Source organism: Streptomyces sp. NPDC046759 (genome assembly GCF_040645475.1).
In the GTDB taxonomy this organism is placed as follows: domain Bacteria; phylum Actinomycetota; class Actinomycetes; order Streptomycetales; family Streptomycetaceae; genus Streptomyces.
Genome location: NZ_JBEYYJ010000023.1, coordinates 113,438 through 153,854 on the forward strand (window position 1 = coordinate 113,438; position 40,417 = coordinate 153,854).

36 protein-coding genes and 3 pseudogenes (1 of these 39 only partly in view) are annotated in these 40,417 nt (G+C 71.6%); 22 read left to right on the forward strand and 17 right to left on the reverse strand.

Translation table 11 applies throughout. The features are described 5' to 3' along the window. Positions 1–418 carry the 5' portion of a TioE family transcriptional regulator gene (locus ABZ919_RS28250; RefSeq protein WP_361253092.1) on the reverse strand. Its footprint begins 332 nt before the window's first position, so the window shows 418 of its 750 coding nt (coding positions 1–418); it begins with the start codon at positions 416–418; the stop codon falls past the left edge of the window. A gap of 58 nt (positions 419–476) precedes the next feature. Here ABZ919_RS28250 and ABZ919_RS28255 point away from each other — a divergent pair, with 58 nt between their 5' ends. Next, positions 477–1,679: an erythromycin esterase family protein gene (locus ABZ919_RS28255; protein WP_361253094.1), complete on the forward strand. Its 1,203-nt coding sequence runs from the start codon at positions 477–479 to the stop codon at positions 1,677–1,679. Between the two features lie 188 nt (positions 1,680–1,867). On the opposite strand, the gene ABZ919_RS28260 is transcribed toward ABZ919_RS28255, so the two are convergent. The 3 genes and pseudogenes from ABZ919_RS28260 to ABZ919_RS28270 all read right to left on the reverse strand — a co-directional run. Further along, positions 1,868–2,320, reverse strand: a complete 453-nt coding sequence (locus tag ABZ919_RS28260) for an SRPBCC family protein (protein ID WP_361253096.1) — start codon at positions 2,318–2,320, stop codon at positions 1,868–1,870. A gap of 143 nt (positions 2,321–2,463) precedes the next feature. Next, positions 2,464–2,844, reverse strand: coding sequence for an urea transporter (locus ABZ919_RS28265; RefSeq protein WP_361253098.1), 381 nt, complete (start codon positions 2,842–2,844; stop codon positions 2,464–2,466). Between the two features lie 71 nt (positions 2,845–2,915). After that, positions 2,916–3,134 (reverse strand): annotated as a pseudogene (locus ABZ919_RS28270) (hypothetical protein); the annotation flags it as partial. 665 nt (positions 3,135–3,799) lie between these two features. On the opposite strand from ABZ919_RS28270, the gene ABZ919_RS28275 reads away from it, so the two are divergent. From ABZ919_RS28275 to ABZ919_RS28290, 4 genes are all read left to right on the forward strand, one after another. Beyond that, a complete protein-coding gene (locus tag ABZ919_RS28275; RefSeq protein WP_361253100.1) occupies positions 3,800–4,228 on the forward strand; it encodes a hypothetical protein in 429 nt (142 codons plus the stop codon). A 335-nt stretch (positions 4,229–4,563) separates the two neighbouring features. Beyond that, positions 4,564–4,929 (forward strand): hypothetical protein, encoded by a 366-nt coding sequence (locus ABZ919_RS28280; protein WP_361253102.1) that lies wholly within the window; start codon positions 4,564–4,566, stop codon positions 4,927–4,929. Between the two features lie 239 nt (positions 4,930–5,168). Further along, positions 5,169–8,951: a helix-turn-helix domain-containing protein gene (locus ABZ919_RS28285; RefSeq protein ID WP_361253103.1), complete on the forward strand. Its 3,783-nt coding sequence runs from the start codon at positions 5,169–5,171 to the stop codon at positions 8,949–8,951. A 162-nt stretch (positions 8,952–9,113) separates the two neighbouring features. Further along, a complete protein-coding gene (locus ABZ919_RS28290; RefSeq protein ID WP_361253105.1) occupies positions 9,114–9,983 on the forward strand; it encodes an NlpC/P60 family protein in 870 nt (289 codons plus the stop codon). A gap of 63 nt (positions 9,984–10,046) precedes the next feature. Here the strand turns inward: ABZ919_RS28290 and ABZ919_RS28295 are convergent, their stop codons facing one another. Next, a complete protein-coding gene (locus ABZ919_RS28295) occupies positions 10,047–10,376 on the reverse strand; it encodes a helix-turn-helix domain-containing protein (RefSeq protein ID WP_361253107.1) in 330 nt (109 codons plus the stop codon). 129 nt (positions 10,377–10,505) lie between these two features. Between ABZ919_RS28295 and ABZ919_RS28300 the strand changes: the two genes are divergently transcribed. Further along, positions 10,506–10,919, forward strand: coding sequence for an STAS domain-containing protein (locus tag ABZ919_RS28300; protein WP_361253109.1), 414 nt, complete (start codon positions 10,506–10,508; stop codon positions 10,917–10,919). An 86-nt stretch (positions 10,920–11,005) separates the two neighbouring features. On the opposite strand, the gene ABZ919_RS28305 is transcribed toward ABZ919_RS28300, so the two are convergent. Then, positions 11,006–11,785, reverse strand: coding sequence for a DUF1206 domain-containing protein (locus ABZ919_RS28305; RefSeq protein WP_361253111.1), 780 nt, complete (start codon positions 11,783–11,785; stop codon positions 11,006–11,008). A gap of 620 nt (positions 11,786–12,405) precedes the next feature. On the opposite strand from ABZ919_RS28305, the gene ABZ919_RS28310 reads away from it, so the two are divergent. Together ABZ919_RS28310 and ABZ919_RS28315 are read left to right on the forward strand one after the other, a co-directional pair. After that, positions 12,406–13,359 (forward strand): sensor histidine kinase, encoded by a 954-nt coding sequence (locus tag ABZ919_RS28310; RefSeq protein ID WP_361253112.1) that lies wholly within the window; start codon positions 12,406–12,408, stop codon positions 13,357–13,359. A 120-nt stretch (positions 13,360–13,479) separates the two neighbouring features. Further along, entirely contained in the window at positions 13,480–13,845 is a 366-nt protein-coding gene (locus ABZ919_RS28315) for an STAS domain-containing protein (protein ID WP_361253114.1), read from the forward strand. Positions 13,846–13,990: 145 nt separating this feature from the next. Here ABZ919_RS28315 and ABZ919_RS28320 read toward each other — a convergent pair whose 3' ends face one another. Beyond that, positions 13,991–14,422, reverse strand: coding sequence for a response regulator (locus ABZ919_RS28320; RefSeq protein ID WP_361253116.1), 432 nt, complete (start codon positions 14,420–14,422; stop codon positions 13,991–13,993). Positions 14,423–14,425: 3 nt separating this feature from the next. Beyond that, positions 14,426–14,740, reverse strand: coding sequence for a hypothetical protein (locus tag ABZ919_RS28325; RefSeq protein WP_361253118.1), 315 nt, complete (start codon positions 14,738–14,740; stop codon positions 14,426–14,428). 172 nt (positions 14,741–14,912) lie between these two features. Between ABZ919_RS28325 and ABZ919_RS28330 the strand changes: the two genes are divergently transcribed. The 3 genes from ABZ919_RS28330 to ABZ919_RS28340 all read left to right on the forward strand — a co-directional run bounded on the left by ABZ919_RS28330 (position 14,913) and on the right by ABZ919_RS28340 (position 18,222). Continuing rightward, positions 14,913–16,490, forward strand: coding sequence for an ATP-binding protein (locus ABZ919_RS28330; RefSeq protein ID WP_361253119.1), 1,578 nt, complete (start codon positions 14,913–14,915; stop codon positions 16,488–16,490). Then, positions 16,487–17,698 carry a fused response regulator/phosphatase gene (locus ABZ919_RS28335; protein WP_361253121.1) on the forward strand — a complete coding sequence of 404 codons (1,212 nt, stop codon included), beginning with the start codon at positions 16,487–16,489 and terminating at the stop codon, positions 17,696–17,698. The genes ABZ919_RS28330 and ABZ919_RS28335 overlap by 4 nt, the downstream gene beginning before the upstream one ends. Before the next feature lie 200 nt (positions 17,699–17,898). Continuing rightward, positions 17,899–18,222 (forward strand): helix-turn-helix transcriptional regulator, encoded by a 324-nt coding sequence (locus ABZ919_RS28340; protein ID WP_361253123.1) that lies wholly within the window; start codon positions 17,899–17,901, stop codon positions 18,220–18,222. Positions 18,223–18,425: 203 nt separating this feature from the next. On the opposite strand, the gene ABZ919_RS28345 is transcribed toward ABZ919_RS28340, so the two are convergent. From ABZ919_RS28345 to ABZ919_RS28355, 3 genes are all read right to left on the reverse strand, one after another. Continuing rightward, positions 18,426–19,055, reverse strand: coding sequence for a hypothetical protein (locus ABZ919_RS28345; protein WP_361253125.1), 630 nt, complete (start codon positions 19,053–19,055; stop codon positions 18,426–18,428). Positions 19,056–19,211: 156 nt separating this feature from the next. Further along, positions 19,212–19,901, reverse strand: coding sequence for a haloacid dehalogenase type II (locus tag ABZ919_RS28350; RefSeq protein ID WP_361253127.1), 690 nt, complete (start codon positions 19,899–19,901; stop codon positions 19,212–19,214). Positions 19,902–19,959: 58 nt separating this feature from the next. Further along, positions 19,960–20,625, reverse strand: a complete 666-nt coding sequence (locus tag ABZ919_RS28355; protein ID WP_361253129.1) for a hemerythrin domain-containing protein — start codon at positions 20,623–20,625, stop codon at positions 19,960–19,962. 170 nt (positions 20,626–20,795) lie between these two features. Here ABZ919_RS28355 and ABZ919_RS28360 point away from each other — a divergent pair, with 170 nt between their 5' ends. Further along, positions 20,796–21,185 (forward strand): hypothetical protein, encoded by a 390-nt coding sequence (locus tag ABZ919_RS28360; protein ID WP_361253130.1) that lies wholly within the window; start codon positions 20,796–20,798, stop codon positions 21,183–21,185. Between the two features lie 49 nt (positions 21,186–21,234). Here the strand turns inward: ABZ919_RS28360 and ABZ919_RS28365 are convergent, their stop codons facing one another. From ABZ919_RS28365 to ABZ919_RS28385, 5 genes are all read right to left on the reverse strand, one after another. Then, entirely contained in the window at positions 21,235–21,978 is a 744-nt protein-coding gene (locus ABZ919_RS28365; protein WP_361253132.1) for a methyltransferase domain-containing protein, read from the reverse strand. A 314-nt stretch (positions 21,979–22,292) separates the two neighbouring features. Then, positions 22,293–22,790, reverse strand: a complete 498-nt coding sequence (locus ABZ919_RS28370) for a hypothetical protein (protein ID WP_361253134.1) — start codon at positions 22,788–22,790, stop codon at positions 22,293–22,295. A 172-nt stretch (positions 22,791–22,962) separates the two neighbouring features. Beyond that, positions 22,963–24,867, reverse strand: a complete 1,905-nt coding sequence (locus ABZ919_RS28375; RefSeq protein WP_361253136.1) for a glycosyltransferase family 39 protein — start codon at positions 24,865–24,867, stop codon at positions 22,963–22,965. 872 nt (positions 24,868–25,739) lie between these two features. Then, complete coding sequence (locus tag ABZ919_RS28380) at positions 25,740–27,074, reverse strand: hydrolase (RefSeq protein ID WP_361253138.1); 1,335 nt, start codon at positions 27,072–27,074, stop codon at positions 25,740–25,742. Between the two features lie 339 nt (positions 27,075–27,413). Then, positions 27,414–28,748 (reverse strand): alpha/beta hydrolase, encoded by a 1,335-nt coding sequence (locus tag ABZ919_RS28385; protein WP_361253140.1) that lies wholly within the window; start codon positions 28,746–28,748, stop codon positions 27,414–27,416. Positions 28,749–28,817: 69 nt separating this feature from the next. Between ABZ919_RS28385 and ABZ919_RS28390 the strand changes: the two genes are divergently transcribed. The 9 genes and pseudogenes from ABZ919_RS28390 to ABZ919_RS28430 all read left to right on the forward strand — a co-directional run bounded on the left by ABZ919_RS28390 (position 28,818) and on the right by ABZ919_RS28430 (position 38,201). Then, positions 28,818–29,435 carry a TetR-like C-terminal domain-containing protein gene (locus tag ABZ919_RS28390; RefSeq protein ID WP_361253142.1) on the forward strand — a complete coding sequence of 206 codons (618 nt, stop codon included), beginning with the start codon at positions 28,818–28,820 and terminating at the stop codon, positions 29,433–29,435. 138 nt (positions 29,436–29,573) lie between these two features. Then, a pseudogene (locus ABZ919_RS28395) lies at positions 29,574–29,654 on the forward strand (LacI family DNA-binding transcriptional regulator); the annotation flags it as partial. A gap of 358 nt (positions 29,655–30,012) precedes the next feature. Continuing rightward, positions 30,013–30,300, forward strand: coding sequence for a substrate-binding domain-containing protein (locus ABZ919_RS28400; protein ID WP_361253144.1), 288 nt, complete (start codon positions 30,013–30,015; stop codon positions 30,298–30,300). Between the two features lie 486 nt (positions 30,301–30,786). After that, positions 30,787–32,202 carry an extracellular solute-binding protein gene (locus tag ABZ919_RS28405; protein WP_361253145.1) on the forward strand — a complete coding sequence of 472 codons (1,416 nt, stop codon included), beginning with the start codon at positions 30,787–30,789 and terminating at the stop codon, positions 32,200–32,202. Positions 32,203–32,332: 130 nt separating this feature from the next. After that, complete coding sequence (locus tag ABZ919_RS28410; protein WP_361253147.1) at positions 32,333–33,292, forward strand: sugar ABC transporter permease; 960 nt, start codon at positions 32,333–32,335, stop codon at positions 33,290–33,292. Positions 33,293–33,308: 16 nt separating this feature from the next. Further along, positions 33,309–34,184 carry a carbohydrate ABC transporter permease gene (locus tag ABZ919_RS28415; RefSeq protein WP_361253149.1) on the forward strand — a complete coding sequence of 292 codons (876 nt, stop codon included), beginning with the start codon at positions 33,309–33,311 and terminating at the stop codon, positions 34,182–34,184. A 128-nt stretch (positions 34,185–34,312) separates the two neighbouring features. Further along, the gene (locus tag ABZ919_RS28420) at positions 34,313–35,917 is read left to right on the forward strand and encodes an alpha-amylase family glycosyl hydrolase (RefSeq protein ID WP_361253151.1); all 1,605 of its coding nucleotides are present in this window, start codon (positions 34,313–34,315) and stop codon (positions 35,915–35,917) included. 168 nt (positions 35,918–36,085) lie between these two features. Then, positions 36,086–36,586 carry a DUF3592 domain-containing protein gene (locus ABZ919_RS28425; RefSeq protein WP_361253152.1) on the forward strand — a complete coding sequence of 167 codons (501 nt, stop codon included), beginning with the start codon at positions 36,086–36,088 and terminating at the stop codon, positions 36,584–36,586. A 331-nt stretch (positions 36,587–36,917) separates the two neighbouring features. Further along, on the forward strand, positions 36,918–38,201 hold the full coding sequence (locus tag ABZ919_RS28430; protein ID WP_361253163.1) for a phosphatase PAP2 family protein: 1,284 nt from the start codon (positions 36,918–36,920) through the stop codon (positions 38,199–38,201). Between the two features lie 104 nt (positions 38,202–38,305). On the opposite strand, the pseudogene ABZ919_RS28435 reads toward ABZ919_RS28430, so the two are convergent. After that, positions 38,306–38,848: pseudogene (locus tag ABZ919_RS28435) on the reverse strand (SAM-dependent methyltransferase). A 594-nt stretch (positions 38,849–39,442) separates the two neighbouring features. On the opposite strand from ABZ919_RS28435, the gene ABZ919_RS28440 reads away from it, so the two are divergent. Continuing rightward, on the forward strand, positions 39,443–39,796 hold the full coding sequence (locus ABZ919_RS28440; protein WP_361253154.1) for a VOC family protein: 354 nt from the start codon (positions 39,443–39,445) through the stop codon (positions 39,794–39,796). The last annotated feature ends 621 nt before the right edge of the window (positions 39,797–40,417 follow it).

The window sequence follows — 40,417 nt, forward strand, 5'->3', positions numbered from 1 at the left end:
TGAACGTGCCGCCGCGCCCGGGCACCGCGGCCGGCTGGGACCCCGCACCGGGCTCGGGCGCCGCGGTGGTCTCCAGGTCGCGGAGGGCGCTCTCCATGGCCTGGAGGGTCCGGCGGTCGTCGAGGAGCTGGGCGTGGCTCTCGTCGATGAGCCGGAGCGCCTCCCCGGCCGTGCCCTGGTTCACGGCCCGCATGATCGACGTCGCCGTGCGGTGGCCGTGGCCGGGCACGAGGGCCAGAAACGCGCGCAGGGCTCCGGCGTGCAGCGAGGTGTAGGTGCGGTAGCCGTGGGAGGTGCGACCGGCGGCCGGGAGGATGCCTGCCTCCTCGTAGTTCCTGATCGCCTGGGTCGACAGACCGTGCCCACGCGCCAGGTCGACCGGTCTGAGCCGCTCACCCTTTTGAAGGTTTTGCCCCATGGGACCGACCATATCGCGCAAAAGTTTCAACCAGAGGTTCAACGATACGGTTGAAGGCATGGCGACCGACATCGAGGACACCGCCCGACCCGTCGAGGCTGCCGCCGTCATGAGGCTGCTCCCGGCCCGGCCCCGGCTGCTCGCCCTCGGCGAGCCCACCCACGGTGAGGACACTCTGCTCGACCTGCGCAACGAGCTGTTCCGGCAGCTCGTCGAACGGGAGGGGTACCGCACGATCGCGATCGAGAGCGACTGCATGAGGGGCCAGGTCGTGGACGACCACGTCACCTCGGGCACGGGCACTCTCGACGAGGTCATGGAGCATGGATTCAGCCACGGCTGGGGCGCCTTCGCGGCCAACCGCGAGCTCGTGCGCTGGATGCGCACCTACAACGACGGCCGGCCCGCCTCCGAGCGGCTCCGCTTCGCCGGTTTCGACGGCCCGCTGGAGATCACCGGCGCCGCGAGCCCCCGGCAGGCCCTCACCGCACTCCACGGCTGTCTCGCGACCCGGGTGGACGCGGACCTGCTCCCCTGCACCGCGGAAACGCTCGACCGCCTGCTGGGCCCCGACGACCGGTGGACCGATCCCGCCGCGATGACGGACCCGTCCCGGTCCGTGGGGCGGTCGGCCGAGGCCCGGGAGCTGCGACTGGTCGCCGACGACCTGGTGGCGCTGCTCGACGCACAGACGCCGCACCTGCTCGCGGCTACCTCGCGGGACGACTGGGACCGGGCACGTCTGTACGGGCGCACCGCGACCGGCCTGCTGCGCTACCACCACTGGATGGCCGACACCTCACCGGCGCGCATGATACGGCTGTGCGCGCTGCGGGACCTGATGATGGCCCACAACCTCCTTGCCGTCGCCGCTCGGGGCCCCGCACTCGTCCACGCGCACAACTCCCATCTGCAGCGGGAGAAGAGCTCGATGCGGATGTGGCAGGGGCGGGTGGAGTGGTGGAGCGCCGGCGCACTGGTGAGCGCCCGGCTCGGCGAGGCGTACGCCTTCGTGGCCACGGCCCTCGGCACGATCCGGCACCAGGGAGTGGACACCCCGCCCCCGGACACCCTCGAAGGGCTCCTGTACGCCCTGCCCGAGAACCGCTGCGTCGTCGACGCCCCGCGGCTGGCCACCGCTCTCGGCGACACACGGCCCGCGCCCCGGGTGTCCTCCTGGTTCGGCTACGCGCCGTTCGACCCGGCCCAGCTGGCGAACAGTGACGGGATCGTGTTCGTCAAGGACGTCTCGAAGAGCTAGTCCCACCGCCGCCGGGTACCGGCAGTGCGGCGACCTCCGCGACGGCGCCCGGCGAGGGCTCGCCCGAAGGACCACGTGGGCCACACGGGCGCCCGCGCCCGCCCGCTCCCGGCTGTCGGCCGTCGGCGTTGACCGGAGCGTGAGCGGGCGCGGGACGAGGTGTCCGGTTCACCGGGACTGCGGCAGGGTCAGACCGCGCCCCGCCAGGCACCGGTCTCGGCGCCGCCGCGGGACTCGATGAACCCCTTGAACCGCTTCAGGTCGCCGGCGACCTGCCGTTTGACGAAACCCAGCTTGTCCCCGACCGTCTCCGCCAGGCCATCGGGGTCGTAGTCCAGCTGCAGCATGACCTTGGTGGTCCCGTCGTCGAGGTGATGGAACGTGACGACACCTGCTTGCCGGGCCTCGCCCGCGACCGTGGTCCAGGCCACCCGCTCGTCGGGAATCTGCTCCGTGATCACCGCGTCGAACTCGCGCTCGACTCCGCCGATCTTCGTCGTCCAGTGCGTGAGGGTGTCGGTGCGCTGCTCGACGCGTTCGACGCCGTCCATGAACTGGGGGAAGTCCTCGAACTGCGTCCACTGGTTGTAGACGGCGCGGACGGGGACGCTGACCTCGATGGACTCTTCGACCTGAGACATACGCCTTCCTCAGTCTGTGTGATGGGACAGTCATCGGGTTCCGGGTAAAGCCCTGTTCATGCCTGATGACTTCTTCGATCTCGTCCAGCTCGTCCGGTCGGGACCGGCCGGTGGCCGAGGCGCGGCCGTACGCATGCGATCCGTCAGCGCGTCAGGGCCTGGTCACGAGGCGACGTTCCCGCAGCCCGGCCGCCGCGGCTCGGACCGCTGATACGGGGGAAGGAACGGGCGGCCAGCAGGAAGCCGAGTGTCGTCAGCACGAACGGCCACGTGAACGGGCGGCCGCGGGACGGGGCGAGCAGTCCGGCGACGGCCGGTGTGAGAGCGGTCGCGGTGGCGGCGCCGAGCACCGCGAACAGCAACGTCGCCCGGGTGGCTGCCAGGTGCACACCGCAGAGGGCCAGTGCGACGAGCACGGCGTTGCAGCCCATCGTGCCGTCGGCGATCCGCGCGGCCGGCGCCCCGAGCGCCCAGGCCGTGAGGATGCCCGTCGCGCTGCCGCAGCAGACCACCCAACCCGCCACCCGGCTGGCCAGGAAAATGCCAGCAGGTGCGCCGCGCCGGTGCCGAGGGCGGCGCCGCCCAGTCCGTAGGCGCCGTACCGCCAGTCCTCCATGGACAGCGCGACGCCGAAGACGGCGCCCGCCCAGGCGTTGCCCAGGAACATGACCTGTACGAGGCCGCGCAGCGCGCGCACCCCGAACCGCAGACCGCGTGTCGAAGACCGGCGGCGACGCGCCGGCGAAGGCCAACCCCACCGCTGACCGGACGCGGCTCCGCGTCCGGTCGCACACACGCGCACTGGACGCCGCATGTCCGACCCCCCTGCTCCAACTTCCGCGATACAGCATTTTACTTCCGCGATGTGGGAGAGTGGGCGGCGGAGTCGGGTGCGCGCCACATGGGCCAGATGGCCGGCCCGCCACCGGGCAGGCGGATCTCGCCCATGACGCGGAAGCCCAGTCGTTCGTAGAAGGGAACGTTGCAAGCCCTGCTGGACTCCAGGTAGGCGGCCTCACCGAGCCGGTCGCAGGAGGCCAGTTGCTGGCGCAGGAGTGCCGAACCGACTGCTCCGCGACCGCGCCGCGCTCGGCCGGGCGCACCTGATGCCGTAACCGGCGGACGGCACCGACGGACGTCTGCTCGTGAAGCCACGGTGTGCGGGGAGGACGGGCCGTCCGGCCGTGCGTTCGGGCAACACGTGGGGCGCCCGTCCCACCGGTCGTCGCGGCGCGCGACGGGCCGGTGCCCTCCTCGGGGCGGGCGGCGGAAGAAGCGCAGTGAGAGGCCGCGGAGGGATGGACCGGCCTCGTCGGTCGACAGCACCGACGCCCACGGCAGCCGCCTCCACCGCGAAGTCACCCGCGGCCGGGCCGAGACGGGCACTGCGCGCACCCGCGCCGATGCGGCGGCCCGGCTCGTCGTCCGGTCGCCGGGGCCCGACGTTTGCCCGCAGCGGCGGCGGGCAGCGGGGAGTTCATGACTGAATCGAACAAGGAGTCGGGCCGGAAGCCCGCACCCCAGCAGGAGACCGCGGCCACGGTACGCCGGACGACGAGCAAGGCGACGGAACCGGTCGCTCGCGGAGCGAAGAAGGCGGTCGGCGCCACGGACGACGCCGTGTCGACCCTGGCGTCGGACGCCGAGCGGGCCGCCGAGGTGACCAGCGGCGCGGCCCGTACGGCGGCTCAGGGGATCGAGTCGGGGCGTCAGGCGCTGATCGCGGCGTCGGGTCAGGTCGCGGCCACGGCCAAGACGGCCTGGACCGTGGTCGCGCACCGCAAGCTGGTGGCGGCCGGCGTGGGCGCGGGCCTCACCGCACTGAGCGCGGCGTCGTACGCGATGGGCCGCCGGGCCGAGCGCCACACCCACGGTCCCCTCACACGGCTGACCGGTGGCCGTATGTGACGGGCGATCAGCCGTGAGAACGTCCCTTCGGCCACGGCACTCACCCTTCGTCGGGTGCCGGCCGGGCAACGGCTGCCACCGACCGGGGGAGCCCTTGCCGAGCCGGCGCCGCGCCGATGCTTCGGCGCCTCGGTGCGACGCGGACGATCCACAGGGCCTGGCCCCGGGTGGTTGCCCGCCTGCAGGAAATCGCAGTGGTCAGCCACGGTTTCCCACGGGCGGGGGCGACGGGCGACGGGAAACCCGTCGACCCCTGCGGTCCGAGGCGGGAACGCTGGTGCCGTCAACACCGAGCACACCTGCGACGACGCAGGAGACCTGCAAGGGGGAACCCCATGCGCAAGATGATCCGCGGCGCTGCCGCCTTCGCGACCGCCACGGCCGCAGTGCTGGCCATGAGCGGAGCGGCGCACGCCAAGCCCGCCAGCCCCTGGGCCGGTTGCCCGGACGGAGCGGTCTGCGTCTACCCGCAGGACCAGAACCCGGCCCAGAAGCCGAGCCTGGTCTTCTACAGCTACGGCGCGCACAACCTGAGCAACCAGTACGGCCGCCACTGGGTGCTCAACAACCAGTACGGCGGCGCCACCGCGAGCCTGTGCACGGGGTACGACGGAGCCGGCTGCGGCAGCCCCATCGCCCAGGGCACCGGCGTCTACGCCGACCTGTCCCCGATCAACTCCATCACCCTCAACCGGCCGTGACCCCCACCGACGGCTGACCGAGGGGCACCCACGGGGGAGCATCCGGAACCGCACCGCGGTTCCGGATGCCTGTTTTGCGCCACACCGCATAGGTGGCAGGGCCACCTGTCGCATCCCCGCAGTAACCTGGGCTCCCGCCGTCTCACGGCCTGGGCACGCTCGCCATGGGGGACCACTTGGGGGATCCGCGACAGCACGCCGACACAGGCAACCGGAAGGAGAACGACCCGGAACCGACGGTGCCGACCACACCGTCCTTCCCCGCTCAGCTACGACGACGCAGACAACAGCGCGGCCTGTCGCTCGCCGACCTGGCCCGACAGACCCACTACAGCAAGGGCTACCTGAGCAAGATCGAGACGGGTGCGAAACGCGCCACCGTCGATGTCGCCCGCCGCTGCGACCAGATCCTCGGCGCGAACGGGGAATTACTGCGCCTGGTCGTGGGACCGCCGCGCGCGGCGGAACGGGACGACGGCAACGATGTCGGCGAACCCGCCTGCCCCTACCCGGGACTGTCCGCGTTCACCGCGCAGGACGCCGGCCGGTTCTTCGGCCGTGAGCGGGCTACGGCCGCGCTCGTGGAGCGGGTGTTCGACAGAGTGGGGGAGGGGCCCCTGCTGCTCGTCGCTCCCTCGGGCGCGGGCAAGTCGTCCCTGCTCAACGCCGGACTGGTACCCGCACTGCAGCGGCCGGGCGGTTTCCCCATGGCCGGCGCCGAACGCTGGCCGGTGGTCACCCTGACACCCACGGTCCGGCCGCTGGACGAACTCCTCGACCGCACCGCCAAGACCCTCGGCGAGGATCTGGACTTCACCGCCGGCCGGCTCACCGACCACCCCGAAGCCCTGCTCACCGCCGTCCGGGCCCGCGCGGACGCCGCCCCGGCCGGACACCGGCCACCGCCGCCGCCCCGGCTCGTCCTGCTCGTCGACCAGTTCGAGGAGCTGTTCACGCTCTGCCCGGACGACGCCGAACGACGCGCCTTCGCCCGGGTGCTGTGCACACTGGCCGCTCCACCGCCCTCACCGGCGTACGATCCGGCGGTGGTCGTCCTCGGCGTGCGCGCCGACTTCGCCGGCCGCTGTCTCGATCTGCCGGAATTCGCGCCCGTCTTCACCGCCGGCCTCTTCGTGCTGCCACCGATGACCACGGCGGAGCTGTGCGAGTCCATCACCCGACCGGCGGAACTCGCCGGCGCCACCCTCGAACCGGGCCTCGTGCCGCTGCTGTTGCGGGACGCCGGGCTGACCGGCGGACCCGCCACCGAGGACCTTCCCCCCGGCGCGCTCCCCCTGGTGTCGCACGCGCTGCTCGCCACCTGGCGCCACCGGGAGGCGGGCACGCTGACCGTCGCCGGCTACGAGCGCACCGGCGGCATCCGGGGAGCCGTGGCACGCACCGCCGAGGACGCGTTCGCCCAGCTCCATCCCGCCGAGCAGAAGACGATCCGGCGCATTCTGTCCCGGCTGGTGCAGGTGTCCGACGGCGCCGGGGCCACCCGGCGCCGGGTCGGCCGCACCGCGCTCATGTCGCAGTCGGCCGACACAGAAGGCGCCCGGACCGCGCTCGACGTCTTCGTCCGCGCACGGCTCATCACCGTCGACAGCGACGGCGTCGAGATCACCCACGAGGCCCTGCTGCACAGCTGGCCCCGGCTGAGGGCGTGGATCGACGCCGACCGTGCCGGTCTGCTCACCGGCCAGCAACTCGCCCACGCCGCGGCCGCATGGGAACGCGAGGGCCGCGATCCGTCGGCGCTGTACCGCGGCACACGTCTGGAGACCGTGCGTGCCTGGGCCGAGGAACTCGACGGGCCCGGCCCGCTGGGCACCGTGGAGGAGGCGTTCCTGCGGGCCAGCCAGGCCGAGGAGGAGGCCCGCCGGCACCAGGCGCGCCGTCAGGTGCGGCTGCGGCAGGCGATGGTGGCCACCCTCGTGGTGCTGCTCGGCTGTGCGCTGGCGGCGGGCGGCCTCGCCTACCGGCAGCGGACCGACGCACTCGACCAGGAGCGCCTCGCCCGCTCGCAGGCCCTCGCCGTCCAGTCCACCTCGCTGGCCGGCGGCCGCCCGGAGGCCTCCATGCTGCTCGCCGCGGCCGCCTACCGAGCGTCCCCGACCGCCGCGGCCCGCGGAGCCCTGCTGAGCACGCAGGCCGAGCCCTTCGCGGCCCGCCTCGCAGGACACCGCGGCCCGGTCAACACGGTCGCCTTCGCCCCCGGCGGCAGGCTGCTCGCGACCGGCAGCTCGGACGGCACGGTGCGCCTGCGGCGCCTCTCGGACCACCGGACGACCGCGACCCTCACCGTTCCCGGGCGGATCCGCTCGATCGCCTTCAGCCCCGACGGCCGTACCCTCGCCGTCACGGCGTCCGACGGGCCGGTACGGCTGTGGACCCCGGGCACCCCCGCCCGCGCCGTCGCCCTGCCGGCCGACACGCGCGGGGCCCGCGCCGTCGCCTTCGCCCCGCGCGGCCACACGCTCGCCGTCGCCGTCGGCGGCGCCGTCCAGCTCTGGGACACCGGTGGGGCTCCCCGGCAGGCCGCCCGCCTCACCGGCCACCGCGGCAGGGTCGACGCGCTCGCGTTCGCCCCGGACGGCCGGATGCTGGCCTCGGCCGGCACGGACCGGACCGTACGGCTGTGGAACCCCGTCCTGGACGAGCCGGTGGCCGTCCTGCACGGTCACACCGACGAAGTGCTCGGCCTGGCCTTCGCCCCCGACGGCCACAGCCTCGCCAGCGGGGGAGTGGACCGCACGGTACGACTGTGGGACGTCGGCGCCCGCAGGGTCGCGGCGACGCTCACCGGACACAGCGACGACGTCAACGCCGTCGCCTACACGCCCGACGGCACCACCGTGGTCAGCGCGAGCGGGGACGGCACGACCAGGCTCTGGGACGTCCGCAGCGGACGCCTCGTCACCACCCTGACGGGACACACCGACTACGTGATGTCGGTGGCGGTCGACGCCACCGGCACACGGCTCGCCACCGGCGGATTCGACCAGTCGGTCGTCCTGTGGGACCTGCGCGGCCGGACACTCGCCGCACGCCCCTTCACGGAGGTGTCCACCGTCACCTACAGCCCGGACGGGCGCCTGCTGGCCACCGCCGACGCCGACCACACCGTGCGCCTGTGGAACCCGGCCCGGCGCGGCGCACCCGCGAGCCTGACCGGGCATCAGGAGAGCGTCACCACCGTGGCGTTCGCGCCGGACGGCCGCACCCTCGCCTCGGCCGGCTCCGACGGCACGGTCGTTCTCTGGGCGGTTGCGCGCCGCCGCCCGATCGCCGCGCTGAACGGCCACAGCGGAGCGGTCTTCGCGGTGACGTTCGCGCCGGACGGCCGCACCCTCGCCTCCGCGAGCGCCGACGGCACCGTCCGCCTCTGGGACGTGGCCGGCCGCCGTCAGCTCGCGGTCCTCCACGGCCACACCGACTACGTCAACGACGTCGCCTTCAGCCCGGACGGGCGCACGCTGGCCAGCGCGGGCGACGACCTGACGGTGCGTCTGTGGGACGTGCGCACGCACCGCTCGCTGGCCACGCTCACCGGCCACACCGGCGCGGTCCGGGGCGTCGCCTTCGGCCCCGACGGCCGCACGCTGGCCAGCTGCGGCAACGACGGCACCGTACGCCTGTGGGACGTGGCACGGCGACGGCTCCTCGTGTCGCTGACCGGCCATACCGGCTCCGTCCGCGGCCTGGCGTTCTCACCGGACGGGCGCCTCCTCGCCAGCAGCGGAAACGACCGTACCGTGCGCCTGTGGGACGTGCGCGCACGGCGGCCCTGGGCCACCCTCACCGGACACGCCAACGCCGTCTGGGGGGTGGCCTTCGCGCCCGACGGGCGGACGGTGGCGAGCAGCAGCAACGACGGCACGGTACGGCTGTGGAGCCTGGACCCCGGGGCCAGGCTGGCGCGGATCTGCCGCCTGGAGCGGGACATGGAGCCGGCGACGCGCCGTGCCCTGCTGCCGGGGGAGCCCGTGCCCCGCGCGTCGGCGTGCGTGCAGCACTGAGCAACAGCCCTGCTCGGCAGGGGTTTCCCCAAGGTTGCCCGTTGCCCTTTCGGTCAGGCCCGTACGGCACCCTGGACCGGCACCACCCCACCGGACAGGCTGGCGACCGCAACCACTTGCGCCCTCCAGCAACCGACCACATCAGGAAACGGGGGTTCCCGCATGCTCCGGAGAAGCGGTGCCATCGGCACGCTCATCGCCCTGCTGACCGTTCTCTTCCTCACTCCGGCGGCGACCGCCGCCGACCGGTTCGTCCGGCCGGCGAAGGCGGCGGACGGCGGCTGCGGCGTCCTGGCTCCCGGCGCCCCGGCGGCGGCCGAACGGGCCATCGACGCCGCCTGCGCCCAGGTCGCGGCGGGTGTCTGGTACACCTGGGACGGCGGTCACGGAGACCAGCCCGGTGCCACCTACGGGAAGAAGGACCCCACCGACCCGGCCAGCGACGACGACCCCAACCGCCTCGGCTTCGACTGCTCAGGCCTCGTCCGCTACGCCTACGCCCAGGCGACCGGCGCCGACATGCTCAACGGGGACGCGAGCGACCAGTACTACACCTACCGCACAGCCGACCGGTTCACCGCGGCCCAGGGCCTCGCCCCGTTGCTCCCCGGCGACCTGCTCGCCTACGGCACCTCGGCGGACCTGCACCACATCGCCATCTACCTCGGCGCCGGCAAGATGGTGGAGGCCCGCCAGTCCGGCACCAAACTGATGGTCAGTGACGTCCGCCTGGGCGGCGACTACTTCGGCGCCGTCCGCGTCGACACGGGAAGCGTCGAGGGGCCCGTCTTCCGCACCTGGGGCACCGGCGTCTGGACCAAGGCCCAGCCCTCCACCGCCGCCGCCCGCGTCTACGCCTTCCCCGGCCCGAGGACCGTCCGGGTCGCCTGCCAGAAGCACGCGGAGGTCGTCACCGCCGACGGCTACACCAACGACGCCTGGTCGTACCTGCCCGACTACCACGCCTGGGTCACCAATATCTACATCCAGGGCCCGGCCTGGCTGGACGGCGTGCCGACCTGCACCGGCTGACCGGCGCGGCCCCGCGGCTGCGGTCCCCGCGTGCCGGGGGCCGCACCGCGCTCACACCCTCGATCAGTGCGTGACCGGTTTCTTGACGCGGGCGGTCTCGTCCTTCACGAGCAAGGAGAGCAGGGAGGCGACGGAGAGGCCGGCCTCGGCCGGATGGCGCAGCACCTTGTCCGGCTCGATGCGGTAGGTGTTGGTGCGCCCGTCGCGCGTGTGAGAGAGGTAACCGTCCTGCTCGAGATCGGCGATGATCCGCTGGACGGCGCGCTCCGTGAGGCGGCAGTGGGCGGCGATGTCGCGGATCCGGACATTCGGGTTGTCGGCGATGGCCGCCAGTACGCGCGCGTGATTGGTGATGAACGTCCATCCGGAGTGAGGTTCGGTGACTTCGGCCATGCACCGCATTTTAAGCGGAGCGGTTGCCGGAACTTCTATACGTGACATATCTTTCGTGTAATAGTTGACGTAGTTCGATGAGGGGCGACCCGCAGGAGGAGTCTGACCGTGTCGTGGGACGAGGCAGTCATGTCTGACCGGGGGACTGAGCGCGATCCGTCACAGGCGGCGGTGCTTCAGTACGAACGGCACGGGGTCTGGGTCGTCGTCGCATGCGGCTCCTACGACCTGGATTCGATCGCACCGCTGGCGACGGCGCTGGACGCGGCGGCCAGGAAGTACCGGACGGTGGTCCTGGACGCCTCCCGCGTGGTGTTCGCGGACTCCACCTTCCTGAACCTGCTGATCCGCACCCACCATGCGACCGGCCTGCGCGTGGCGGCGCCACCGCTGCAGGTCCGGCGCCTGCTGGAACTGACGGGGACCGACACCGTCCTGGACGTACGGGCGACGGTCGAGGAGGCGGTGAGCCGGTCCGGCGCGGGCTCCCTCGGGCCGGAGACGGACGACGGGGTGAGGGGGCTCGCGCACGACGTCGCATAGTCGCCGTGGCGGGTGGGCGGACGAGACGGTTCTCGACGCCCCCGCCCATGCCCGCCCGATCCCCGGGGTGTCCGCGGCCTTCTGGATCACAGCCTGCGCCAGCGCGCGCTGCACCACGAGAACGCGCCGAACGCGGCCAGGCCGAGGGCGATCAGCGCCAGCAGCCATGGACCGGCCGGCAGATCGCGGAAGGAACGCAGCGTGTCGTCCATGCCCTTGGCCTCGCCGGGCCGATGCCGGACGGCCGCGACGACGGCGAACGCCCCGGCCGCGGCGAAGACGGCACCGCGAGCCGTACCGCCGACCACGCCGAGGAAGTCCGTCAGCTGCCGGGCCCTGCGCGACATGGCGCCGGTCCGCAGGTCCTTCCGGAACCTCTTCCTCATGGCCCGGACCGAGATCCACAGACCGCCGGCCACCACAGCGGCACCGGCGACACCCACGAGCCACTGACCGCCCGGCCACCTCAGCGCCATGCCGGTGACATCCACCGTGCGGCGGTCGGAGGCGCCGCTGCCGCTGCCCCGGTGCCCGGCCGCGTAGGACAGCACCGAGAAGGACGCGAAGGCGTAGAAGACGCAGCGACCGGCAGCTGCGGCCCGCTTCGACGGTTTGCCACCGTCGGGTCCCGCTCCGCCCAGCACCGCCTCCGACAGCTGCCACAGTGCCATGCCTGCGAGCCCGGCACCCACGATCCACAGCAGGGCCGCCCCGAAGGGTCTGCCGGCCAGTTCCTCGAGTGCACCGCCGCGGTCGGCCTGCCGGCGGCCTCCGTCGTCGCCGAGAGCGATCTGGAGGGAGATGACGCCCACGAGGACGTAGAGCAGTCCACGGGCGGCGAAGCCGCCACGGGCGGCCACGGTCATCGCCGTACCGTCGGCCGCACGGCGCACCCGACCGCGCCGTCCCAGTGTCCATGACTGTGCATCCATACATCGCCGATGCCCCGCGGGCCGCCGGCGACACCTCACCGACGCGGCACCTTTCGGCGGCGGGTCCGTCACGGGGCCGCCACAATCGAACGGTTGCGTGCCGCACCGGCGCTGCCGGTGCCCGTCTCCGGCAACCCTGCGGTAACCTGGCCGGTCCGCGTGGTGGACCGGAGGCGGTCGCACCGGGGAGGGCAGGGAGGTCCGATGCACGGCACGGCCCCGTGCACGAGCGGCGAATCCGCCGTGGGCCGGCATGCCGCAGCAGTGTCGTCCACCGACGCGGGATGCCCCTGCCGTTCCGTCAGGTTCCCCTGCCGCCCGATGACATGTGCCTGCCGTCCCGCCGGACGGATATGCCGCTGCGTCACCTGCGTCCGAGCCGGAATCGGCCCGGACGAGCACGTGCACTGCGACGCGGACACCACCGGCCCCGATCCTGTGACCGGCACGCGCGCCGGCCGGGGCACCGGCGCGGCCGACACTGTCCCGCCCGGACCGCTCGCGCCCCCGAGGGCCGGCCGTGAGATGGGCGGGCGCGGGGAGGTGGAGCGGCGGTGACCCCGTATCAGGAGCCGGGGTCCGAGCCCGGCCGGGACCGGGCCTTCCACCACCCCGCCGTGTTCTACTCCACGGAAGAGGACTACCTGAAGGGCGTCGGGGACTTCGTCCGCACGGAGGCACACCGTGGCCGCCCCCTGCTGGTCGCCGTACCCGGCGAACGCCTGAGCCTGCTCCGGGACGTCCTGGGCACCGGCTGCGACGACGTCCTCTGGACCGACATGCGGCAGGCCGGGCGGAACCCGGGGCGCATCCTTTCCATGCTCCAGGACTTCGCCGACCGGCATGCGGACCGGGACCCTTCCATAGTCGGTGAGCCGATCTGGGTGGGGCGCACCCCGGCCGAGGCGCGGGAGGCCACGCGCCACGAGGCACTGATCAACCTGGCTTTCGCCGGCCGGCGGGCCACGATCCTGTGTCCCTACGACACCGCCCTGCCCGAGCACACCCTGGCGCAGGCGCACCGGACACATCCGTTCATCGTCGGTCCCGGACTCCACCGGCACAGCCCGGCGTACGCGGACCCGCTCGCGGTCTGCCGGGACTGCGACACCCCACTGCCCGAACCCGCGGACGCGGTCGTCCTGCACTTCGGTGAGCGGGACCTCGGAAAGGTCCGAGACGCTGCCGGGGACTGGGCGGAGGCGGCGGGCCTGTCAGCGCGGCGCCGCACCGACTGGCTGCTGGCCGTCAACGAGGCCACCGGCAACTCCGTTCGCCACGGCGGAGGACGCGGCACCCTGCGGCTGTGGCGTACGGCCGGCACGCTGGTCGCCGAGACACGGGACCGGGGCCGGATCGCCGATCCCCTTGTGGGCCGGCGCCGCCCCGATCCGCTCTCCCCGGCCGGCGGCAGAGGAGTGTGGATGATCCACCAGATCTGCGACCTGGTGGAGACGCGGACCCTCCCCTCGGGACTCGTCGTGCGCCTGCACCTGCGGCTGGACTGACATCTCGTCCCGAAAGAGTGAAGTCGGGTGAGACGGCTGACCGTTGGGGCAGTCGAGTGCCATGGAAGAGCGCACCCGCACCACCGAACCCGCCCTTCTGCCGGTCGAAGGAGGCGCAGGATGAGCAGAAGTGGAGGGATCACCACCGTCGTCCTGCACGAGGGCCGCGTGGTCACGGCAGGCGTATTCGGAGAACTGGACCTGTACACAGCCGCGGGACTGGGCACCGTGCTGGCCGAGTGCCTCGATCTGCGGCCGGCGTGCCTGATCGTGGACGTGTCGGCGGTGTCGTTCTGCGACAGCTCGGGACTCAGCGCCCTGCTGCAGGCCGCAGAGGCGGCTGCGCATGCGGGGACGGACTTCGTCCTGGAGGGCCAGAAAGCACCCACACTGCTTCGGCTGCTGGCCGTGACCGGCCTGGACGCCGTGTTCGGCATCCGGCAGCAGCACGGCCCTGCCTCCCGCCCGGGCCCCGCCGCTCCCTGACCGTCGTCGGCCGGGTCCCGGAGCCTGGCGGTTCCACGCCCGGGCTCCCCACCCGGTTCGCGTCGCGGCAGCGCGGCGTGTCCGCCGCGCCACGCCTCGCGCTTCTCGCTCTCCTTCGGCGAGAAGCGCAGGGCGGGCCGTGCCCCTACGCCTTCGGGGGCCTGACGGCGATGTCGAGGTAGAAGGCGTCGATGCTGCGGACCGCCGCCTCGAAATCCTCCAGGTTCACGGGCTTGGTGACGTAGGCATTGGCGTGGTGGTGGTAGGCGCCGGTGACGTCGTCGGGCGCGGCGGACGTGGTCAGTACGACGACCGGGATGGTCCGCAGGTCGGTGTCCTCCTTGACCACGGCGAGGAACTCCCGCCCGTTCATGCGCGGCATGTTGAGGTCGAGCACGATCAGGTCGGGGCGTTCCTTTTCCGGGTCGCGCAGGTATTCCAGGGCGGCGATGCCGTCGGGGACCTGCGTGAGGTTACGGGTGCCCCGCTCGGTGAGGGCGTCCTGGATGAGCATCGCGTCGGCGACGTCGTCCTCGACCAGCAGCACGTCGTAGGGGCGGATTGCGGCGGCAGCCATGATTCACGAACTCCGGGGTGTGGGGCGATGGGTCGGGTGGTGTGTGCTGCTGGTGATCAGGCCGGGCCAGCGGCGCCGGGCTCCCTGGCGGCTCATGCTGATCGCCTGACCGATCTCGGGGTAGCCGGCCCCGCCGGCGGCCGCGGCGTGGGCCGCCAGGTTCTCCAGATACCGGACGGCCTCCTTGACGTCGGTGAGGACCCGCAGCCGTACCAGGGCCCGTCGGCGGGCGTGGTCGAGCGTGTCGGGGTGGTCGGCAGGCGATGGGAAGGTGTCCGGTTCCAGATGCCGGGCAAGCTCGTCCACCACCTGAGTCATCAGCGCGATCGTTTCTCCGGACGGGTGGGGAGGCGGAACCGAACCAGGCATGGAAGCACACTAAGGCGTTGATCGCACCGGGGACAACATGCGTTGTCGCACGCTGGGTACAGTGTGTTTGCCGTAGCTCCGTCCATGATCGGGGCCCGCAGAGGGAGAGTTGCAGACCGCGATGAAGACCGAGCCGTCCGAGACCGGGGGTGCGTTCTCCGGCTGGACCACGCGACGCTGGCTGCGCGTCGGGGTCGCCACCACCCTGGCAGTCCTGGCAGTCCTGGGGGCGCTGGGCGGCTGGGCCATGTGGCGCACCTCGCAGGTGACGGCGGACCTGGTCGACAGGCGCTCTCCCGCCCTGATGGACGCGATGCGGCTGGAGCAGGCCCTGGTCAACCAGGAGACCGGCATCCGCGGGTACGGGCTGTCGGGCCGTTCGGACTTCCTCCAGCCGTACGCGCAGGGCGTGTCCGGCGAGAGGACCGCTCTCGAACACCTGCGGCCGCTGGTGCGGGGCGACGCACGAGCCGGTGCCGACCTGGCCGACGTCGAGCGGCTGGCCGGGACCTGGCAGGAGCACATAGCCCGGCCCGTCTCGGCAGCCTCGCCCGGGAACGCCGTACGGCTCGCCACGGAACGCGCGACGCAGGGCAAGGCCGACTTCGACTCGCTGCGGCGTGCGATGACGCGTCAGCAGGCGCACCTGGAGAGCGAGCGACGGACCGCCACTCGTGAACTGCGGCACACAGTGGCCCTGCGCGACTGGATGTTCGCGGTCATCGGCGGGGTCATCGTCCTGGTGGCGGCGCTCGTCTTCGAGGGGCTGCGCCGCGGTGTCACCGGCCCGATCAGCCGGCTCGGCACGGCCACCCGGGACGTCACGCAAGGCCGTTTCGACCGCTCCCTCGAGGGTACCGGCCCGGCCGACCTGCGCCGGCTGGCCGCGGACGTGGAGTCGATGCGCCGCCGCCTGGTCGAGGAGCTGCACTTCACCGAGGAGGCCCGCAGACTGCTGGACGAGCAGGCACGGGACCTCAAGCGCTCCAACACGGAACTCGAGCAGTTCGCCTACGTGGCCTCGCACGATCTGCAGGAACCGCTGCGCAAGGTGTCCAGCTTCACCCAGCTCCTCCAACGCCGCTACGGCGGCCGACTGGACGAGAAGGCCGACCAGTACATCGCCTTCGCCGTCGACGGCGCCAACCGTATGCAGACCCTCATCAACGACCTGCTGGCCTTCTCCCGGGTCGGCCGGGTGCACAACGACCACCGGCGCGTCGATCTGGAAGTGGTGCTGAGCCAGGCCCTGGACGACCTCAGCGTGGCCGTCGAGGAGACCGGCGCCGAGATCACCCACGACCCGCTGCCCACGGTCTTCGGCGACATGACCCAACTGGGCATGCTGTGGCAGAACCTGCTGTCGAACGCGATCAAGTTCCGCAGCCCCGACAGGCCGCCGCGCATCCACATCAGCGCCGTGAGGGAGGAGGACACCTGGGAGTTCGCGGTCGGCGACAACGGCATCGGCATCGCCGCCGAGTTCCACGAGAAGGTCTTCACCATCTTCCAGCGACTGCACACCAAGGACGCCTATCCGGGCACCGGCATAGGCCTGGCCATGTGCAAGAAGGTCGTGGAGTTCCACGGCGGAAGAATCAGGATCGATCCCGACTGCTCGTCGGGCACCCGCGTCGTCCTCACGCTCCCCGCAGCCGAAGACCGACCGGTGTCCTCCCAGAAAGCGACGCGGCCGTGACCGGACCATCGGAGCGCCCCGAGGACCAGTTCCGCATCCTGCTCGTCGAGGACGACGACGGAGACGCCCTGCTCGTCGAGGAACTCCTCCACGACACCGACCTGGCGCACACCCTCACGCGCTGCCGCTCGGCAGCGGAGGCGCGAACCGCACTGGCGGTGGGCCCCGTCGACTGCGTGCTGCTCGATCTGCACCTGCCCGACGCGTCCGGCGTGGAGACGGTCCAGGCCATCCAGGCGGACACCCTTGCGGCCATCATCGTCCTGACCGGACTGGACGAACCCCGCGCGGGGGTCGACGCCCTCGCCGCAGGAGCCCAGGACTACCTGGTCAAGGGCAAGGTCGATCCCGACCTGATGCAACGCGCCGTCCGCTACGCCGTCCAGCGAAAGCAGGCCGAACGCGCCAACGCGGCCCTGCAGATCGGACGGCTGCGCGCCGAGGAGAACGCACGACTCGAGCGCGGGCTGCTGCCCGAACCCCTCCTGTCGTCGACCGCCGTCACCGCCTCCAGCCGCTACTTCCCGGGACGGGCGCAAGCCCTGCTGGGAGGTGACTTCCTCGACGTCGTCCAGACGGACGACGGACAGGTCCACGCCGTCATCGGAGACGTCAGCGGACACGGCCCCGACGCCGCTGCCCTGGGCGTGTGCCTGCGCATCGCCTGGCGCTCCCTGACGCTCGGCGGTCATCGCGACCAGCACCTGCTCCACCTGCTCGAACAGATCCACATCGCCGAGCGCGCCGTCAGCGACCTGTTCACCACCTGCACGCTCATCACCCTGGACCGGGAGGCGGCCACCCTCACCCTGCACCTGGCCGGTCACCACGCGCCCCTCCTCGCCACCTCGGAGGGAACCCGCGAGATCAGCGCGACCCACGGCATCGCCCTCGGCATCGCGCCCGGCCTGGGCAAGTGGCCCGCCACCACGCTCGCGCTGCCCGCCCGCGGCGCGCTCATCGCCTACACCGACGGCCTCATCGAGGGTTTCGCCGACGGCACCGGCGCACGCCTCGGCGTGGACGGCCTGCTCCGCATCATCGACACCATCCGCACGCCCGACCCCGGGGCCCATCTCGACCAGCTCATCGCCCGGACCCGCACCCTCAACGCCGACCGGCACACCGACGACCTCGCCGTGCTCCGCCTGGACTGGGACACCAGCACTCCCGGACACACGGCGGGCGCCTGGCGCACCGCACCCTGAACCCGGGCGGGACTCCGCGCAGACGCGCGGACGCACCGCTGGTCGCCCGGTGCTGGTCTCTTCCCCAGCCGGGCGGCCGTGCCCTGCGCATCCTGTCCTCCGCGCACCGCACCCGGCGGCGTTCATGCCCCTGCAGAGGCCGCCACGCGCTTCCCCCACGGTTCATGCATCAAGCGCATGGATCTTGTTAGGGTGCCCGCATGAGGATGACGCTCGGCGAGCGGGTGCGGGCCACCACGGCCGCGCTCATGCAGGTCACGGGGGAGTCCCAGGCGGACCTCGCCGCCGCTCTCGGCGTGAGCCAGACGCAGATCAGCCGCCGCCAGTCCGGCAGCGCGGCATGGAGCCTGAGTGACTGCGAGGCGCTTGCCGCGCACTACGGCATCGATGTTCTGGACCTGCTGGCCGGTCCCACCCGGGCGTGCGACGCTCTGGCCCCACACCGGCGGCGCGGCCCCCGCGGCACAGCCGGCCGCGACCGCACCGCATCGGCCGTACCCAGGTGGCCCCGGTACTCGCAGTGAACCCGTCGGCCACGCGGCGGTCAGCCGACGAGCGAGCCGGAACCGTCCGACCGTACGGCGCCGCGGGGTGAGAGGGCGAGCCGGGAGCCGGTGCGGCCGCAAACGGGCCGTCAGCTGCATCCGGGGCCGGCGTTCAACCGGGTCACCCAGGCTCGCGGCGCCTCCCCGCAGCGGGGTGCCGTCCGGGGCCGTTTGATTGCCGCTCAGTAGCGCTGGGCCTTGGCGAGAAACGGCGTCAGCTTCGGCTGCGGGGGCTGGTGGCTGAACGCGATGGACTGTTCCTTCTTGCCGGGCTTCAGTTTCTCCGCGCCGAGGTAGCGGGTCTCGACCACCTTCCCGGCCGCGTCCTTGAAGTCGATCTGCACGGCGTAGGAGGCCGTGCTGCCGGTCTTGTTGGTGATGGTGACCAGCGCAGCGAGCACTCCGCCGGTCTGCGCCTTGGGCATCCCCGTCATGGCGACCTCGGAGAGCGCGTTGCCCCGGCCCTTGACGTTCTTCAGTTCCTTCTGCGCGGCCGCGCTCCTGCGCGCGGTCTCGGCGTCCACCGACGCCTCGAACTCGGACGCCCGGGCGGACGCGGACGACGCCGCGGCAGAGGCGGAGGCCCGGGCCGAGCTGATCGCCGCGGACGCCGAGGAGGCCAGCGCCGACGGCGGTGTTCCGGAGAACGAGGCGGTGTCGGGTGCGCTGGAGCGCTGCGGCAGGGCGGCGCTCTGGCCGTTCCCGGAGCCGCAGCCCGTCACCCCCAGCGTGAGGAGAAGGCCGCCCAGCGCACTTGCCAGGGTGACGCGGCGCCGGGCGTTGCCGGAGCCGCCGAATCGGTTCAGGGTCATGCTGCCGTCCAGAAGGTGGAGGTCCTGGCCTTCATCGTGAGGGCCGGACGCACTGCGCGCGAGTCGGCGACCGAGCACCGACGGGACCGGCCCGCCGCCCGACGCCCTCGGGTCCCGTGGCGGGTACCTCCCGTGTCGGCCCCGGTCCCGACGACGTCAGGTGAACAGGCGGGCGAGGTCTCTCGTGTCCTCCGCGGCCATGGTGGGGGCGGTCATGGAACGCGGGTACGAGGCAGGGTCCGCGCCGCGGCGCAGCCAGGCTCCGCCAAGCCCTGCCCGTCGCGCGCCGTCGACGTCCCACGGATGGGTGGCGACCAGCATCATTTCGGCCGGACGGACGCCGGCACGCTCGGCCGCATAGCGGTAGGCCTGCGGGTGCGGTTTCCAGCGGTGCGGACCGGCCACGTCCAACAGCGCGGAGAAGCAGTCCTGTACGCCCGCCCGGGTGAGCAGCCTGCCGGTGAGCTCGGCAGTGCCGTTGGTCATCGTCACCAGCCGGTACCCGGCCGCACGCAGCCCACGGATCCCCTCGGCGACATCCGGGTGGACGTCGAGCTCCGCGAAACCGGACTCCACGTGGCCGATCGCGTCCTCCAGACGGTCCCGGCCGACTCCCTCCGCGGTCAGCAGTTGGCGCAGGCCGTCGCGGGCGACGTCCGTGAAGTCGGCGTAACCGCCGGCCGCGGTGAGGGCAAAACCGTCGCGCAGCACCGAGGCGAACCACAGCGGCATCACGTCGGCCCGGACCCCGACGGCCTCGAACCGGCGCCGCAGCGGCGTCAGATCGCTGAGCGTCCCGTTGACGTCGAAGACGAGGACGGAGGGTCGAGCTGAGGACGTGGTCATGTCTCTCCGGGCACCAACCGTACGCGGGGAACGCGGAGCACCTCGTGGCACCTGCCCGTCAGGAGGCGTCGCGGTGGCGGAAGGCGTCCAGCACCCGGTCGACGGGGCCGAGGACCGGCGCCGCGAGCTTGTTCGTGGCCTCGTTGTTGACCCAGCGGTGCGGCCGGGTCGGCGCGTAGGCCTGGGTGAGCTTGACCTCGGCGCCCAGCATGCGCAGCCGGGCAGGGCTGACGGCCTTTCCCAGTGCGGCGAACTCCTCCCGCTCCTCACGCGCGGCGTGCTGCGAGACCGTACGCCGGACCTCGTTGAGCCGCCGCAGATAGCCGGCACCGTCCGGTCCCGTACGCCACAGCGCGATCAGCAGCTCCTTGGCATGCTTCTCCTCGTCGCGGCGGCGCGCGGCCAGCATGCGCCCGTGTCGCAGGGCACGGCGCGCCACGGGGTGGACGTGCGCCTCCTCGGCGGCCTCGTGGACGGCGAGCAGGCGCATCAGCCGGTCGAAGTTGCGGCGGCGTCCCGGGCCGGGCAGGGCGGCCCGCAGGAATCCGAGCTTGATCTGCCGGTGCTGGCGGGTGAGCACGTCGACGACGTTCTCGCCGCCCAGAGCCCGCACCGCCCGCCAGGACCAAGCAGGAGCGGTCGTCGCGGCCTCGGCCGTGGCCTTCCCGGCGAGCAGGGGCCTGGTCGCCGTCTTCAGCACTGCTTGCTTGGTCAGGGTGCCCATGGTCCGTCCCTCCTCACGTGTCCCAGCGTTCCTGGGTACCCCGGTGCCGCCGCGCTCACTCGCGCGGTCCCGCCCGTCAGGTCGTAGCTCGCGATTGCGCCTTTCCCGGCGGCAGGAAACCCTGGCTGCACCAGGAGGCCAAGCGTCCGGTGGGCCGAAGGCGGGACACGATGAAGGTGTGGACGAGGAACAGGGCACGGGCGCAGGTGGTCCGGCTGGAGCTGTGCGACCTGTGCGCGGCCACCTTCGCGCAAAGCGAGGCGGTGCGTGGATATGTGCCCGACTCGTCCTCCGCCGACCCGCACAACGGCTGGTTCGACGGCCTGCGGCTCATCACGGCGTGTGGACCGGCCCACTTCGCGATCATGCAGGAGGTCTACCGCAACCGCGGGTTCGCCGACGAGGAACTCTGGGCGGCGAAGATCGCCCGTGCACTGAGCACCGGCCCGCCCGTCCTCACCCTCGTGGAGCTGGCGTGCCGGACCGGTCTCCACGAGCCGGAGATCAGACGCGCCATCGCCTGGCACAACGCACGCCTCGGGCCCCGGAAGCCGCCGTGATTCCCACGGGCACGTGCTCGGCGCGCGGCCCCGGGACCACGTCCGTGGGTCAGAGGTCGGCGACAAGGAGCCGGTAGCCGACGTCGATGGTGTCGCGCGTGAGCAGCTCGGCGTGTCGTGCGTGCCAGCGGCCGGTTGCCAGGTCGTCCGCGAGCCGGGCCAGGCCGGAGGCGATGGCGTCGTCGCCGGTCTGGGCCAGCAGCGAGATCCCCGCGCGCACCTGAGGATCGAGGTAGGCGCCGGGGCGGCGCCAGTACGCGGCGGCGAATCCGTCCACGCAGTCATGGGGGACCGGCACGGGCTCCTGGCGCGCTCCGCCGAGCAGCTCGATCAGCCGTTCTGCCGGGGTGGCGCGGGTGTCGTCGAAGGCGGCTGCCTTCGGGAGGTAGTCCCGGACCAGCCAGAACCGCTCGCGGAAGATCCGCTGGTCCCAGGTCAGGACGACGACGCGGCGGCGCGCGACCCGGCGCAGTTCGCGGATCCCGGCTGCCAGGCCGGTCCAGTGGTGGACGGTGAGCAGCGCCATCACGGCGTCGGTGGCGTCGTCACGCAGCGGCAGGTGCTCCGCGACGCCCTGAACGGCGGGAGCCGATCCGGGTGGGCGCTGGGCGATCATGACCCGGCTCGGTTCCACCGCGAGGACCGTGCGCGGCGGTTCGTAGGAGCCGGTGCCGGCTCCGACGTTGATCACGTCGGTGACGTCGCCGAGCGCTGCGTCGATCTGTGCGGCGATCCGCGGATCAGGCCGTCGGGTCCGGGCATACGTGGCGCCGAGTTCGTCGTAGGTTGCCATGCCGGTCAGTATGGGAAGCGCACGCCGGCCCGGCGCCGGTATCGCGTGATGTACCGCGTGCATCCAGCGGGTTCGGCGTCGTCCGCGGATCCGCCGGTGACGGCCCGTCGGCTGGCAGGGAGTCGTTCGGTTGCGGCTGCCCCACCCGGCGCCGTGATCGCCGTCCTGGCGTGGCGGGCGGCCCGCTCGGGGCGGGGAGGCCCGCTCGACCTCGCCTGCGGCACCGGCCGGCTCGCGTTCCCGTCGTCCGCGGCGCTGCCGCACGCGTCCGGCCGGGCCGCGGCAGCGGTCCGGCAAGGTACGGCGGCCGGTGGTCAGTAGCGCAGAGCCGTACCGACGACCGCGCGCACTTCGCCGGTCAGCTTGCGGTTGCTGCGGGCCGTACCCTCGCCGGAGGCGCCGGCGGCCACGTCCTTGACCGTCACCACGACCACGTCCAGCAGGTTGCCGCTCTTGTCGGTGAAGTTGACCTGGACGGCGAACGACTTGGCCGAATCGGCGGTGTTCTTGGCGGTCACCTTGGCCGTGGCCCGGCCGTCGCCGGCGATGGCGGCGGCACCGAGGGTCACCTCGTCCTTGGCGTTCACCCCGTTCTTGGCCTCGTCGAGCTTGCGTCTGGCCTCCGCCGAGGCCGAGGCGAGCGTGTCGGCACCGCGCGAGGCGAGGGACTCGGCGGCCGAGGCGGCCACGGAAGCCGCCTTGCTGGCGCTGCCGGACGGGCTTTTGGAACTGTTGCCGGAGCACCCGGCCACCGCGATAGCGCCCACGACCAGCACCGCGCCCGCCGCGCCCCGTGTCCAGTGCCCGTTCATACCACGACTCCCGTGACCTCGGAAACGGCCTGTTCCACTCAGTGAAGAGTGCATGGCCGGGTCCCGCACACCGAATGAGGTACCCGGGTGTCACGGGCACCCGAACGGCCCCGTCGGAGTGCCGCGCGGTCTCATGGCCGGCCGTGCGGCGCCCCTACGCGTCGCGGTCGCCTCACTTCTGCCGGGCGCAGTCGTAGAGGCGGAAACTGCCCTTGGTGCGCCAGCCGTACTTCCCGGAGCGGATCCGCGTGCAGTGGGACTTCACCCACGTGGTGGTGGGAGTGGTGGGCCGCAGGGGAGTGAGCAGAACATAGCGGAGCTGGTGCGTGGTGATCAGGGTGCCGAGTTGCGGGGCGGTGGGGAACGGCGTCTTGCCGGTGAAGCCTCCCATGACGAGCATGGGTTCGGACTGGGCGCGCAGGAGACGTTCCGCGGGGTAGGCGGCCTGGGTGGCGAGCAGGTACTTCTCGCCGTGCCGGTTCGCGACGAGGTAGTCCAGCAGGCTGATGTCGTGGGCGCTGGGCTCGTCGAGCCCGACCCGGCGCAGCGCGGACGGGTGGTGGACGGCTTTGCTGTAGGTCTTGCCGACCGGACCCGCCGTCGGCGACGTGGAGGCGCCCGCGTAGAGCGGGTCGAGGCTGGAGGCGGCCCAGCCGGCGGGGACGAGCAGCGTGGCCGCGATTCCGGCGGCCAGGGAGCCCTGCACCAGCCCTCCGGAGGCGCGTGACCCGCTGGTCCACAGGCCCGCCGCGGCGCACACCGCGAGGATCAGGGCGAGCACCAGCAGCCAGGAAGCGAACCAGGTCGGCGCGTCGAGCACCAGTGCCCACGCCACCGTCAGCACGATGGCCGCCGGCAGCAGCGTCCGCCGCCTGCCGCCTGCCTCGTACTCGGACCGCAAGAGGGCGAACCCGCCACCGGCGAGCGCGGCGATCGCCGGTGCGATCACGGCCGTGTAGTAAGGGTGGTTGCCATTGGAGATGCTGAACACCACGGCGTGCACGGCCAGCCAACCGCCCCAGAGCAGGAAACCGGCCCGCAGCAGGTCGGTTCGCGGTGCGCGGGCGCACCACACCACGCCGAGTACGGCGGCGAGCACGGCCAGCGGCAGGAACCAGGCGACCTGCGGGCCGACGGTGTGGTTGACCAGCATCCCCCAGCCGGTGTTCCCGGTGGTCCGGCTGGCGGAGGTCGCAGAAACGGCACCGAGCGCGGTGTCGTCGTCGCTGAAGCGACTGAGGCCGTTGTAGCCGAAGACCAGGCTGAACGGATTGTTGTTGGAGGTGCCGTCGACGTACGGGCGGTCCGCGGTGGGTGTCGCCCAGGCGAGCAGTGCCCACGAGCAGGAGACGGCCAGCGCGACCGCGCCGCTCAGCAGGAGGCGCAGGACCCGCCGCAAGGGCGTTCCGCTCGCCGCCAGTTGATAGACGACGGCGAAGACCGGCAGCACGAGCCATGCCTGCAGCATCTTCGCCTGGAAGGCGAGCCCCACCCATGTGCCACAGGTGATCAGCGGGAGCAGCCGTTCGGACTGCACCGCCTTCTGCAGGGCTCCGGCGGCTGCCACCAGCAGCAGCGTGAGAGCGGTGTCCGGGATGGTGGCCCTGTTGAGGACCACGGTGACCGGGGTGAAGGTGAGTATCAGCGCGGCGATCAGCGCGGCGAACGGCCCGGCCCACGCCCGTACGATCCGGTGGAGCAGCCATACGGTGAGCACGCCCTCCACGACCTGCGGCAGGGCGACCGCCCAGGCGTGCGGGCCGAAGATCCAGACGGAGATGGCCTCGGGCCAGAAGGCGCCGGGCAGCTTGTCCAGGGTGATCGAACCGCTGGTGTCGAGACCCCCGAAGAAGAAGGCCCGCCAGCTGGTGGCCATCGAGCGTATCGCCGCGCTGTAGTAAGGGTGGATCGCGGCGTGCCCCATGCCCCAGGCGTACAGCAGCGCGGCGACGACGAGCACGGTGACCAGCGCCGGGCGTTCCCAGTGCGCCGGCTCCTGCGAGTGGCCGCCGCGGCGGTGCGACGAGCGGTGGTGGCCGGAAGGGTCGGTGCTCTGGGTGGTGGGGAGGGTGGCCATGGCGGAAGGTCCTTGGATCAGTGGTCAGGCGGAGCGGCGGGTGACTGGCGGTGGGCTGCCCGGGGTCTGGGGGCACGGCGGATGCCTGCCGTCCGGCGACACGCCGTCCGGCGAACCGCCCATGGCCGTGCCGTCGGTGGCGGAAGGGCCGGGATGGGAGCTGCGGCGGACCCGGCCGTCGAGGCCCATGTGCGTGCCGCGGTGGCCAGGGGCCGGGGCCGACGACCGCGGACCGGCGCCGGCGGTGACACGGGGTCGGGCGGGGACGCCGGGAGCCGACGTGCCGGACGTCGCCGACGACGTGCCGGCGGTGCGCCGCCCCGCTGTCGTCCCGGCGCCGTCCGCTGTCGTCTCGGCGCCGATGGCGAGGCGCGCGTCTCCGGCGGGACGTCGGTGACGCTCCGCTCGGCATCGGCCGGCACCACTTCCGGCACGCGCTCGGATCGAACGTCGGCCGAGCCGGCCGTGGTGAGGGCGGTTACCACGGCCAGCGGTGCGACGAGCGAGGCGTCCGGCGGGCGCACCTCGTCGGGCAGCGGTGGGGCTGCGGGACGGAGGGTGCGGTGTGGCGCGGCGCCCGGAAAGCGGTGGGCAGGGCAGCGGATCCTCTCTCAACCGGCGACGAGCGCTCGAACGTTCGACAAGGGCACACTTTAGCCGTAGGAGATCACACAACCATCACACTGGTGTCCCCGCGTCGTCCCCGTCCCGTCCGCGCGTCGGCCCGCGGGGTACCGTCCGAACGGCTGGCTCAGGCGCACCTGAACCAGCCGTTCGAACGGCGACCGGGCTGACCTTGCCCAGGGGGCCGGGGCGTGCCGCACGCGGGGCCCGTCTCCCGGCTCCGGTCAGCGGACGAACCGGAGCCCGGGTCAGCGGACGAAGGCGATCTCCGGGTAGCTCTTGGAGGGGCCGTCCAGCAGGGTGCTGTGCTTGTGGCGCAGCTCCTGGTCGAAGAAGGCGGCGAGGTAGTCGCGCTGGACCTTGATCGCCCGGTCGGGGTCGATCGTGCCGTACTGCTGCTGCACCTGGTCCGGGGAAAGACCGAGGAGGCCCGCCACCTGCGGCACCAGCCACTCGTTGTCGCTGAACGACAGGTGCCTGGAGCCGTGGAGCTGGACGTCGACGTGGTACCCCTTCAGATGGGGCCACAGCTTGCGCCACGACGAGTCGTTGTTGCGGTTGTGCGTGCCGGAACTGAACAGCATGAACGGGCGGTTCAGGTCCTTGCCGGGCGCCGTGCCGAAGAACTGGCCGTCCAGGTTGGCGCCGGCGCCGATGCGGGGGTCGAGCTGCATGGCGGTGTCGACCGCGGCGCCGCCCAGCGACCAGCCGAACATCCCGATGTGGGACGTGTCCACGGACTTCGACAGACCGGAGGGGAGCTGGGCGTGGTCGGCGTCCGGGTTGCCGCCCTTGGCGATGGTGCCGAGCTGGTTGATCACGAAGCGGATGTCGGCGGCGCGCACGTTCAGCGTGTCCGACGAGTGCGAGCCGGCCGGCATGGCGTTGACCTCGAGCCGGTTGCCCGGGAACTGCACCTCGTTGGCGTCATGGGTGTGATCGACGGCGATCACGATGTAGCCGCGGCTGGCGAGGTCCTCGGCCAGAGCGGTGCCCATGGCGCGGTCCGAGTGGAGCCCGGTCGAGTACAGGAGCACGGGGAGCTTGCCGAGCTTCGTGTCCACCGGGGCCAGCACGTGACTGGAGGTCTGCGGCAGCGTCACCTGCTGCGGCGACAGGCCGCGCGAGTACAGGAAGTGCGCACCCGAGATGGAGGGCATCCACGGTGCCACGGCGTGCCCGGTCGTGGAGGACGCCGGGTACCAGTACGTCACCATCAACTCGCGCGCCCGGTTGCCGGCGACGTACGGGTCCGTGCGGGACTTGTCGACAAGGTGCTGGCTGAAGGTGCCGACCTTGTACGGCCCGCTCGGCGCGGGAAGCTTGAGCTGGACGGTGGCGCGGCCGCGGCTGAGCGTGGCGGCCGGGTGGGTGCCCTGGGGCAGGGCCGCGGCGTCGTTCTCGGGCGCCCAGGACGTGTTGTCCTCGTCCGGCGAGGACCCGGTGGCCGTCGGCTTGCCGGAGTCCTTCCCGGCGGCCATCGACGGCGTCACTCCGGCACCCAGAGCGACGGCGAGCACACCTGCGGTACCGACCGCTCTGGCTATGAGTCTGCGGCGCGGGCGCGGTCTGCGGTGTTGCATAAAACTCCCCTGGTGACTGCGAGCCGTTGGGCCCGGCAATGGTCAGGGGCACACCGTACCGCTGCCCGGCCCGACGGATGGCAGGACCACACGTACTTCGCGCAGAGCCGCTCCTCGGGGAGGCTGAGGCGGGCCGGATACACGCGACCAAAGCCAACGAAATGGTGCGTACGCGAGGTCGCGTCATTGCGGGCGGACACTGCGCACGTGCCGGCGCCGGACCGGCTCCAGCTCCGGGCAGGCTTCCGCCGGTGCCGGTGCCGGTGCCGGTGCCGGTGCCGGTGCTCGGTGGAGGTGGCGGTGCTCGGTGCTCGGTGTCCGTGCCGGGTTGCGGGAGCGTCACTTGCGGTCGCGCAGGAAGGCCGGGATCCCGTCGCGGGTCGGGTAGTTCGGCAGGGGCGCCGGCCTGCCCCGGAGGAACGCGGTGACGACCGCTGCGGCTCGTTCGTCATTGCCGTCCAGACCGTTCCACATGTGGTGCCCGACCCCGGGCATGTACTGCACGCGCTGAACGGCGGGATCGTCGGCGAGGACGGTGGTCTCCCACTGCCGGATCTGGGAGGAGCACTCGGCGATCATCAGCATGGCGGGCGTCTGCGAGTGCCTCAGGCGCCGGGCGAGGGACGGGGAGTTCTCCACCGTCTGCTGGACGCGGAGGCTCGCAGCCGGGCTGAACGAGAAGTTCTGTGCCGTGTCTTCGGGCGGTATGCGCTGCGCGTCGCGTGCGCAGTAGGCGGACGCGGTGTCGCTGCCGAGGTCGGCGGCGGTGAACGCGTTGTCACCTTCGGCCTGTCCGATCAGTCCGGTGCCGGGGCTGAGGAGCCCGAGTCGCATGAGGCCGAACGCCACGGCGTACCGGGGGAGGTGGGTCGACCGCGGACCGGACGGGCTCGGCGCCAGGCCGCGGGCGGACGGGCGTCCCCGGTGCCCGGCGATCCTCGAGGTGGGGCCGTCCATCGGACCGGGTTCGGCGATGACCGCCCGGTGCAGATCCGCGGCGACGGCGGGGTCGGCCAGGGCCCGGGTCAGGACGACCGCGCCGGACGAGAAGCCCAGGACGTCGACCTTGCCCTTGCCGAGACGGTGGATGAAGACGTCGAGGTCACGGACGGACCGGGAGATCGCGTACCGGTCCATGGGGAGCAGGCCGCTGCGGCCGCCGCCGGCCTGTTCGTAGGCGTAGACGTCATGGCCGCGGCGCGCCAGGAGCTGCAGGAACCGGTGGTCGAGCAGCGATATGCCGCGCACCGGACCGCCGTTGAGATACACGAGCGGGACCGGGTGCCGGGCCCCGGGGTCCGCGGGCGGGTAGTGGTACACCGCGACGCGGCTGCCCGTGGCGAGACTCCAGTGCTGTGTGCTCACGAAGGACAGGCCCGGCGGATACCGCCGGGTCGTGGGCACGGTGGGGACGCAGACCGACGCCGTCAGTGCCGCCGCTGCCACCACCGGCACGAACGGCACGAGTCGTGCCGCTCCGCTACGGCTGCGGCCCCGCCACAACGCGGCGGCGCAGGCGATTGCGAGGGCCGTCAGCCAGGCGGCGAGTCCCGAGCCGGCCCCGTCCGTCAGGACGACCAGGACGAGAAAGACGGCAGCCAGGGTCAGGACGGCGGTCAGGGCCAGGAGCAAGCGTCCGGCGAACTGGACGAGACGTAAGGCGAACGTAGGCACGGCAGGGCCTCCCAGAGTTTCAGAACGACGTTTCAAAACTACGTTATCAAACGAGGTAGGCTCCTCGTCATGGGTAGGCCCAGAACCAACGACGAGGCGGTCAAAGAGCGGCTCGTGGTGTGCGCGACCGAGATGCTGGCCACCGGCCCGCGCGAATCGGTCACGGTCCGCTCCGTGGCCGCCGCCGCCGACGCGTCGACGACGGCTGTGTACTCCCTCTTCGGCGGCAAGGACGGACTGATCGCAGCGGTCCGGGACAGAGCCGTCACCGGCCTGTTCGAGGAGCTGTCGGCGGTGCCGGGCTCGCGGGATCCCCTCGCCGACCTCTATGCCCTGGCCGTCGCCTACCGGGCATGGGGGTGCGGGCACAGGCACCTGTACGCGGTGCTGTTCGGAGGGGTGCAGTCCTTCGAGCCCTCGGACGCGGTCGGCACCCGTGACCCGGTGGGGCCACTCATCGCGGTGATCGACCGGGCCGTGACCGATTCCGTCCTCGCCGGCGAGACGACATCGATCGCTCTCTCGCTCTGGGTGACCCTGCACGGGCTCGTGACGCTGGAACTGGCCGGTGCCCTCGACACCCCAACGGCCGAAGCCGCCTTCCGGTCGACGGTCCACGCCACGCTGCGCGGCTGGACGACCCCCGCGGTGTTCCGCGAGCTCCGGCACGCCGACTCCGCGACCTGACAGGTGCGCAACCCGGCCTCGTGCGCAATCCGGCCTCGTCCCGACAGTTGACGAACATGACGGGCCAACTGCCGTCGGTGCCCGACCCCTTCACCTGCTGCGCAATCCGCTTGCGTAGCTTGCGCCAGTCTTGCGTGCATGACGCGACGACTTGCTCAGGTTGCCCAGAAGGCGGGGGTCAGCGAGGCGACAGCCAGTCGCGTCCTCAACGGCAAGCCCGGTGTGTCCGCGTCGACGCGCCAGTCCGTACTCACGGCCCTGGACGTTCTGGGCTACGAGCGGCCCACCCCACTGCGAGGAGAGCGCGCCCGACTCGTCGGTCTGGTCTCACCTGTGACGACGCCGTCGCCGTCGAGCAGGCCTGGCGCCACCTGGCCTCCCTGGGGCACGAGCGGATCGGGCTGGTCCTCGGCCCCGGCGACCACGTTCCGTCGCGGCGCAAGCTGGCCGCGGCCCGGGCGTTGGCGAAGGCCGCGGGCGGGGACCTGCCGGAGGCGTCCGTCGTGCGCTCGATGTTCTCGCTGGAGGTGGACAAGCCGCCGCCTCCCGCCTCCTGGACCGGGCAGTCACCGGCATCGTGTGCGCGAGCGACCCTCTCGCCCTCGGCGCCGTCCGTGCCATGCGCCGACGCGGCCTCTCCGTTCTCTCGGACGTCTCGGTCCTGGGGTTCGACGACTCGGCTTTCATGAACTGCACCGAGCCGCCGCTCGCTGTCCACGGTCCGTCAGCCCATCGAGGCGATGGGGCGAGCGGTGGTCGCGCTGCTCCGCGCCCAGCTGCAGGACAAGCGGTCCCACGCCGGCGAGTGCTGTTCGAGCCCGAACTGGTGCTGCGGGGCTCGACCGCACCCCCTCCGGCCGGCTGATCCCGGCCGTCGGTGCCGCGCTGCTGCGCCCGGACCTGCACATCGCCACCTGGGGCGGCATTGGCGCAAGCGCGCCCACGCGGCCGCCCGTACCGATGCCGACCTCGCTTTCTCCGCGCGCCGCGCCCGGTCGCCCTCGACGTGCCCGGTGGGCCGACACCGGGAGCCTGACGCAAGTTGGTTGCAGGCCACCACAGCGTCCTTTCGTGGCATCAGGTGCCGGTCGACGCCGGACAGTACGGCCGTCCCCGTGTCATCACAAGGGCGCCCGGGGTCGGTTCGGGCCACGGCCGGGAGCACCGCCGCACATCTATCGACGAGCTCTGTCGAACAATTACAAGAATGGCGCGATATCTTGCGCTCACCTGTACCGAGTGGTTGAGTGTGCGGCGCCCCAACAACGCACCTCGTCGCAAGCGCCCTTGCCCCGGGCCGCCCCCGACTTCGGGGCGACCTCACCGAGTTCATGCCCGAAGGGGACCACTCATGAGAAGTGCCCGGTTCCGCCGCACCCGCCGCGCCGGCGCGGTCGCCCTCGTCTCCGCGCTCACGCTGACCGCGCTGGCCGCCTGCGGCACGAGCGCGGGCGGCAACGGCTCCGGTGGATCCCAGGGAGGCGGCTCCGCCGACCCGGCCGCCCCGCTGGACCCGAAGACCAAGGTGACGCTCACGATCGACTGCATGCCTCCGACGGCGAAGGCGGCCGAACTCAAGGAGTGGAAGGAGGACGTCGCCGAGTTCAACAGGAAGTACCCCGACGTCACCATCCAGGGCCGGTCCACGCCGGGCCAGTGCGAGGAGCCCGCACGCTTCACCGCGATGCTGAAGGCCCACTCCCAACCCGATGTCTTCTACACGTACTTCACCGACCTGCAGCAGGTGCTGGACAACAACGGCGCCGCGGACATCACGGCCTATGTCGGCGACAAGACCGTCCCGCTGCTGAAGAACATCGACCCGCACGTTCTCGGCGCGCTCAAGCAGGGCGGCAAGCTCTACGGGCTGCCCACCAGCAACTACACGATGGGCCTGCTCATCAACCGCAAGCTGTTCCAGCAGGCCGGCCTCGACCCCGACAACCCGCCGCGCACCTGGGACGAGGTGCGCGCCGACGCCAAGAAGATCGCCGGTCTCGGCAACGGCATCGCCGGCTTCGGCGAGTACAGCGCGGCCAACACGGGCGGCTGGCACTTCACCGCGCAGATGTACAGCCGCGGCGGCGACATCGTGGACCCCAGCGGCAAGAAGGCGGCGTTCGACGACGACATCGGCCGGCAGGTGTTGCAGAACCTGCACGCCATGCGCTGGGACGACGACAGCATGGGCAAGACCCAGCTGCTCAAGTGGGGCGACCTGCAGAAGCAGGTCGCCACCGACAAGCTCGGCATGTTCCTCGCCGCCCCCGACGACATCGCGTACATGGTGCAGCAACTGGGCGCCAGGTACGAGAACTTCGGCATGGGCCCGATACCCGGCGAGAAGGCCACCCTGGCCGGCGGCAACGACTACATGATCAAGAAGGGGATCTCACCGGACAAGATCAAGGCCGCGATCGCCTGGCTGAACTTCAAGACCCTCACCGTCGGCAAGGGCCAGTTCGACTGGGCACGCACCAAGTCCGACGACCTCCCGGTCGGCGTGCCGCAGCCCAACTTCTGGCTCGGCGAGTCGAAGACGAAGGACGACGCCGCACGCAAGGCGAACGCCACCATGCCCGTCGAGAACTTCAGGTCCTTCATGGACGACCCGGTGCCCGGCAAGGCGGAGCCGCCGAAGGCCCAGGAGATCTACAAGGTCCTCGACGACGTGATGTCCGGCGTCCTGACCAACGAGAACGCCGACATCGGCAAGCTGCTCTCCACGGCCGCGGCACAGGTGAACGAGGTCCTGGCCAACCAGTGACCGGCCCCGGTGGGGCGGCGCCAGGACCCGCCCCACCGGTGGCACCGCGTCCGGACCCGCCAAGCCCCGAGGACCCCGTGACCGACGGCGGCCCTCGCGCCCACCCGCAGCCCAGCCCCGAGGAGAGACGATGGCGGTCCCCAGCCTGATCCCCGGCACGGCGGACACCGCCCGCCCATCACGCCCGCCCACCACGGCTTCCACGTCACCCGGCGGACGGTTCGCCAGGGAGCTCAGGCGCAATCTCACCGCACACGGCTTCCTCATCGGCGCCGTCGGCTGCTTCGCGGTGTTCTCCTGGTCTCCGATGATCAGGGAGTTCCTGCTCGCCTTCCAGAAGACCGAGAACGGCAAGGTCACCTGGGTCGGCCTGCACAACCTGAAAACCGTCTACCACGACCCCGCCTTCTGGCAGGCCTGGCGCAACACGCTCCTGTTCACCGTGCTCGCGCTGGTCCTCGGCTTCGCGGTCCCGTTCGTCGCCGCGGTCGTCATCAACGAGTTCCGCCACGGCCAGGGCTATCTGCGGCTGCTCGTCTACCTGCCGGTGATGCTCCCGCCCGTCGCCTCGGTGCTGCTCTTCAAGTACCTCTACGATCCCGGGTACGGTCTGCTCAACGAGGTCCTCCACGTCCTGCACCTGCCCGAGCAGCAGTGGCTGCAGGACCCGGACCTGTCGATGCTGTGCGTGGTCATCGCGTCGACCTGGATGAACATGGGCGGCGCCACCCTGATCTACCTCGCCGCGCTCCAGGGCATCCCCGGCGAACTGTACGAGGCGGCCGAACTGGACGGTGCCGGCCTGTTCCGCAAGATCTGGCACGTCACCGTTCCGCAGACCCGTCTGGTCCTTTCGCTGATGATGCTGATGCAGGTCATCGCGACGATGCAGGTCTTCGTCGAACCCTTCCTGCTCACCGGCGGGGCCGGCCCCGAGGGTTCGACCACCACGGTCGTGTACCTCGTCTACCAGTACGCCTTCAACTTCGACAACTACGGTGCCGCGGCGGCTCTCGGCCTGCTGCTGCTCGTGCTCCTCGCCGGATTCTCGGCGGCGTACGTGAAGCTCAGCCGCACCGACGACCAGTAGCCCGGGAGAGACCGGCATGTCCACACGCACACTCATCTCACCGGGGCAGCTCGCGCGGCCCCGTGGCAAGGTCCTCTACTGGATCGTCTTCGCCGTGGTCGTGGCGGCATTCACCCTGGTGTTCCTCGGCCCGTTGTACTGGATGGCGTCCAGCGGTGTGAAGAACGCGCAGGAGGCGGTCCGGACACCGCCGACCCTGGTGCCGAAGTCCTTCGCACCGGGCAACTACACACGGGCCTGGGACGTCATGGACCTGTCCAGGCTGCTCCTCAACACCCTGTTCTACGCGTTCGGCGCGCTGGCGTTCCAGCTGGTACTCGACGTCGCCGCCGCGTACTCGCTGTCCAAGCTCCGCCCGATCCTGGGCAAGGCCATCCTCGCCATGATGCTCGCCACGCTGATGATCCCGGCCACCGTCCTGGTCGTCCCCCAGTACCTGACCGTCCTGGACGTACCGGTCGTGCACCGCAACCTGCTGAACACGCCGTGGGCGATCTGGCTGCCGTCCGTCACCAACGCCTTCAACATCTTCCTGCTCAAACGGTTCTTCGACTCCGTCCCCAAGGAACTCCTGGACGCGGCCGCCATGGACGGCGCCTCCCCGACGCGCACCCTGTGGTCGATCGTGCTGCCGATCTCCCGGCCGATCCTCGCAGTCGTGTCGGTCTTCGCGGTCGTCGGAGTCTGGAAGGACTTCCTCTGGCCCATGCTCACCCTGCCGGACCCGACCGAGCAGACCCTCAACGTGGGCATCTACTCCCTGTCCAGCGGTGTCCCCGTCAACGTCCTCATCGCCGCGCTGACGATCGCCTCCCTGCCGACGCTGCTCATCTTCCTGGTCTTCCAGCGGAACATCATGAGCGGTCTCACCGCCGGCGGGCTCAAGGGCTGACCGGGCGCACTCGCCCGGCCTCCCCGGTCCCCTCTCCGCCCGAACAAGAAGCCTTCGCCGCCGGCCCGTCCGACGCCCCGCTGCTCCGGGCCGGCGGCGGAGATCCCCGTGCCCGAAAGGACCGCCACGTGGCAGACCCTCACTCGTCCCGCACCGACGAATGGTGGCGCGACGCCGTCATCTACCAGGTGTATCCGCGCAGCTTCGCCGACGGCGACGGCGACGGCACCGGGGACCTCGCGGGAGTCCGGGCGAGACTGGCCTACCTCGCGCAACTCGGCGTCGACGCCGTCTGGTTCACCCCCTGGTACGCCTCCCCGCTGGTGGACGGCGGCTACGACGTCTCCGACTACCGCACCATAGACCCCGCCTTCGGCACGCTCGCCGAGGCCGAGAAGCTCATCGAGGAGGCCGCGGAGCTCGGCATCCGGGTCATCGTCGACATCGTCCCCAACCACGTCTCCGACCGGCATCCCTGGTTCCGGGCCGCGCTGCAGGCCGGACCGGGCAGCCCCGAACGGGAACTGTTCCACTTCCGGCCCGGCCGCGGAGAGGACGGGGAACTGCCGCCGAACGACTGGCCGTCACAGTTCGCCGGGCCCACCTGGACCCAGGTGCCCGACGGCGAGTGGTACCTGCACCTCTTCACCCCGCAGCAGCCCGACCTGAACTGGGCCCATCCGGCCGTCCGCCAGGAGCACGAGGACATCCTGCGCTTCTGGTTCCGGCGAGGAGTCGCGGGCGTCCGCATCGACTCCGCCGCCCTGCTCGTCAAGGACCCCGCGCTCGCCGACTTCACCGAGGGGGTGGACCCCCACCCGTACGTCGACCAGGACGGACTGCACGACGTCTACCGCTCCTGGCGGTCGATCGCCGACGAGTACGGGGCGGTGTTCGTCGGCGAGGTCTGGCTTCCGGACGCCGAGCGTTTCGCCCGCTACCTGCGCCCCGACGAACTCCACACCGCCTTCAACTTCAACTTCCTCACCTGCCCCTGGGAGCCGGACCGGCTGCGCCGCGCCATCGACGGCACCCTGGCCGAGCACGCCCCCGTCGGCGCCCCCGCCACCTGGGTGCTCTGCAACCACGACGTCACCCGGACCGTCACCCGCTACGGCCGCACCGACACCTCCTTCGACTTCGCCACGAAGACCTTCGGCACCCTCACCGATCTGCGGCTGGGCACCCGGCGCGCCCGCGCCGCCGCCCTGTTGACCCTCGCCCTGCCCGGATCCGTCTACGTGTACCAGGGAGAGGAACTCGGCCTGCCCGAGGCCGACGTTCCCCGGGAGCGCATCCAGGACCCCATGCACTTCCGCTCCGGAGGCACCGACCCCGGACGGGACGGCTGCCGCATCCCGCTGCCCTGGACGGCCGACGCCCCCTGGTACGGCTTCGGCGCGGGCGCCGAGCCCTGGCTGCCCCAGCCCGAGGGCTGGGACGCGTTCGCCGTCGACCGGCAGATCACCGATCCGCAGTCGATGCTCACGCTGTACCGGCAGGCACTGCTGCTGCGCCGTGCGGTTCCGGGCTTCGGCGACGGGCCGATGTCCTGGCTGCCGGCCGGCAACGGTGTGCTCGCCTTCACCCGCCCGCACGGGCTGGTGTGCGTGGTCAACCTCTCGGACCACCCCGTCCAACTCCCGCGGCACGAGCGCCTGCTGCTGAGCAGCGACCCGCTCGACACCACCGGTCTGCTCCCGCGCGACACGGCGGCGTGGCTGGGAACCTGATCCGACCACCACCCCCACCTCTCCCACGCCACGCACCGGCGCACGCGGAACGGAACATCGTCGGAAGCCGGGGCGATGCGCGGGTTCGGTCGGCCCTCGCACGATGCGGATGCGCGCCGGAGCCCGGCCGGGCGCCGCGTCCGTACCACTGCCGGATAGCGTGGGGCCGTGGAGTTCAACACGCGTACGAGAAGGTGGAGCCGCACTGTCGCTGCCCTGGTGATGGCGCTGCTCGGGGTGGGCATCCTTGCCGCGAACGTCGTCGAGGTGGTCCAGGGTGACGACCGGATTTCCGAACTGCGCACACACGGGCGCCAGGTTCCCGGCGACGCCTACGTCCTCCACGCGTGCTCGACCGGTCGAGGCGCCGGGTGTTCCACGAGTGCGGTGTGGCTCAGTTTCCACGACGCCGAGGGACTTCCGGAGTTCGCCGACGAGCCCCGCTTGGCCCACACCCTCTACGTACCGAGCGGACCGAGGGACGACGAGGGGCACATCCACACCACCGTGGTCTACGACCCCGCCGACCCGGAGGACGCACAGGCGGCCGGCGTACTGCACTGGAACGCATGGAACCTGATCCAGCACCGGTGGTTCGCCTTCACCATCGGCGCGGTGCTGGCCGTGGCCGGCTCAGCGGCGCTCGCCACCGACCGACTCCCCGCCTGACCGCACCCCACTCCCCTCTCGGACGCAACCGTCGGGTCCGCAGTACGGGCATGGAAAGCGATTCCACGTCGTTGCGGGCCGGTCTCGGCTCGCCTTCGTACAATCCGTGACCAGCGAAATACCCTCCCCCCGATCCGATAGCATGATCGAACTTGCGGCGAGCGCCCTCGTCGTCCGTCCTTCACCGGGAAACCATGCTGTCCGGCACGAAGGGTGCCCTGTTCAACCAACATCCAAAAAGTCGGCCAAACAATTGATAGCTAGAGCATCGCGGGTGTTCTCGCGAATAAACGACAGAATTACCGTCGCCGCGTGGCGTCAGCCACGGGTGATGCTGTGGGCCGCGGCGGGTGTGGCGACGCTCGGATTCCTCGTCGTGCTGGAGATCGCCGCGCGTCACTACGGCCTGCCGGGGCCGATCACCAACCAGGCGCGCGAGGTGATATTTCCCCCGAAATCAGGTTTTCTGTTGTACGCCAGTATGGCGCTGATGATGGTGGTGCTCACCTGGCGGCAACGGTTTCTCGCGGCCGCTTTCGCCATCGGTATCGACGTCGTCCTCTTTCTGGTGCGGTGGACGCTCGGGATCAAGGTGACCGAGGGCCACCCCTTCGGCAACGGTGCGCTCTGGGTGGTGGTGGGTTGTGCGGTCCTCGCCGTCGCCCGCCGCACCGGCCCGGAACGTGTCCTGTTGCTCAAGGGCGTCGGGCTGGCCCTGCTGCTGGTCACCGGCCGTAAGACGGGAGACACCTGGCTGCTCGTCACGTCGAAGGCACGCCCGGCCGTGCTCGACCAGTACGTGGCCACCGCCGATCACGCGCTGGGTGACCCGTCGTGGCTGGCGGGCCAGGTGGTGAGAGCCACCGGTCCGATCGGCGCCCACGTTCTCGACTACGTCTACATCCAGCTTGCCGTGGCCGCGGTCGTCGTCGCGGTGTACCAGCTGCGTCACGTGGCGGTGGAACGCCGGTTCCCGCGCCATCATCTGGTGCGCACCTTTTTGGTGATCGGCCTCGTCGGACCCGCCATCTACATGATCTTCCCGGTGGTGGGGCCGGTCTTCGCCTACGGCGCCGACGGTGCGCACTGGGCCGTGGGCAACCTCTGGCCGACTACGACGCCGCCGGTCGGCACTCCGCACCCGATGCTGTTCGACGAGGTCACGCCGCGCAACTGCATGCCGAGCCTGCACACGGCGTGGGCCACCGCGATTTTCATCCATTCCCGCAAGGGCCCACGGATCCTGCGGTTCGCAGGTACGTTCTGGCTGTGTGCCACGCTGGGCGCGACGCTGGGATTCGGCTACCACTACGGCACGGATCTCGTGGCCGGTGTGGTGTTCGCGCTGACGGTCGAGGCGGCACTGCGGTCGTCCGAACGTGGCTGGGACCGGGCGGGAATTCGACTGGTGGTCCATGGCGCGACAGTCTTCGCTGCGCTCTTGGTGGCGTATCGCTGTCTGCCGGTGAAGATGGCCGAACACCCGCTGGTGTTCGGGCCCCTACTCATTCTGGTGATGGGCTCGGTGATCCTCGGCTACGTACGGACCACCAAACTGTGGGAGCCGATGGCGGCCGGAGTGCGGCGCCCGGAACCACAACCCGAACCGGTTTGAGCCGAGTCGCATCAGGCGCGGAAAAGCCGCCGCGGCCCCGGCCGCGGTCAGCGACCCATCAGGGCGAAGACGCCCCAGCCCAGATACTCGCGTTCATAGCGCGCCTAGCGGAGGGGATCGGTGGAGAGCTCGTCCCACAGCGGGGGGCGAGGTCGTCGTCGGGATTGCTGTCGAGCCAACGGCGGATACTGAGCCACTGTGCGGCGCGGTAGCGGTCCCAGCTGTCCTGGTCGGCGAGGACCATCTCGACCACGTCGTAGCCCAGTGAGCCGAACTGCTCGATCAGCCCGGCCAGCGGGAGGAAGTCCTCCCGACTGCCGGCACGGCAGGCTTCGACGACGTCCTGTCTCCGCGGCTCGCGCCGCCAGTACGGCTCGCCGATCAGGATCGTCCCGCCCGGTCGGAGACTGCCCTGCAGCAGGCGGACCGGGCCGGGGACACCGTACGATGTCCACCCCGGTCCCGGTGATCTGGTGGTCACGGGCCCAGGTGCACAGCATCTCACCCGAGCCACCGGCCAGATCGAGCACGCGCGCTGCGCGCTCCAGTCCGAGCGCCCGGCCGAGGACGGCCAGCTTCTCGCTGGTGAAAGGGTCGTGGATGCGGTGGCTGCTCTCGTGGATGGTGAAAATACGCGGGAGACCCACTGTGCGCATTCCTTCGCTCGGAAGAAGCCGGGGCGGGTGCTCGCGGTTTTCCGGGAGTCGGCCCACTCCCATCCCATGTCGTCGACGACGACGGGCGAGTGGGCCAGCGCGGTGTCGGTGTCGCGGCAGAGGCGCGCAAGGTCCATCGACCGGGGCTCGCCGACATCGAGCCGCAACACCCCGGCTTCGTCCGGTGTCCACACCCCGCGTTCAGGGGTCTTGAAGTAGTAGGCGTCGCTGTGGAACACGTGTGCGGGGGTACGGGGCGCCGTGGCCGCCAGCGCGGCAGCCAGTGTCGTCTTGCCCGCTCCGGCTCCACCGGTCAACGTCACCAGCACGTGGTGTCCCCTCCGCCTCGTGTGACGGCCCGAGGATCGCACAGAGCCTGGGCGGTTCACGCTGCGGCCGCTCTGCTCGCGTGCGGTGGGCTGGTCGTGGATGGGTGGCGGTGGGCTGGTTCGAGCCGCGGCGCCGAGGGGGCAGGGACGGGTTCGGGACGTCGTCACCCACGAGTTCCCCGTGAGCGAGACCGGGATGAGACGGACGATGGTGTGGGGCCCGCCCGCCCGATCGCCGCCCTGGCAAGATAGCGGCATGGAACGTGTGCTCGGAATCGGTGGATATTTCCTGCGGGCCTCCGACCCGGCGGCCCTCACTGCGTGGTACCGCGATTGTCTGGGTCTGGACGCCGATGAGAACGGACTGTGGCGTCAGGGAGCCGGGGCGACGGTCTTCGCGACGTTCGAGTCCGAGACCGACTACTTCGGGTCCCGCGGGCAGCAGACCATGCTCAGCTTCCGGGTCCGCGACCTCGACGCGATGCTTGCGCAATTGCGCGCCAAGGGGGCGGACGTGGCCGAGGGAACGCAGGACATGGAGGGCGTCGGCCGATTCGGTTGGGTCACCGATCCCGAGGGCAATCGGGTCGAGTTGTGGCAGCCGGCGTGACCGGTCGTCGGGTCGGCGTGACGTGAGGGCTGCCCCCTTGGTGGTCTCGGTGTGAACCTCGGTCGGGACCGGGCGGCCATGTCCCATCACGCCCGCCGCGGGCGGTCACGGGAACGTCGTGGCGCCGAGCCGGGGACGTGACGCGAGCTTCTGATCACTGTGGCCCACCTGCGACCCGGTTCGACCTCGGCCAGGGCCTGCTGGCAGTGGTCGCCGTCGCCGTCGCCGGCGTCGTGTTGCGTCGTCGTCTTGCGGATGGTGGGAGGCATCGCGGCGGGCCGGGCGGACTGTCTGGCTGCGCGGTCGGGATGGGTGGTGGGCGTCGTCCGGGCCGCTGGGATCTGGGGGTGACTGCGGGCTCTTCCGGCCTGTCGGGGGTGATGGTGCCCACGAGAGCGGGATCACATCCTAAAGAGGGCCGTACCCCCTGGATGCCTCTGAACAGGACAGACGGCCCGGTATTCCATCATTTCGGACATTCATCCGTAAGTGGGTAGTACGTCACATCGTTGCGCCCCGCCCCCGTCACCGCTAACCATGGCTGTCGTCGCTGGGAGCCGCCACCACGGACCGAGCGCAACCCCCCGAGGTCTGTCCGCCTGACGCGTGCAGCCGAACGCC

Coding starts and splice junctions, on each gene's coding strand:
- ABZ919_RS28315 (WP_361253114.1), top strand. CDS start 13,480: ATGAGCAGAAGTGGAGGGATCACCACCGTCGTCCTGCACGAGGGCCGC.
- ABZ919_RS28365 (WP_361253132.1), bottom strand. CDS start 21,978: ATGGCAACCTACGACGAACTCGGCGCCACGTATGCCCGGACCCGACGG.
- ABZ919_RS28350 (WP_361253127.1), bottom strand. CDS start 19,901: ATGACCACGTCCTCAGCTCGACCCTCCGTCCTCGTCTTCGACGTCAAC.
- ABZ919_RS28410 (WP_361253147.1), top strand. CDS start 32,333: ATGGCGGTCCCCAGCCTGATCCCCGGCACGGCGGACACCGCCCGCCCA.
- ABZ919_RS28370 (WP_361253134.1), bottom strand. CDS start 22,790: ATGAACGGGCACTGGACACGGGGCGCGGCGGGCGCGGTGCTGGTCGTG.
- ABZ919_RS28345 (WP_361253125.1), bottom strand. CDS start 19,055: ATGACCCTGAACCGATTCGGCGGCTCCGGCAACGCCCGGCGCCGCGTC.
- ABZ919_RS28330 (WP_361253119.1), top strand. CDS start 14,913: ATGAAGACCGAGCCGTCCGAGACCGGGGGTGCGTTCTCCGGCTGGACC.
- ABZ919_RS28300 (WP_361253109.1), top strand. CDS start 10,506: ATGTCTGACCGGGGGACTGAGCGCGATCCGTCACAGGCGGCGGTGCTT.
- ABZ919_RS28430 (WP_361253163.1), top strand. CDS start 36,918: ATGCTGTGGGCCGCGGCGGGTGTGGCGACGCTCGGATTCCTCGTCGTG.
- ABZ919_RS28375 (WP_361253136.1), bottom strand. CDS start 24,867: ATGGCCACCCTCCCCACCACCCAGAGCACCGACCCTTCCGGCCACCAC.
- ABZ919_RS28320 (WP_361253116.1), bottom strand. CDS start 14,422: ATGGCTGCCGCCGCAATCCGCCCCTACGACGTGCTGCTGGTCGAGGAC.
- ABZ919_RS28325 (WP_361253118.1), bottom strand. CDS start 14,740: ATGACTCAGGTGGTGGACGAGCTTGCCCGGCATCTGGAACCGGACACC.
- ABZ919_RS28355 (WP_361253129.1), bottom strand. CDS start 20,625: ATGGGCACCCTGACCAAGCAAGCAGTGCTGAAGACGGCGACCAGGCCC.
- ABZ919_RS28390 (WP_361253142.1), top strand. CDS start 28,818: ATGGGTAGGCCCAGAACCAACGACGAGGCGGTCAAAGAGCGGCTCGTG.
- ABZ919_RS28305 (WP_361253111.1), bottom strand. CDS start 11,785: ATGACCGTGGCCGCCCGTGGCGGCTTCGCCGCCCGTGGACTGCTCTAC.
- ABZ919_RS28260 (WP_361253096.1), bottom strand. CDS start 2,320: ATGTCTCAGGTCGAAGAGTCCATCGAGGTCAGCGTCCCCGTCCGCGCC.
- ABZ919_RS28360 (WP_361253130.1), top strand. CDS start 20,796: ATGAAGGTGTGGACGAGGAACAGGGCACGGGCGCAGGTGGTCCGGCTG.
- ABZ919_RS28280 (WP_361253102.1), top strand. CDS start 4,564: ATGCGCAAGATGATCCGCGGCGCTGCCGCCTTCGCGACCGCCACGGCC.
- ABZ919_RS28340 (WP_361253123.1), top strand. CDS start 17,899: ATGAGGATGACGCTCGGCGAGCGGGTGCGGGCCACCACGGCCGCGCTC.
- ABZ919_RS28380 (WP_361253138.1), bottom strand. CDS start 27,074: ATGCAACACCGCAGACCGCGCCCGCGCCGCAGACTCATAGCCAGAGCG.
- ABZ919_RS28440 (WP_361253154.1), top strand. CDS start 39,443: ATGGAACGTGTGCTCGGAATCGGTGGATATTTCCTGCGGGCCTCCGAC.
- ABZ919_RS28275 (WP_361253100.1), top strand. CDS start 3,800: ATGACTGAATCGAACAAGGAGTCGGGCCGGAAGCCCGCACCCCAGCAG.
- ABZ919_RS28295 (WP_361253107.1), bottom strand. CDS start 10,376: ATGGCCGAAGTCACCGAACCTCACTCCGGATGGACGTTCATCACCAAT.
- ABZ919_RS28405 (WP_361253145.1), top strand. CDS start 30,787: ATGAGAAGTGCCCGGTTCCGCCGCACCCGCCGCGCCGGCGCGGTCGCC.
- ABZ919_RS28290 (WP_361253105.1), top strand. CDS start 9,114: ATGCTCCGGAGAAGCGGTGCCATCGGCACGCTCATCGCCCTGCTGACC.
- ABZ919_RS28255 (WP_361253094.1), top strand. CDS start 477: ATGGCGACCGACATCGAGGACACCGCCCGACCCGTCGAGGCTGCCGCC.
- ABZ919_RS28415 (WP_361253149.1), top strand. CDS start 33,309: ATGTCCACACGCACACTCATCTCACCGGGGCAGCTCGCGCGGCCCCGT.